At 36.6% G+C, this 57,671-nt stretch carries 60 protein-coding genes and 1 tRNA gene (1 of these 61 cut by a window edge); 43 read left to right on the top strand and 18 right to left on the bottom strand.

The annotated features are described in order from the left end of the window. Positions 1-46, top strand: the 3' portion of a protein-coding gene (locus ACFOSX_RS05135) for an ATP-binding protein (RefSeq protein ID WP_386097679.1). The gene continues 1,982 nt to the left of window position 1, outside the view; the window shows 46 of its 2,028 coding nt (coding positions 1,983-2,028); its start codon lies beyond the left edge, outside the window; it ends in the stop codon at positions 44-46. Between the two features lies 1 nt (position 47). Then, complete coding sequence (locus ACFOSX_RS05140) at positions 48-716, top strand: response regulator (protein ID WP_386097681.1); 669 nt, start codon at positions 48-50, stop codon at positions 714-716. A gap of 230 nt (positions 717-946) precedes the next feature. On the opposite strand, the gene ACFOSX_RS05145 is transcribed toward ACFOSX_RS05140, so the two are convergent. Continuing rightward, positions 947-1,444: a DUF456 domain-containing protein gene (locus ACFOSX_RS05145; protein WP_386097683.1), complete on the bottom strand. Its 498-nt coding sequence runs from the start codon at positions 1,442-1,444 to the stop codon at positions 947-949. Positions 1,445-1,574: 130 nt separating this feature from the next. On the opposite strand from ACFOSX_RS05145, the gene ACFOSX_RS05150 reads away from it, so the two are divergent. Genes ACFOSX_RS05150 through ACFOSX_RS05165 form a run of 4 tightly spaced genes read left to right on the top strand, consistent with a single transcriptional unit; the run spans position 1,575 to position 5,887 of the window. Next, positions 1,575-1,937 (top strand): BlaI/MecI/CopY family transcriptional regulator, encoded by a 363-nt coding sequence (locus tag ACFOSX_RS05150; protein ID WP_386100229.1) that lies wholly within the window; start codon positions 1,575-1,577, stop codon positions 1,935-1,937. After that, positions 1,937-4,225, top strand: a complete 2,289-nt coding sequence (locus ACFOSX_RS05155; protein ID WP_386097685.1) for an energy transducer TonB — start codon at positions 1,937-1,939, stop codon at positions 4,223-4,225. Before ACFOSX_RS05150 ends, ACFOSX_RS05155 begins: the two co-directional genes overlap by 1 nt. A gap of 37 nt (positions 4,226-4,262) precedes the next feature. Beyond that, positions 4,263-5,369, top strand: coding sequence for a tetratricopeptide repeat protein (locus ACFOSX_RS05160; RefSeq protein WP_386097687.1), 1,107 nt, complete (start codon positions 4,263-4,265; stop codon positions 5,367-5,369). Between the two features lie 41 nt (positions 5,370-5,410). Then, positions 5,411-5,887, top strand: a complete 477-nt coding sequence (locus tag ACFOSX_RS05165; RefSeq protein ID WP_386097689.1) for a hypothetical protein — start codon at positions 5,411-5,413, stop codon at positions 5,885-5,887. Here ACFOSX_RS05165 and ACFOSX_RS05170 read toward each other — a convergent pair. The 4 genes from ACFOSX_RS05170 to ACFOSX_RS05185 are packed head-to-tail and all read right to left on the bottom strand — an operon-like array spanning position 5,884 to position 9,656. Beyond that, positions 5,884-6,621: a Bax inhibitor-1/YccA family protein gene (locus ACFOSX_RS05170; RefSeq protein WP_386097691.1), complete on the bottom strand. Its 738-nt coding sequence runs from the start codon at positions 6,619-6,621 to the stop codon at positions 5,884-5,886. The genes ACFOSX_RS05165 and ACFOSX_RS05170 overlap by 4 nt on opposite strands. Further along, positions 6,622-7,494 carry a hypothetical protein gene (locus tag ACFOSX_RS05175; RefSeq protein ID WP_386097693.1) on the bottom strand — a complete coding sequence of 291 codons (873 nt, stop codon included), beginning with the start codon at positions 7,492-7,494 and terminating at the stop codon, positions 6,622-6,624. It abuts the gene before it with no gap. A gap of 51 nt (positions 7,495-7,545) precedes the next feature. Then, the gene (locus ACFOSX_RS05180; protein ID WP_386097695.1) at positions 7,546-8,640 is read right to left on the bottom strand and encodes a glycosyltransferase; all 1,095 of its coding nucleotides are present in this window, start codon (positions 8,638-8,640) and stop codon (positions 7,546-7,548) included. A gap of 44 nt (positions 8,641-8,684) precedes the next feature. Then, the gene (locus ACFOSX_RS05185; RefSeq protein ID WP_386097697.1) at positions 8,685-9,656 is read right to left on the bottom strand and encodes a hypothetical protein; all 972 of its coding nucleotides are present in this window, start codon (positions 9,654-9,656) and stop codon (positions 8,685-8,687) included. Between the two features lie 24 nt (positions 9,657-9,680). On the opposite strand from ACFOSX_RS05185, the gene ACFOSX_RS05190 reads away from it, so the two are divergent. From ACFOSX_RS05190 to ACFOSX_RS05235, 10 genes are all read left to right on the top strand, one after another. Further along, complete coding sequence (locus tag ACFOSX_RS05190) at positions 9,681-10,313, top strand: outer membrane beta-barrel protein (protein ID WP_386097699.1); 633 nt, start codon at positions 9,681-9,683, stop codon at positions 10,311-10,313. Continuing rightward, positions 10,313-10,918, top strand: a complete 606-nt coding sequence (gene ruvC, locus ACFOSX_RS05195; RefSeq protein WP_386097701.1) for a crossover junction endodeoxyribonuclease RuvC — start codon at positions 10,313-10,315, stop codon at positions 10,916-10,918. The genes ACFOSX_RS05190 and ruvC overlap by 1 nt, the downstream gene beginning before the upstream one ends. Before the next feature lie 25 nt (positions 10,919-10,943). After that, entirely contained in the window at positions 10,944-12,188 is a 1,245-nt protein-coding gene (locus tag ACFOSX_RS05200; protein WP_386100232.1) for a coproporphyrinogen-III oxidase family protein, read from the top strand. Continuing rightward, complete coding sequence (locus ACFOSX_RS05205; protein ID WP_386097703.1) at positions 12,185-12,937, top strand: cyclase family protein; 753 nt, start codon at positions 12,185-12,187, stop codon at positions 12,935-12,937. Before ACFOSX_RS05200 ends, ACFOSX_RS05205 begins: the two co-directional genes overlap by 4 nt. A 1-nt stretch (position 12,938) precedes the next feature. Continuing rightward, a complete protein-coding gene (locus ACFOSX_RS05210) occupies positions 12,939-13,547 on the top strand; it encodes a DUF4230 domain-containing protein (protein WP_386097705.1) in 609 nt (202 codons plus the stop codon). Positions 13,548-13,644: 97 nt separating this feature from the next. Beyond that, complete coding sequence (locus tag ACFOSX_RS05215; RefSeq protein ID WP_386097707.1) at positions 13,645-14,043, top strand: hypothetical protein; 399 nt, start codon at positions 13,645-13,647, stop codon at positions 14,041-14,043. Between the two features lie 15 nt (positions 14,044-14,058). Continuing rightward, positions 14,059-14,925: a PIN domain-containing protein gene (locus ACFOSX_RS05220; protein WP_386097709.1), complete on the top strand. Its 867-nt coding sequence runs from the start codon at positions 14,059-14,061 to the stop codon at positions 14,923-14,925. 132 nt (positions 14,926-15,057) lie between these two features. After that, entirely contained in the window at positions 15,058-15,423 is a 366-nt protein-coding gene (locus tag ACFOSX_RS05225; protein WP_386097711.1) for an MmcQ/YjbR family DNA-binding protein, read from the top strand. Positions 15,424-15,467: 44 nt separating this feature from the next. After that, positions 15,468-16,043, top strand: a complete 576-nt coding sequence (locus tag ACFOSX_RS05230) for a PhnA domain-containing protein (RefSeq protein ID WP_386097713.1) — start codon at positions 15,468-15,470, stop codon at positions 16,041-16,043. Then, positions 16,043-16,303: a DUF1272 domain-containing protein gene (locus ACFOSX_RS05235; protein ID WP_386097715.1), complete on the top strand. Its 261-nt coding sequence runs from the start codon at positions 16,043-16,045 to the stop codon at positions 16,301-16,303. Before ACFOSX_RS05230 ends, ACFOSX_RS05235 begins: the two co-directional genes overlap by 1 nt. A gap of 30 nt (positions 16,304-16,333) precedes the next feature. On the opposite strand, the gene ACFOSX_RS05240 is transcribed toward ACFOSX_RS05235, so the two are convergent. From ACFOSX_RS05240 to ACFOSX_RS05265, 6 genes are all read right to left on the bottom strand, one after another. Then, positions 16,334-16,801 (bottom strand): YybH family protein, encoded by a 468-nt coding sequence (locus tag ACFOSX_RS05240; protein ID WP_386097717.1) that lies wholly within the window; start codon positions 16,799-16,801, stop codon positions 16,334-16,336. Positions 16,802-16,838: 37 nt separating this feature from the next. Beyond that, the gene (locus ACFOSX_RS05245; RefSeq protein WP_386097719.1) at positions 16,839-17,939 is read right to left on the bottom strand and encodes a DUF4407 domain-containing protein; all 1,101 of its coding nucleotides are present in this window, start codon (positions 17,937-17,939) and stop codon (positions 16,839-16,841) included. Positions 17,940-18,158: 219 nt separating this feature from the next. Beyond that, positions 18,159-20,900, bottom strand: coding sequence for a M56 family metallopeptidase (locus ACFOSX_RS05250; protein WP_386097721.1), 2,742 nt, complete (start codon positions 20,898-20,900; stop codon positions 18,159-18,161). Between the two features lie 87 nt (positions 20,901-20,987). Beyond that, entirely contained in the window at positions 20,988-21,359 is a 372-nt protein-coding gene (locus tag ACFOSX_RS05255; RefSeq protein ID WP_386097723.1) for a BlaI/MecI/CopY family transcriptional regulator, read from the bottom strand. A 103-nt stretch (positions 21,360-21,462) separates the two neighbouring features. Further along, positions 21,463-22,713 (bottom strand): DoxX family protein, encoded by a 1,251-nt coding sequence (locus tag ACFOSX_RS05260; protein ID WP_386097725.1) that lies wholly within the window; start codon positions 22,711-22,713, stop codon positions 21,463-21,465. Further along, positions 22,714-24,102, bottom strand: coding sequence for a dipeptidase (locus ACFOSX_RS05265; RefSeq protein ID WP_386097727.1), 1,389 nt, complete (start codon positions 24,100-24,102; stop codon positions 22,714-22,716). Between the two features lie 222 nt (positions 24,103-24,324). On the opposite strand from ACFOSX_RS05265, the gene ACFOSX_RS05270 reads away from it, so the two are divergent. The 6 genes from ACFOSX_RS05270 (at position 24,325) to ACFOSX_RS05295 (ending at position 30,023) form a co-directional block, all read left to right on the top strand. Next, a tRNA-Leu gene (locus ACFOSX_RS05270) sits at positions 24,325-24,406 on the top strand. A gap of 373 nt (positions 24,407-24,779) precedes the next feature. Beyond that, a complete protein-coding gene (locus ACFOSX_RS05275) occupies positions 24,780-26,552 on the top strand; it encodes a ParB/RepB/Spo0J family partition protein (RefSeq protein ID WP_386097729.1) in 1,773 nt (590 codons plus the stop codon). A 203-nt stretch (positions 26,553-26,755) separates the two neighbouring features. Beyond that, positions 26,756-27,901, top strand: a complete 1,146-nt coding sequence (locus ACFOSX_RS05280; protein ID WP_386097731.1) for a helix-turn-helix domain-containing protein — start codon at positions 26,756-26,758, stop codon at positions 27,899-27,901. Between the two features lie 46 nt (positions 27,902-27,947). Beyond that, positions 27,948-29,066, top strand: a complete 1,119-nt coding sequence (locus ACFOSX_RS05285; RefSeq protein WP_386097733.1) for a T9SS type A sorting domain-containing protein — start codon at positions 27,948-27,950, stop codon at positions 29,064-29,066. Positions 29,067-29,342: 276 nt separating this feature from the next. Next, positions 29,343-29,480, top strand: coding sequence for a hypothetical protein (locus tag ACFOSX_RS05290; protein ID WP_386097735.1), 138 nt, complete (start codon positions 29,343-29,345; stop codon positions 29,478-29,480). A gap of 24 nt (positions 29,481-29,504) precedes the next feature. After that, complete coding sequence (locus ACFOSX_RS05295; RefSeq protein WP_386097737.1) at positions 29,505-30,023, top strand: leucine-rich repeat domain-containing protein; 519 nt, start codon at positions 29,505-29,507, stop codon at positions 30,021-30,023. A gap of 443 nt (positions 30,024-30,466) precedes the next feature. Here the strand turns inward: ACFOSX_RS05295 and ACFOSX_RS05300 are convergent, their stop codons facing one another. Genes ACFOSX_RS05300 through ACFOSX_RS05315 form a run of 4 tightly spaced genes read right to left on the bottom strand, consistent with a single transcriptional unit; the run spans position 30,467 to position 32,805 of the window. Beyond that, positions 30,467-30,805, bottom strand: coding sequence for a hypothetical protein (locus tag ACFOSX_RS05300; protein ID WP_386097739.1), 339 nt, complete (start codon positions 30,803-30,805; stop codon positions 30,467-30,469). After that, entirely contained in the window at positions 30,802-31,365 is a 564-nt protein-coding gene (locus tag ACFOSX_RS05305; protein WP_386097741.1) for an RNA polymerase sigma factor, read from the bottom strand. Before ACFOSX_RS05305 ends, ACFOSX_RS05300 begins: the two co-directional genes overlap by 4 nt. 4 nt (positions 31,366-31,369) lie before the next feature. Further along, the gene (locus ACFOSX_RS05310; protein ID WP_386097743.1) at positions 31,370-31,696 is read right to left on the bottom strand and encodes a hypothetical protein; all 327 of its coding nucleotides are present in this window, start codon (positions 31,694-31,696) and stop codon (positions 31,370-31,372) included. 11 nt (positions 31,697-31,707) lie between these two features. Further along, positions 31,708-32,805: a serine hydrolase domain-containing protein gene (locus ACFOSX_RS05315; protein WP_386097745.1), complete on the bottom strand. Its 1,098-nt coding sequence runs from the start codon at positions 32,803-32,805 to the stop codon at positions 31,708-31,710. A 332-nt stretch (positions 32,806-33,137) separates the two neighbouring features. On the opposite strand from ACFOSX_RS05315, the gene ACFOSX_RS05320 reads away from it, so the two are divergent. The 4 genes from ACFOSX_RS05320 (at position 33,138) to ACFOSX_RS05335 (ending at position 37,192) form a co-directional block, all read left to right on the top strand. After that, positions 33,138-33,677 (top strand): helix-turn-helix domain-containing protein, encoded by a 540-nt coding sequence (locus ACFOSX_RS05320; protein ID WP_386097747.1) that lies wholly within the window; start codon positions 33,138-33,140, stop codon positions 33,675-33,677. 132 nt (positions 33,678-33,809) lie between these two features. After that, positions 33,810-35,435, top strand: a complete 1,626-nt coding sequence (locus ACFOSX_RS05325; protein WP_386097749.1) for a serine hydrolase — start codon at positions 33,810-33,812, stop codon at positions 35,433-35,435. Positions 35,436-35,534: 99 nt separating this feature from the next. Further along, positions 35,535-36,320: a nuclear transport factor 2 family protein gene (locus ACFOSX_RS05330; protein ID WP_386097750.1), complete on the top strand. Its 786-nt coding sequence runs from the start codon at positions 35,535-35,537 to the stop codon at positions 36,318-36,320. A gap of 188 nt (positions 36,321-36,508) precedes the next feature. Next, a complete protein-coding gene (locus ACFOSX_RS05335) occupies positions 36,509-37,192 on the top strand; it encodes an SDR family NAD(P)-dependent oxidoreductase (RefSeq protein ID WP_386097752.1) in 684 nt (227 codons plus the stop codon). A gap of 632 nt (positions 37,193-37,824) precedes the next feature. On the opposite strand, the gene ACFOSX_RS05340 is transcribed toward ACFOSX_RS05335, so the two are convergent. Next, entirely contained in the window at positions 37,825-38,373 is a 549-nt protein-coding gene (locus ACFOSX_RS05340; RefSeq protein WP_386097754.1) for a carboxymuconolactone decarboxylase family protein, read from the bottom strand. A 389-nt stretch (positions 38,374-38,762) separates the two neighbouring features. On the opposite strand from ACFOSX_RS05340, the gene ACFOSX_RS05345 reads away from it, so the two are divergent. The 4 genes from ACFOSX_RS05345 to ACFOSX_RS05360 all read left to right on the top strand — a co-directional run bounded on the left by ACFOSX_RS05345 (position 38,763) and on the right by ACFOSX_RS05360 (position 45,183). Further along, positions 38,763-40,145 carry a mercuric reductase gene (locus ACFOSX_RS05345; protein ID WP_386097756.1) on the top strand — a complete coding sequence of 461 codons (1,383 nt, stop codon included), beginning with the start codon at positions 38,763-38,765 and terminating at the stop codon, positions 40,143-40,145. Positions 40,146-40,286: 141 nt separating this feature from the next. Beyond that, on the top strand, positions 40,287-41,366 hold the full coding sequence (locus ACFOSX_RS05350; RefSeq protein ID WP_386097758.1) for a helix-turn-helix domain-containing protein: 1,080 nt from the start codon (positions 40,287-40,289) through the stop codon (positions 41,364-41,366). A 101-nt stretch (positions 41,367-41,467) separates the two neighbouring features. Beyond that, complete coding sequence (locus tag ACFOSX_RS05355) at positions 41,468-42,610, top strand: DUF4932 domain-containing protein (RefSeq protein WP_386097760.1); 1,143 nt, start codon at positions 41,468-41,470, stop codon at positions 42,608-42,610. A gap of 188 nt (positions 42,611-42,798) precedes the next feature. Next, positions 42,799-45,183 carry an ABC transporter permease gene (locus tag ACFOSX_RS05360; RefSeq protein WP_386097762.1) on the top strand — a complete coding sequence of 795 codons (2,385 nt, stop codon included), beginning with the start codon at positions 42,799-42,801 and terminating at the stop codon, positions 45,181-45,183. 59 nt (positions 45,184-45,242) lie between these two features. Here ACFOSX_RS05360 and ACFOSX_RS05365 read toward each other — a convergent pair whose 3' ends face one another. Together ACFOSX_RS05365 and ACFOSX_RS05370 are read right to left on the bottom strand one after the other, a co-directional pair. After that, positions 45,243-46,589 carry a sensor histidine kinase gene (locus tag ACFOSX_RS05365; RefSeq protein ID WP_386097764.1) on the bottom strand — a complete coding sequence of 449 codons (1,347 nt, stop codon included), beginning with the start codon at positions 46,587-46,589 and terminating at the stop codon, positions 45,243-45,245. Continuing rightward, positions 46,579-47,931, bottom strand: coding sequence for a sigma-54-dependent transcriptional regulator (locus ACFOSX_RS05370; RefSeq protein WP_386097766.1), 1,353 nt, complete (start codon positions 47,929-47,931; stop codon positions 46,579-46,581). The genes ACFOSX_RS05365 and ACFOSX_RS05370 overlap by 11 nt, the downstream gene beginning before the upstream one ends. Positions 47,932-48,136: 205 nt before the next feature. On the opposite strand from ACFOSX_RS05370, the gene ACFOSX_RS05375 reads away from it, so the two are divergent. The 13 genes from ACFOSX_RS05375 to ACFOSX_RS05435 all read left to right on the top strand — a co-directional run bounded on the left by ACFOSX_RS05375 (position 48,137) and on the right by ACFOSX_RS05435 (position 57,614). Next, positions 48,137-49,387, top strand: coding sequence for an efflux RND transporter periplasmic adaptor subunit (locus ACFOSX_RS05375; RefSeq protein WP_386097768.1), 1,251 nt, complete (start codon positions 48,137-48,139; stop codon positions 49,385-49,387). Positions 49,388-49,436: 49 nt separating this feature from the next. Then, positions 49,437-50,114 (top strand): ABC transporter ATP-binding protein, encoded by a 678-nt coding sequence (locus ACFOSX_RS05380; RefSeq protein WP_386097770.1) that lies wholly within the window; start codon positions 49,437-49,439, stop codon positions 50,112-50,114. A 224-nt stretch (positions 50,115-50,338) separates the two neighbouring features. Then, on the top strand, positions 50,339-51,760 hold the full coding sequence (locus tag ACFOSX_RS05385) for a TolC family protein (RefSeq protein WP_386097772.1): 1,422 nt from the start codon (positions 50,339-50,341) through the stop codon (positions 51,758-51,760). 296 nt (positions 51,761-52,056) lie between these two features. Then, complete coding sequence (locus tag ACFOSX_RS05390) at positions 52,057-52,359, top strand: antibiotic biosynthesis monooxygenase (protein ID WP_386097774.1); 303 nt, start codon at positions 52,057-52,059, stop codon at positions 52,357-52,359. A 29-nt stretch (positions 52,360-52,388) separates the two neighbouring features. Next, the gene (locus ACFOSX_RS05395; RefSeq protein WP_386097776.1) at positions 52,389-52,535 is read left to right on the top strand and encodes a hypothetical protein; all 147 of its coding nucleotides are present in this window, start codon (positions 52,389-52,391) and stop codon (positions 52,533-52,535) included. Positions 52,536-52,684: 149 nt separating this feature from the next. Continuing rightward, entirely contained in the window at positions 52,685-52,918 is a 234-nt protein-coding gene (locus ACFOSX_RS05400; RefSeq protein ID WP_386097778.1) for a thioredoxin family protein, read from the top strand. A 70-nt stretch (positions 52,919-52,988) separates the two neighbouring features. Next, positions 52,989-53,714 (top strand): hypothetical protein, encoded by a 726-nt coding sequence (locus ACFOSX_RS05405; RefSeq protein WP_386097780.1) that lies wholly within the window; start codon positions 52,989-52,991, stop codon positions 53,712-53,714. A gap of 1 nt (position 53,715) precedes the next feature. Next, positions 53,716-53,979: a DUF2024 family protein gene (locus ACFOSX_RS05410; protein WP_386097781.1), complete on the top strand. Its 264-nt coding sequence runs from the start codon at positions 53,716-53,718 to the stop codon at positions 53,977-53,979. 50 nt (positions 53,980-54,029) lie between these two features. Continuing rightward, on the top strand, positions 54,030-54,638 hold the full coding sequence (locus ACFOSX_RS05415; RefSeq protein WP_386097783.1) for a MarR family winged helix-turn-helix transcriptional regulator: 609 nt from the start codon (positions 54,030-54,032) through the stop codon (positions 54,636-54,638). A gap of 275 nt (positions 54,639-54,913) precedes the next feature. Continuing rightward, entirely contained in the window at positions 54,914-55,981 is a 1,068-nt protein-coding gene (locus ACFOSX_RS05420) for a beta-galactosidase (protein WP_386097785.1), read from the top strand. A gap of 609 nt (positions 55,982-56,590) precedes the next feature. Further along, positions 56,591-56,947: a single-stranded DNA-binding protein gene (locus ACFOSX_RS05425; RefSeq protein ID WP_386097787.1), complete on the top strand. Its 357-nt coding sequence runs from the start codon at positions 56,591-56,593 to the stop codon at positions 56,945-56,947. A 76-nt stretch (positions 56,948-57,023) separates the two neighbouring features. Further along, positions 57,024-57,404 (top strand): DUF6876 family protein, encoded by a 381-nt coding sequence (locus ACFOSX_RS05430; protein ID WP_386097789.1) that lies wholly within the window; start codon positions 57,024-57,026, stop codon positions 57,402-57,404. 12 nt (positions 57,405-57,416) lie between these two features. Continuing rightward, positions 57,417-57,614 (top strand): hypothetical protein, encoded by a 198-nt coding sequence (locus ACFOSX_RS05435; protein WP_386097791.1) that lies wholly within the window; start codon positions 57,417-57,419, stop codon positions 57,612-57,614. Positions 57,615-57,671: the final 57 nt, after the last annotated feature.

The raw sequence follows: 57,671 nt of genomic DNA on the forward strand, positions 1-57,671 counted from the left end.
GGGCAATGGCGCTACGGTTGACGTAAAAATCCCCTACAATCTATAACATGAAACACCTAAACATTTTAATGGTCGATGACCACCCCATAATTTTGGAGGGCTATCAAAACGTACTGATGGCCACCAAAGAGGATGACCAAACCCTACTTTTTGATACGGCAAACAATTGCGACATGGCGTCGATTATGATTAATCGTTCTGCCGAAGGAACACATTACGATGTCTGTTTTTTCGATATCAGTTTGCCTGCCTCTCAAGATGGCAAATATGCAAGTGGCGAAGATTTGGCAATGTTGGCTAAAAAGAAGTTGCCTCATGCTAAAATCATTATTCTCACGATGTTTAATGAAACCTTCAGGATTCATAATATCATTAAGGAAATTAATCCAGATGGTTTTCTTATAAAAAGTGATTTAACGTCTATGGAACTGGCTGATGCGTTTCAACATATCTTAAAGTCGCCACCATACTATAGTAGCACGGTCAACAACTATGTAAAGAAGACCATTACTAGCGAGATTTATGTGGATGATATCAACCGTAAGATTCTTCATTTACTATCCCAAGGCATAAAAACACGAAGCCTTCTGGAATATATTCCGCTATCCATGAGTGCCATTGAAAAACGAAAGAAGCAACTAAAGTTATTATTTTCGGTTGAAGACGGTAAGGACGAAACCCTGCTTTATGAAGCTAAGGAAAAAGGATTCTTATAAAACTTCAATTTTTTTACACGTTTTTTTCGGTTGGAAAGCCCTATCAATTATACAAACTACGGTTTTTCCACATCAAGTCTACGGAGAATCCGTAATCCAAATCCAGAAGTCAAGCGTATATTTATCAAGTCAACAAGAATTAATTAATCCCTCTTAAGTAATTGTTGAATTAATAGCAAGAAAAAGCCTAGTAGCGCGTCGACCGATGATGAACTGCTGGGTTTTTTCGTTTACCACCAGGGACCAGTATGTTGCGAGACCTTCACAATATAGAATCCGAAGAAAATAATTGCGACAATAAACTTTAAAAAGGTTGAGGTGACAAAACCTAGGAACGAGCCAAAGGCCGCTTTCGTAGCACGATTCATATCGCTATTATGCATTAACTCTCCAATTAAAGCACCAATAAAAGGCCCGATGACTATTCCGAATGGGATAGGAGAAAACAACCCTACGATTAGTCCAACCGTTGTGCCAATCATACCAGAACGACTCCCACCAAAACGCTTAGTGCCTAAGGCCGGAATGATATAGTCCAATAACCAAATAAATAGGGCGACACCCAAAAGCGAAAACAAAAGTGTATTGCTAATGTCTATGCCGTTTGAAAAATATAGCGCCAAAAACCCAAACCAGCTGGTCAATGGTCCTTGCAGTACAGGAAGAAAACTTCCCAAAATCCCTAGGACCATAAAAAGTAGGGCAAGGCTAACTAAAAATATATCCATAGAATAGGTATTCGATAATTTGACGCCTGAATCATATTTTTGTTACATTTAAACTAAAAAATTAGTTAAAACTAAATAATTAGTTATATTTGTATTCAGATTGAATCAAAAATTAGTAAAAATGGCATCCATAAAACAACTTACCAAGGCAGAAGAGGAAATCATGCAATCCTTATGGCAATTGAAAAAAGCCACAGTAAAGGAAGTGATTGAAACCCTGCCAGAACCAAAACCGGCATACAATACGGTATCCACTATTGTAAGGATTTTAGAATCTAAAGGTTTTGTGGATTACGAAAAGCAAGGCAAAGGCCACCACTATTTTCCCGTTGTTGCCAAAGAATCTTACAGCAACCAATCCCTAAATACTTTGGTGGATAATTACTTTCAGGGTTCGTTTAAAAGTATGGTATCATTCTTTGTAAAGAAAAATGATGTGGATGTCAACGACATCGAAGCACTACTTAAAGAAATCAATAAAAACGACGACTGATGCTCTATTATATTTTACAAACCATTGCCATTCAGCTCGTTTTTCTACTGATTTACGACCTGTTTTTAAGAAAAGAAACCTTCTTTAATCATAACCGTGCATACCTGCTTATCACAAGCGTATTGTCATTGGTATTGCCGTTGATTAAAATTCCCGTTTTAAAGGAATCCATAACCAAGGACGTTGTCATTCGCCTGCCCGAGGTTATCGTAGGAGAGCTTGCACCTTCTACTATAGATACTGCTGTTGCTTTACAAGCTGGCATTGTCTTAGAACAACCGCAAACCCCATGGTGGCAGATAGTATTTTATGCTGGACTGGCCATAGCAACGTTGATATTTACGGTTAAACTGATGCGTCTTTTTTGGTTAAAATCGAAGAATCCCAAACAGTGGAAAGGCAATATCCTTATTGTGAAACTACTCAACAGCACACTGGCTTTTTCCTTTTTCAACAACATCTTTATTGGCGATAAAATTGAAGCCACCGAACGCGATTCTATCATGACGCACGAGATGGTCCACGTCAACCAAAAACATACATTCGACTTGCTCTTTTTTGAAGGTCTAAAAATCATTTTTTGGTTTAATCCTTTGGTGTACATGTACCAAAACCGAATTAAAACCTTGCATGAATTTATCGCAGACGCCATTGCAGTAAAGGAAGAAGGAAAAAAACAATACTATCAAAATTTATTGAATCAAGTATTTGAAACTCAAAACCTGAGTTTTACCAATACCTTTTTCAATTCATCATTACTAAAAAAACGAATAGCTATGTTACAGAAAGCACAATCCAAACAGCACAGACTTGCCAAATATGCCTTATTAATCCCTATGGTTTTTGGGATGTTGATTTACACCTCGGCAGATGTCAGAGCTCAGGAAAAAGAACAGGAAACGATTACGGAGACTATTGTTGTTCCAAGTAATTATCAAAATGAAAAAGAATTAGTACGTCATTATTATGAAAAATTCAAGGCGCTTTCTGATGAAGGTGAAATGGAAGAGGTATTCGAGATTTCTAAATGGGATAAACAGAAATTTACGATGTCACTAGATGAATTTGCCAGACTAAAGGCATTTGTAGAAGTTGTGCACAATGACAGAGTGAGGCAAAAAATAAAGAAAGGAACAGCAACCGAATCTGAAATTGAACGACTAGAGAGGTTTCAAAATGAAAACGCCACGTATGCTGATTATTTGGAAAATGCAAAATCCGAAAAATATATCAAGTATTGGGAATCAAGAGTTGAAAACGGAGTTCAGAAATTATTCGTTAAAGACCTTTCCAACAAAACGGTAGAAGAGCAGAAAAAATTCGATGAGAAAATGGCTCTAATTGAAAGGGATGATTTTTGGCACTCACTTTACATTACTGACGGAAATTCATCACAGCTAATTGAGGTAGATAAAAAAGCTGAAAGTAATAATGTTGTAGATGTTGTAGACGATGTCGTTATAGAAGAAGTAGAAGAGTCTATCGAGGTTCCTTTCGGAGTCATTGAAGAGCCTCCAATATTTGAAACGTGTTCTGAATTATCCACAAATGATGAAAAGCGACAATGTACGTCTCAAGGGATTGCCAAATTCGTTAATAAGAATTTCAATACAGAATTAGCAACAGAACTAGGGCTTTCGGGTCGACAACGCATCTCAGTATTTTTCAAAGTGGATAAGGAAGGAAACATCACATCCATAGGCGCAAGAGCACCGCATCCTGCTTTAGAAACGGAGGCCAAGCGTGTTATTGCTTCATTGCCAAAAATGATTCCAGGAAAGCAACGTGGAAAAGCTGTGACTGTACCGTATTCCTTGCCTATTCTTTTTCAAGTTGCAGGCGATAGTCCATCTGAAGAAAAGTCTGCCAGCGGTCCAGAATTTGAACAATTGAAAAAAGACCTCTACAAAGATATGGGCTTATCGGATGCTATACCGTTTTCAGAGGTTGAGGTTATTCCCACTTATGAAGTATGCAAAGATTTGGCTTCAAAAGATGAAAGGAAAAAATGTACAAGTAATGAGGTCGCAAAATTTGTCAATAAAAATTTCAACTTGGATTTACCTCAAAAATTGGGTGTCACAGGGCGTCAGAATATTCAAGTATTATTTAAAATTTCTAAAAGAGGAGAGGTCTTTTCTGTAAAATCTAGGGCAAGTCATCCTAAATTAGAAGCGGAGGCAGAAAGAGTTGTATCATCATTACCTAGATTTATTCCAGGACGGCAAGATGGAAAACCTGTTGATGTATCTTATGCTTTACCAATTACTTTTCAAGTACATAACTAAAAATTCATAAATGGTAAAATACTTAAGCCTATTTTTAATGGTCACACTAAGTTATGCCGGAGCCCAGTCTTCGGCATTGACTGTTGCAGATAATTTGTTTGCAGAAGGCAAGTACAGTCAGGCGATAGATGCCTACAAAACCTTTGACGGTGACAAAACTGTCGATTATAACATCGCAAAAGCCTATGTGGCTTTGGGAAATTATGACAAGGCCTTGGAGCACTATAAAAAAGCGGTGGAGAACGAACCTGAAAATGCACTCTATAAGTACGATTACGCCAAGCGTTTAATGAATTCCAAAAAGTACGAGGAAGCTTCAGAATTATTCAGTGAACTCATCAATACCGATTACCGAAACCCAAATTATCATTACCAAAAAGGCTTAGTACTAGAAAAACTGAATGATTCCACCGCGCAAAACAGATTCTATTCGGCTTATGAATTAGACCCAACCCACCAAAAAGCTATTTACAAGTTAGCACGGTTTCATTTGGTTAAACGAAATCATGAAGCCTCGCATCGTTATATTGATAAAGGCTTGGAAAGCTACCCGAACAATCTAGAATTAATTAGTCTCAAAGCCCAGAATTTTTACCACCAGCAATACTATACCAATGCCATTCCTTGGTTTGAACGCTTGATAGAAAATGGCGAACGCTCCGAGATGATTCATGAGTTATTGAGTGTCTGCTATTCTGAAAATTCAGATTACGAGCCTGCTATTGAACAGCGAAAATTGGCCTTGGCCTACAATCCCCGAAACTCAGCTTCACTATATGTCATTGGCTCTTGGTACCAGCGTTTGGGTGATTTTGCCAATGCGGAAAAATACATGTCGCAAGCCATTGCGCTTCAAGATGTGCCACTTAACGAAGAGTATAGAAATCTAGGTACGGTTTACAATCGCCAGAAGAAATATAAAGAAGCGATAAAAGCCTTTCAGACCGCATTAAAAGAAGACCCAAGTGATGTCTTTACAGAACTATTTTTGCTCAGGACAAAAGACGAATATTATGAAGACATCGATACTAAAATCAGTTTGTACGAGGCCTTCATTAAGAAACATAACGAACATCGTTTATCCGATTTTGCCAAATACCGTTTAACCGAATTAAAAGAAGAAAAGTTCAACAAGAAAGACTAACATTTAAAAAAATTGTACTTTTCAGTTTCATAACCCAACCTATGAAACGGCTGATTGGTCTCCTTCTTCTTGTGCTCCTTGCGTCTTGTCAATATTTCGACAATAAAAAGGTCTATTCAGAAGATTTACTCCAAGAAGAATTGCAAACTATTGATTGGAATGCTGTTGACGAATACCCAAGTTTTTCGAGTTGTGATGGGGTTTCGGGGCAGGATGCACGCCGAAATTGTTTTCAGAATACCTTATTGAATCATGTCAATACTTATTTAGCCGAGCAGGATTTATTAGCTTACGATGATGTGTCGGATACTATTTCTATGAAACTTTCCATTGACAAAATGGGCGCATTGTCTATACTAAATTTGAAAGTGAAAGAAAGCACTTCGGCATCCATACCAAAACTTGACAGTCTGTTGCGCCAAAGTATCGTAGAATTGCCAAAAGTTTATCCAGCAATCAAGCGTGGTCAGCAAGTGCGCACGGAGTTTGTATTGCCGATTATTATTCAGATTGATTAAAACCGAATCGCCAGTTTCTGCATCAATCTTAAGACCTCCACATACAGCCAAATCAAGGTCGCTAAAAGCCCCCAAGTGGCGAGCCATTCTTTTTGTTTTGGCGCACGACCTTTGTAACGTTCTATATAATCAAAATCCAAAAGAAGCGAAAAAGAAGCGACGATAGACGCAAGCACATTAAACCCAATGGCAAACCAAGACGTTGCCCAGATGTAACTCTTAATTCCGAAAAAACTTAGAATCCAAGAAATTAGATAGACCACCATAATGCTCACAACCGAAGTAATGATAACACTTCTCAAACGTTTGGTCACAACGATAATTCTAGTTTGATACAAAATCAGCATTACAAAAAAGGTAACAATCGTCACGCCAATAGCTTGATAAGGCAACTCCTGAAAATGATTATGGGCATAAGCCGAAAAGCCACCTAAAAAACAACCCTTAGCGATGACGTAAAGCGGAACAAGCAAAGGTGCCCAATGATGACGTACCGAAATAAAAATACTGATAACAATAGCGCCGAGCATACCGCCAAGGGTAAACCAACGCACGGATTGTCCGGTTTCGCTGAGTTTCCAGATGTAAGCGACGATGCCCGAAATGACCAAAATACTGATGAAGGATTTGATAAAAATGCCAAAGACAGACATTTTCCGTGAACCCGAATTGTTATCCTCCCAAAAATAATCGCTAAAAACCGGATTTGAAGATTTTAATGAGCGTAAAGACATTTACAGATTGAATTTATAACCCAGTGCAATATCCGTTGGAAAATTACCCTGATTCTCTTGAAAGATGGCAAACAATTCGCCAAAAATCAAGGTCAAATAACTATGGTCAGACACTTTAATGTCGGTTCCCAGTCCAAAAATTAAGGGTAGGTTGAATTCCGTTTCGTTGACTTCTTCAACTGTAACCATTTGACCATTTAAGACTGGCAATTCTTCAGATATAAAATTAAGCGTGGCGAACTTTGTTTGCACGTAAATATTGAAACGTTCTTGATTTATTATCCGAAAGCGATAGCCAAGGGAAAATTCGGTAGCGCTATAGTTGAAGTCATCAGATGAAAAACTATGTCTCCCTTGTAAAAACCCTGAATGTCTTGGCGTATCCGTGTCTCCATACAGTTCCAATTCCACACCAAACATTGGGGAAAGTATATTGTCTGGATTGGTGACAAAAGGATTATTGGTAACGCCACCTGAAAATCCGAATCTAAAGTTTACAGGATAATCCCGATTTCCATCCTCGGTTTCAATCGCTTTTTTATAATTGTAAAATCCGACAAAATTATTCAGGCTTGCACGTGTAAATTTCACCTTTTCTAAGGTCACATCAGAGTCATTGGTCAACTCTGCAAGGGTAGAAATATATTGGGCCTGTCCATTAGCGCCGATAGCTTGTTTTAGCTCTATGAAATCGCCTTCATCTTTCTTAACGAAAAAGCGTTTTGAGCCATCGGTGGTGGTCATGAACAAATCGAGTCGGCCTTTAGACAGGGATTTTAATTCTAATCGTTCTCCATTAATATCGTAGGTGTCCTGTGCCTCGGTCACTTGAAAAAGCGTCAGGCAAATCAAGAGAATTATAAACTTTTTCATAGTGTTGAGGTTTGGGTTTAAGGTAAATCTAGCAAAAATATCACAAATCGTTTAAGATGAAAAGGTTCTGTCCTTCCAACGGAACGTCCCAAACAGTGAGGCAATGACCACGTAAAGGTTGAAAAACGGATAGAGCAGACTAGCAAACACAAATGATAACAAGGCACCTTCCTGCTCAAAAAAGCGAGCGGATTTAAAGACCAAAAGCAAGTCAACACTACATTTAATCAGAACAATCATACCCGCCGAAGACGCTGGAATTATATTAAAAAGAACCAATGGAATCAAGGCAATCAGCAATACATTCATGAGTGTAACGATAACACCACTGAGTTTGGAAAGCCCATTTTTTGAAGCGCCCATTTTGGACACCCAGCGTTTCCGTTGGTCCATTAAGTCCCCAATTGAATTTTCAACCAAAGTCGTCACAATGGCTTTGTCAGACTTTAGAAAATGCGATTGTTTTGGAAAGGATGTTTTAAATTTTTCCAACAAGAACATATCATCGCCACTCGCGCTATTGGTATTCCCTTCAAATCCATTTACCTCTTTAAAGGCCGATAACTTATAGGCAAAATTAGCGCCGTTGCACAACATGGGTTTTTGAAGTCCAAAACTTGAAAGTGTCACGGCCTGAAGGCTCAAAGCATCCAGAATCTGAAAGCGCGTCAAAAAACTAGACAAGCCCGTAAATTTTACGGGACCAGATACTGAAACACAATCATTAGTTTGAATGTATTGGTCAAAAGTATCTAACCAATATGGAGGGACAGCGCAATCGGCATCGGTGGTCAATATCCAATCGTATTTGGCCAAATGGATTGCCGTTGTTATGGCATCCTTTTTTGGAGACTTCGTCGAAATAATTCGGTCATTAATTTGAATAATATTTTTCAGGTTTTTACCCGATTTCGAATTGAGGAATTCATTAATAACGCCAATTGAATCATCTTCAGACATGTCATTAACGAGGATAATTTCGAATAGCGCTTTCGGATATTTCAAATTTGAAAATGACCGCAACAACGTAGGAAGGTTCTTCGCTTCGTTTCTAAACGGGACAACGATGGTGAAGGCGGTTTGAGGTTCAATTTCACTGAGTAAGAAATCCTTTTGCCTGTTGAACCCTCTTAAAAAATAAAGCATCAAAAACAGATATGCCAGGCAAATAAGTAAAGCGGTTAACAACATTAAGTGTCTTGTTTTGGAAGTTTAAAATTGAGGACAAAATAGCTCCCAAACAAACCTGGAAGCACAAAATTGAGCAAATACATCAGTGTCATTGCCGATAAAACCAGCCACGAGGATATATCAAAAAAAGATAAAATATAAATCGCTGAGCCCGATTTAATCACGACATCAAAAATCGCTAGTGTTGGAACAATAGAAGCTAAAAAATACAAACTGGTAATGGCGATAAACCCTTCGAAAGGCGTCAATGAAGCACCAAAAAGCATTAAGATAAAATACAATTGAAACGAAAAACAGAAATAACGTAATGCCGAAAGCCCTAATGTTTTTAGGTGAAGCGTAAATGGCATCTCATGCTTTATGTAATTCAAGATTCGGGATAAGGAAAAGCCTTTAATTCGAAATTTGTTTTGGCGTAGTCCAAATACAGAAAGCGCACCAACTGTGGCCAAAATAACTACGCCCCGAAGCAGTTTGTAACTAGAGATATCGATATTAAATTTTAGAATCATATAGATGAATCCAATCAAACCTAATACAGTCGTTGCCGTCATTTGCGCCATGTGACCGAGAAGATTCAGGAGCGCAATTCGCTTTCGTATTGAAGCATTAAAATAAGCCAGCTTAGCACCATAATCGCCCAATCTATTTGGTGTGATGAACGAGGCTGTTAATCCGGCTAAGGATTGCTGTGCCGATTTTTGCCATGATATTGGCGTTTCAAACGAAACCAAGGCTTTCCATTTATAGATTTCCAAGGACCAATTTAAAAGGGATAATCCCAATAGAATCAGTAGATTTTCAAAATTTAAGATGCCATTTTGGATAATAGTTTTCAGGAAATCGGAAAAATATAAATCGGACTGCGCCGTTAATTTGGTAACGATGAAGTAGCCGGCGCCAACAACGATACTCAATTTAATAAGTAGCGTAAAGAATTGTTTAGTTTTGTAGGGCAGGCCATAGTGCATAGCGCAAATTAAACCAAAAAATAGATGAATAACCTCAAAACCAACCTCCTTTGTGTCTTCCTTGGCTGTTTCGCCATAGGTCTATCGCAACGGGTAACCACAAATACTTGGAAAGCCCAAATCGCTTTAGGTATCAATTCACCATCTCAAAATGGGTTTGTAGAAGGCGCCACCGCCAACTCCATCAATCTTCCGACCGTTAATCTCGGTGTTCAACATATGTTCAATACCAAGATGGGCGCAAAATTGGATTACGGATTTAATCGAATGTCTAATGAGGAGAATTCGCCTGAATTCAAAATAAATTATTCCCGTATAAACGTCCAATTTGTGTACGACCCTTCTTCTGTGTTTTACTTTTTGCCAAGTGAAATCCGAACCGTTTTTCATACAGGACCGGGGTATAGCTTTGCCACGCCCCTAAACAATTTAGACCGAAACAAGCAATCCTACCTTAATTGGCTGGCCGGATTGGAAATTCATTACGCACTCAGTGAAAAAGTTTCTGTTTATTTGGACTATTCGTACATCCACGGTTTTACAGATTTAGAAAATTACGACCCGGCACTATCTGGTTTGGGCGCTTTTAATGGCAGTGTAAATAACCTTACCTTTGGGGTGTCCATTTCGTTGAGTGGATGCCAATTTTGTGATTAATGTCGAAAGAAAAAATCATTTTAGGGATTGACCCAGGAACCACTATCATGGGTTTTGGGCTAATTAAAGTCGTCGGAAAACAAATGCAGTTTATGCAATTGAACGAACTTCAACTTAAAAAGTACGATGACCATTACCTAAAGCTCAAGCTTATTTTTGAACGTACCGTAGAACTCATCGACACCCATCATCCGGACGAAATTGCGATTGAGGCCCCTTTCTTCGGAAAAAATGTTCAAAGTATGTTGAAGTTAGGGAGGGCACAAGGCGTGGCGATGGCGGCGGGCTTGTCTAGAGAGGTGCCGATTACTGAATATTCCCCCAAGAAAATAAAAATGGCCATCACCGGAAACGGAAATGCTACCAAAGAACAGGTTGCTAAAATGCTTCAAAGTTTATTGAGTTTAAAGGAACTTCCCAAGAACTTAGATTCCACGGACGGACTGGCGGCGGCGGTTTGTCACTTCTATAATCAAGGACGCATAGACATTGGTAAAAGTTATACAGGATGGTCAGCTTTTGTGAAGCAAAATAGTAGTCCTCAAACGTCCAAAGCAGGTAAAAGCAACTCGCCAATCATCGATTTACGGAATAAAAAGAGATAAATAGTTGTCCAACAGTGATAGGCATATCCGTCCGAGTAAAAGTTCCTCCCTCTCGGGGAGGCTAGGAGGGGCTTTAGGTATCTACATTCACATCCCTTTTTGCAAGCAGGCTTGTCACTATTGTGACTTTCACTTTTCTACCTCATTAAAAAAGCGAGACCAAATGGTCTTGGCACTTGCAAAAGAAATAGAATTACGCAAAAACGAATTCAAAAATGCCACGGTAGAAACCATCTATTTTGGAGGAGGCACACCATCGGTATTGACGATTGACGAATTACAATTTTTGATTGATACGGTTTTTAAAAATTTCAGGGTTTCAAACGACCCAGAGATAACACTAGAAGCAAACCCTGATGACTTGGTGCAAAATCTGAATACATCTTCTCTGTCCCCTCGAACGGTTCCGAATCTTCGGGAGAGAGGTCTGACGGATAGTATTTTTTCAAATTATAAAAGCATAGGCATCAACCGTCTTTCTATCGGCGTCCAATCCTTTTTTGAAGACGATTTAAAATTGATGAATCGCGCCCATAACGCCGACGAAGCAAAAGCTTGCTTAACAGAAGCTATCCGTTATTTTGATAATATTTCACTTGATTTAATCTATGGCATTCCAAATTCAGGAAATGACAAATGGCTTCAAAATATAGAAACGGCCTTGAGTTTTGGCGTGCCTCATATTTCGAGCTACGCACTAACTGTAGAGCCGAAAACGGCATTAAAATCGTTTATAAAAAAAGGTCTGATTGCTGATGTGGACGAAGCACAAGCTGAGGAACAATTTTTCATACTAAAGGAGAAATTGGAAGATGAAGGTTTCATGCATTACGAGCTGTCGAACTTCGGAAAGGAAGGCTTTTTTAGTAAAAATAATTCGAGCTATTGGCAAGGCAAATCCTATATCGGCATCGGGCCATCTGCGCATTCTTTCAATGGAAAGGAACGCAGTTGGAATGTGCGAAACAATTCAAAATACATTGCTTCCATAGAACGAGGCAGTCTTCCAGCGGAACAAGAAACGTTGAGTACTACAGACCGTTATAACGAATATGTGATGACGGGGTTAAGAACCATTTGGGGCGTTTCACTTGAGCGTATCGAAAAGCGCTTCGGGAAAATTTACAGAGCCTATATCTTGCAACAAGCCGAGCCTTTCATTCAACAGCAATTATTGTATCTTGATGGCGATAAGCTATTCGTCTCTAAAAAAGGACAGTTTTTGAGTGATGGAATAGCTTCAGAACTTTTTAAACTGAATTTATCTTGATTGCAACCATAGAATACGGCTCCAGAAAACTAAAGATTGATTTGTCACAACCCTTGGATATTTCTATCCCAATACGAGATGGCGCAAAGAACGTTAATGCGTGGTACATTGGGCCACCGAAAATTCAACCCGAAGTTTTTGATGGGGAAACGGTCAGTGTTTCTGAAGGCGCTTCCGTAAATTTCAATACCATTACCTTCAACCCGCATTCGCACGGTACGCATACCGAAACTTTGGGGCATATTACGGAGAAGGTATATTCCATAAACAAGCAATTGAAACAGTTTTTCTTTCTGGCGGAAGTCATTACAGTAGCGCCAGAAAATTATATGAAGGATGAGGTTATTTCAGCGAAGCAGTTACGATTTGCTATCGGCAATAAACAACGCGATGCTATTGTCATCCGTACCATTCCTAACATGAAGGACAAAAAGACTAAGCAATACTCCAACACCAACTGGCCATATTTAAAGCAAGATGCTATTGAGTATTTGGTCAAAAAAGGGGTGAAGCATTTATTGATTGACCAGCCTTCGGTAGACCGTGAGCGCGATGGAGGAGAACTACGAGGACATAATGCCTTTTGGAATACAGAAGGTAAAGCGCGCAAGGACGCTACGATTACAGAATTTATTTACGTACCCAACAACGTGCAGGATGGCTGTTATTTTTTAAACCTTCAAATTGCACCTTTTGAAAACGACGCCACGCCGAGTAAACCGATTTTATATAAAGTTTTAGAGCAATAATTTGGAAGCATTTTTTATCATAATCATAAGTATACTGGTCACTTTGGGTATCGTTACCCTTGTGAGACAGTGGCGTCAAAAACAAAAAGTGAATGAGCAGTCGGTCATTCTGCTAGACAAGATTAAACGCGTCTGTAAGTTCATTACGGTGGAAGGCGACTTTGCCGAAATTTACCATTATGAAGACGTCAAGGAAAAATTTCTAAAACTCATTGCCAGCCGAAAAAAAGCCTTAGTCGTTATTAATGCGAAAGCGCATGTGGGATTCGACTTAAGCAAATTAAGTTTAGAAACCGATACCCGAACGAAACGTGTGGTTTTAACCAAATTCCCTCAGCCAGAAGTCCTTTCGATTGAATCCAACATCAATTATTACGATAAAAAGGACGGCATGTTCAATCGGTTTGAAGCGTCGGACTTAACCGAATTGCATAATCGTGCTAAACAGCATATTGCGAGTAAAATCCCAGAAAGTGGTTTGTACAGCGTAGCACGGACTGAAGCTTTGGAAGCCATAAAAATCATTGAAACTTTGGTGGAAACCATTGGTTGGCGTTTGGATTATTCAGCCTTGAAATTAGATAGTGAGGAACAAAAACTTTTGGAGTAAGTCTCTCTGCCATTCCTAATTTTTCATTCCTGTCCCGACGCTTCGGGAGCAGGAATCCCATGAAAGGGAAGATTAATACCATTTGTAAAAGACTTAAATGACACTAAAAATTAACTATAAGAAAAAGCAATTAAAACAATTTCTTTATTTGGGGTTGGTGTGGCTTCTACTTGGGGTTATTCAAGTATGGTTAATGTTTGACCAGTGGTGGTTAAGTTTGGGTTGGTTAATCTTGGGTTTGATTTACGTGTATATATACGCTCAAAGAAAATCTAATGGTTATATGACTATTTCCAATTCCGAAATAAAACAAAATTGGTGGTTCGGAAAGCGAATTCCTACTTCAGACATCGCAGAAATTAAATATTTTGCTGGGGATTATGTCGTTCTATCGGAAAACAAAACCATCAGGATTAATAAAGAGTATTTGAATGAAGAGTCGCTTGAAAGATTGAAAGAGCGATTGGAAGATTTGAAAGAGAAATTGAATATATAATTTGCTGTAGACAACATGAACGGGAATCTGTCTTACATAGAAAAATTAAAAACTGAAATTGATAGTTTAGGCATTATCATCGATGAAATGTTGGACAATTCTTCTATTTACTATCATGACTTAAATGCAAATAGTAATAGTTTAATTTTAGGAGCAAGTAAATATCATTGGGATAAAAAAGATGAAAAAAATCAAATTAGACTTAGACAAGAATACAATTCTTTTTATTCAAATTTTGAACTTTTACTACACAAAGCAACCCCGAAAATTTTAAAAACAATTAAAGACGCAAACGGTAGGATTATAAACTTAATTGAACAAAAAAGAGCGCCTTCATCTATTGAATCAGGTAAAAACTCATTTAGAACACAGACCAATGTCTTTAAAGAATTTTTAGAGTTATTAAATAAAGAAGATAACCGGATAATAATATTACCAGACACAAATTCTTTGATTCAATATCCTAACCCAATTGAATATAACAAAGTTACCAATACTGATAAATTTGATTTGGTCATTCTACCTACAGTTTTATCTGAACTTGATAAGCTAAAAATATCACATAGAAATGAAGACTTTCGGAAAAAAGTAAAATCAGTTATAAAAAGACTTAAAGGTTACAGGAAACAAGGGAATGTTTTGCAAGGTGTTAAAGTGAATAAAACTATAACTGTAAGAATGATTGCAACTGAACCAAACTTTGACAGAACCCTGAATTGGCTTGACCCTAACAATAATGACGACAGAATTATAGCAAATGCTCTTGAATTACAAGTTAATAAACCGTCAGATAATGTAATATTTGTGTCAGCAGATATAAATTTTCAAAACAAAGCTGAATTGGCAAATTTAACAATATATGACACTGATGAATTGGAATAGATATAGTCAGTACTTATTAAAATTTAGCATATTAACCCGTAAATGACATTTATACGAGGTTGTTAAGCAGCGCATGCGATTCGCTGAAGCTTTAGTATAAGAACTAGTCGAAATGTTTATTTTGGAAATAATATGAGCTTAAACATAGAGCAATACAGAAATTACTGCATGTCTAAAAAAGCCGTGACGGAACATTTTCCGTTCGATAATGATACGCTGGTTTTTAAAGTCTGTAACAAGATGTTTGCCTTGGCATCCCTCAAAAAGTGGGAAAGTGGCGAAGGGTTCATGAATCTGAAATGCAATCCGGAGTACGCCATAGAACTTCGGGAAACCCATGAGAGCATTACCCCGGCCTGGCACATGAGTAAGAAGCTGTGGAATTCGGTGCACTTTTCTACAGGCGAATTAGACACCAAATTTATTTTTGATTTGATTGACCATTCTTATGATGAAGTCGTAAAAACCCTTCCTAAAAAACTGAGGAAAACCCTTTAACAGGTTACCGACTAAGGCTTACATTTGTAGCTTAAATTAAAATAATGTCATTAGAAAAAGACCTTCAAAATAGAAGTCATAATCAGTGTGAATTATGCGCTAGCCCAGAAAAGTTAGACGTATATAGTATTCCAGAATTAAAAGAAGATGGTTTAAACACTGCACTTTACGCTTGCCAGACTTGTAGAATTCAAATGGACGACTCAGAACAGATAGAGCACAATCATTGGCGCTGTCTCAACGATAGCATGTGGAGTGAGCATGATGCGGTTAAGATTATGGCTTGGCGTATGCTCAATAGAATTGAGGCGGATTGGTCAGTTGACTTACTAAATATGATGTATCTGGATGATGATGTTTTAGAAAAAGCAAAATCTGCAGGCGATGGAGAAACCGATGAGAATGCCATTATTCATAGAGATGTGAACGGCGTGATTTTAGACCATGGTGATTCGGTAGTTCTCATCAAAGATTTGAAAGTAAAAGGTTCGAGTATGGTTGCCAAGCAAGGAACTGCAGTGAGGAATATAAGATTGGATAGAGACAATGCCGAATATATCGAAGGTAAAGTTGACGGCCAACAAATCGTCATAATTACCCAATACGTAAAGAAATTATAATGCTTCAAATTAGACCAACCTGCGAAAACTGTAATAAAGCGTTGCCTTTTGATGCTGAAGATGCTCATATCTGCACTTTTGAATGTACTTTCTGTTCCGAATGTGTAGAAAAATTAAAACAGGTTTGCCCCAATTGTGGAGGCGGTTTTGAAAAGCGTCCCATACGCCCAGCGCATTTGTTAGAGAAGTATCCTGTGTCTACTGAAATAGTACACAAGCCCGTAGATTTAAAAAAGCAGTTAGATAATCTAAAAAACTAAAACGTCTAAGAATCTAAATATCTAGCAAGTCTAACAAGACATATCCGCCACAATCTTCCATTCGCCATTTATTTTCTTAAAGATGATGATGAAGACACCATCGGCATCGCCGACCTCACGCTTTAAATGATATTCGCCCATCACCCAATAGCTTTGGTTTTCAATAGCAGAAACATCATTGATAACAAAGTTTAGTGTGCCCGATTCGGCTTTGGTTGGGTAACCACGTTTATAATTTGCGAGTGTATTGTCCCAGCCTTTTGTGAGGCCATTACTACCATAAAATTTCAGGGAGTCACTTTTCCAATAGCCTTGCATAAAGACTTCCATATCACCATTATTCCAAGCGATTTCTTGGGCTTCCATGACTTGGAGAATCGCTCTACGGTCTTGGTTATAATCTGAAGTATAGACGGTTGAATTGCTGTTAACGTCGGCTTTGACGCTGATACAGCTGTAACACATCAGGGAGACGAGCAAGAGTAAGAGATATTTCATGGGATATAGTTTTATATCCTAAAAATACTAAGAATTATTAAAGTGCAGACTTCTGATTTTTAAAGAAGGCATCCGCTTGCAATTGCATCAGTTCACGGGCTTTTTTATGCTTGTAAGCAATCACAGCTTCTTCTTCCGCGATGTCTTTGTAGACTTTATTGTTTATCTCGTTATCCGTAGACAGCAACAACTTACGCTCATTGACTTTTTGCATCGTCCACGTTTTCACGGTGGTTTCTTGGTCCTGTAATCTAAAATCGAATTCACCTTTTGGCGACATTAATTTTGCGAGAATCGGCGACGTTTCTATGGCTAAGAATAGTAAGAAAATAAAGAACGATGGTAACCACGGCAATTCACCCAAAGCGTTGACTCTCGCCATAAGCCCATCAAAATTATCAATGATGGGTTGTGAATCGGTAACATTGGCATTGTATGAATTTTGTTGATTCAGAATTTCGGTTTCAATAGCGGAAATCTTTGCTGAATTGTCGGCTTTAAGCTGTTGTAATTCAGCCAAAGCGGTATCATGCTTTTCGCGTTTTTCTTTGTAGACTGGGCCTTTGCCTAGCAATTGCGTACCGGCGGTACCTTCGGCTTCAGAGATATAGATATCATACAAAGCGTTGACCTCAGCTTCTTTGGTAGTAACTTCCGATTGAAGGGTTACGATATCAGCGTTAAGGGCTTCAATTTTTGGTGTGAATTGCTCAGCGATTTGATTTTGATTCGCTAAGGTTAAATCATTCTTTTGTTCTAATAACACCTGATTGATTTCCTTTTCAAAAATCTTTAATTCTAAAGGTTTTGAAATAACGACGGCGATAATAACCGCCAAGAAAATACGCGGTGTGGCTTGAAGTAATTCGTCCAACACATTATCACGCTTTTTAATGGTTGAGACAATGTAGCGGTCTAGATTAAAAATTAAAAGCCCCCAAATCAACCCAAAAAAGATAGAGGCGAATAGATTATCAAACACCGTATAAAGTGCGTAACTCGAAGCAATGGTCGCCATTAAAGCGGTAAAGAAAACGGTGGCACCGAGTCCGGCATATTTGTTTTGCTCGCCGATGGAGCATTCCTTGAGGATATCGGTATCTGCGCCAGAGCAGATGATAAAGAATTGTTTTAGCATTGTGATTGTTTTTTGATTGGTTTGATTGTCTCACACTGTCTCACTGAATTTGTTTCAGTGTCTAAAAACCATAAAGGCGAGATTCTGAAACAAGTTCAGAATGACAGATTTTGAATTATTAGAACGCTAAAACCTTGGATTTGTTACAGTTTTGGAAAAAAAAAGACCTGTCGGGTTTTAGAAACCTGACAGGTCTGGAATATTCAATCAAACATTTATTTAATGTCTAGTTGGATCAAAAGAGTCAATTTCTGTATTTGGCCCACCTTTATTGCTATTGTTTTTAGGTTCCGTCATAGCCTCAATAACTAAACCTCCATTACTTTTTTTATAATTTTTAAAGACTTTTGTATAAACTTTTTGTAAGTCTTCCAAACTCATTTTTGTACCTATATTATCAGAAAAATTTAGAATACTTTTTTCGGAATCAATAAAGCTAACATTAGCGTCTTGATGTTTTTCAATAAATGTTTCAACATCTTCTGCCGAACTCGGACTACCATTAATTTGATAAGTTAAGGGTTTGCTCTGATTTTTACTCGCATGTAATATTACTTGTCTAATTTTTAATTCCTTATCCGAATGAAGGTTTTCGGCATTGGCATTAGGCCCACCTTTCTCGTTTTTGCCACTAGTTTTAGTTTTTGGCTGTTTCGCTTCAATGGCTTTTATAAGGGCTTTAAACTCTTCTTCGGTATAGCTTTTTCCTTTTGGTGCGTAGTATTTGGTAACACCATCTTTAATCACATATCTGTAGTTGACGCCATAGATAGTCGTTGTGCCTTCCTGGTCTTCTGGGATTTCAACGATTTCTTCAATTTGACCATTTATTTTGGCCTTGGTTACGGCTTCTGGATGCGCTTTGGCGTAGCGGTCTATGACTTCTTTTGAGACCTTTTTTGGCTCCTGTTCTATAATAGTTTCTATTTCCGTTTCAGCGACTTGTTTTGGTTTTTTAGATTTTGGAGGCGGAGGCGGAGGTAGGCCCTCTGTCTTTTTCTTTTGCTCATCCGTCATCGCGTTATACATCTTATAATAGTACTCGTACATCTCGTCAGTGGTATATCTCGGGTTCGGATTTTCACCCTTTAGATATTTGGCCCAATAATTAAATGAATTGATGTGTACATCTTTAAGATTACCAATCGCTTCTTCTGGCAATGGAGGCGGTGGTGGCGGTGGCGGCGGCGGAAAATTAGGCCAAGGTTGGGCGGAATTTCGTTGTGTTTCGGTCATTCTATCATAAGTGTCTTTATGACGAATGATATCTTTTTGTTTAACAATTGGGTAGTCATTTGATTTGTTCTTCTCTGCCTTGGCCATTTTGTCGTTAATAGCTTTTGCCCATGAATTGTAATCGGCGAGTTCTTTTTTGGTTGGTGGGTTTTGTTTAATTGATTCTTTTGGAGTTTTATATTGTGCTGGTGCTGGAGGCACGGGCTTTAAATTATGCGTTTCTATTTTTTCCTGAGAAAATGCTTTATACATGTTGATTGCTTTACTGTATAAAAGTTTTAATTCAGAATTGTTTGTCTGCGGGCCTTTCATATATTCACGGATGGCTTTATGATAGGTCTCTGAAACTTCTCTATAAATTTTGACTTGTGAATCTTGAATTTCTTCCACATAATCTACTCCAACCGAGTAACTCCATTGAGGATTATTTTTAATGGACTTTTCAACTTCAGCCATATTCTCGGGGCTAAACATTTCATCTCTTTTGGCTTTGGCTTCTACAATGGTGAGACCTGCATAGAATGAAGAGTGTTTAGCTTTCTTATTTACATTTTTAAGGCCATCATAATATGCCGTGGACGAATTGTAAATAGAAATTCCTCGAAGGTCTTTCTGTATGTCTTTCACAAACTCTACATAAGTTTTATTTGGTATGATAAAAGACACCGAAACGAATTCCATTATTTCCGATTTTGATAAGTGTGCATTAATAGATTGAATTTTTGAAATTAAATCTGTCCTTTTGGTTGAAACTCCGTTTAGCGTAATCTTATTTTCTTCTTTAATATCAACGTTTATAGGATGTATTGTATTTGAGTTTCCTGTATAAACTTCCACAGTTTCATGATTTGAAAAACTATAAACAAGTCCGGCTAAAAGCGGAACAATTAAAAGGCCAACTAGCCATTTTCTTTGAGGTGAAGATTGTGTTTTCATAAGTGTAAATCGTTTTTTGATGACGCCGACGGCGTTTCGGGTTGATGAATAATTGATGGCGTTGGCCAACTGACAATCATGCTTCGGTGATGAAAATTGGAGCAGTGTATTTTGATAGTTTTTCGCAGAAATACCGTGTTTCAACACTTGGGCATCGGCTAAAAATTCGTGATTGAGTTTGATGTCTCTTTTTATGAAATACAGCAATGGATTAAACCAGAAGATGACCTGAAGCAATTCTATAAACAGAACATCAATGCTGTGTTTTTGGCGGGCATGGGTTTCTTCATGAAGTAGGACTTCTTGTGGGATAGCCTTATCTTCAAACTTCGATTTATTCAGAAATATATAATTGAAAAAGGTATGCGGTGGCAATATATCTTGAAGCAATACATGAATAAAACTGGAGGCTTTTCGCTTTTCGTTATGTTGTATTCTTGTGTAAAGGGTTTTCAAATTCAGAATAAATTTAACCCCAAAAATGAGCACGCCTATACCGTAAATGGACCATAAAACAAATGGCCAATAGTTTGTGGGTTCTTCTGGAAGTGTTTCAAAATCCATGTAAGGCAAGGTGGCGTCATTCATTAAAAGATTGAGTGCGTTGGGGTCTTGCACCACGTCTACATAATTGGTAAATGTGAGAAAAGGAATAACACCCGATACGATTAAAGCCCCTAACAAATAGGCTCTTTTAAAGTGATGAAACGGTTGTTTTTCTAAGGCCACTTTATAGAATATCATAAAGACGGCTAGGCATGCGCCCGATTTTAATAAGATATACAACATGGCTATTTAATTCGTTGATATTTATTGTTTTGAATTGGTCTCATTAACCTTGTAGATTATAAACTCGGAATTTTAAAAACATAATTACTACTGCGGTTTCTTTTTAATTTCTTTATCGATAAGGGCTTTTAAATCTTGAAGTTCAGACTTAGAGAGGTCGGTTTCGGTCGTAAAAAACGACGCAAATTGAGAGGCGCTATCGTTAAAAAAGTTTTTAATGAGGCCATTCACATGCTTGGAGAAGTAGTCTTCTTTCTTTACCAAAGGGAAATACTCGCGTGATTTTCCGTACGTCACATAGTTGACAAAACCCTTGTCAATCATCCGCTTTAACAAGGTAGCAATAGTTGTGGTTGCGGGCTTTGGCTCAGGATAAGCATCTAGCAAATCTTTCATAAAAGCTTTTTCGAGCTTCCAAAGGTGTTGCATCAGTTGTTCTTCGGTTTTGGATAATTGCATCTTCAACATTCTTAGAGTTAACTCTACAAATGTAGAAATAAATTTGAATTCTACAAGTGTAGAGTAAATTTTTTTTCAATACATTGAGATTTGAAAACTAAAATTAACGATTATTAGGCCGTTCGCTAATCCAGTGAAATCCAGTATTCACTAGGTTGAAATTTTCTATATTTTTCTTCTGAAAATGAATGGTGTACGCATCTTCGCCTAGCTTACCTTGGATATTTAGTTGTAACGGCGTGGGCTGTTCAAACGAAAAGGTATTGAATGGTCCTTCCATCCGAATAGGTTTTAAAGCTAAAGTTTGAAGTGCAGTGTCCACTTCAATTTCAAAACCGAGATAACCATCCGTCATGGTTTTAGCGACAGCTCTTTTTTTGCTTTCCACAATAAAATAGCGCCAACGGTCTTTGTCCGTAACCAAAGGCACTAAAGTGTCTCCATTTTTAATGAACGTTTTGGCTTCCCAAATGCCATAAAGTAGGGCGTCCTTGTCAGGATTTCTACGTTTTTTTTCAATGGGATAAGCCATAAAGCAAATAATACCAACTAAAAAAAGAATACAGCCCGTCTTGATTCTTGGAAGGATTTTAAAATATGTTGGGTCTGAATTCGGATGGAAAAACGGATGGGCTTCAGTGGATTTATTCGTTATAAAAACGCTAATGAAACGTTTTATATCCGCCAGAAAAATCACCAAGGCCATTAAAATGAGATGCAAAGACAGGAGTTTCACAGGGATATCAAACATCATATTCATCAAAAACACATGGGTCATTACACCAATGATGATGAAAGCGCCGAGCGTTTGAGTACGGCGACTGATAAGCAATAGTCCGCCAATAACTTCCATAAGGCCGGCGAACATCCCAAAGCCTTTGGAGTAGCCCATATAAGTCCAAGCTAGTCCCATCGGGGTCATGTTTCCAATCGGTTCTAACAATTGTGATAAAGACGGAAAGCCAAATTGAATCTGAAATACTTTAACAAAGCCATACACAAACATCGCTACAAACAGCGTGAAGCGTAGCATGAGAATAAACCAATACATCAGATGGTTATAGCTGGGACGCTTTCGGTCAGTGACCGTCCAGATGGCAGTAATAAGAAAAGCTAGGACTAGGTTAACAAAAAGTGTTACATAGGCATAAGTATTGTCACCACTGCCATTGCCACTTACTGAAAAATCATAAGTGAATCCGAGGATATTTTGCCCAATCCATTTAAACGGTGTTGCAAATAATCCACTCGCAAACATCATAAAAATGTACAGCGAAAAATAGCTAAACAGCCATCTGAGCAAAAGCTTTCGACCGTTAGACCATTGTTCTGTATAGACTTGCGACAGTAGCATTTATGACTTCATCTCAGTGAAATATTTGTAAAAATACGGGATGGTTTCTATGCCTTTCAAGTAATTCCAAATACCAAAATGCTCGTTGGGTGAATGGATAGCATCGCTGTCCAGCCCAAAGCCCATCAAAATAGTTTTACTTTTTAATTGGTCTTCAAACAAAGACACAATCGGGATGCTTCCCCCGCTTCGTTGTGGGATTGGGGTTTTTCCGAAGGTAGTTTCATAGGCTTTAGATGCTGATTTATAGGCAATCGTATCAATTGGGGTAACGTAACCTTGTCCACCGTGATGAGGTGTCACTTCAACCTTGACGCCTGCTGGTGCGATACTTTCAAAATGCGTTTTGAATAGTTCTGTAATCTCTTCCCAATCTTGGTTGGGCACCAAACGCATGGAAATTTTTGCATAGGCCTTGCTGGCGATGACCGTTTTGGCACCTTCGCCCGTGTAGCCTCCCCAAATGCCATTAACATCTAAGGTTGGTCTTATGGAATTACGCTCGTTGGTAGTATAGCCTTTTTCGCCATATACGGCATCGATATCCAGAGCATCTTTGTAATCCTCCAAGGAGAAAGGCGCTTTGGCCATTTCGGCGCGTTCTTCGTTGGAAAGCTCTTCAACCTTATCGTAAAATCCTGGAATAGTAATATGGTTGTTTTCATCATGAAGCGAAGCTATCATCTTGGTCAGAACATTAATAGGATTCGCCACAGCACCGCCGTATAATCCTGAATGTAAATCCCGATTCGGGCCCGTGACTTCCACTTCAACATAACTCAAACCGCGGAGTCCTGTGGTAATGGATGGGATGTCGTTGGCAATCATTCCCGTATCCGAAATCAAGATGACATCGTTGGCCAGTTTTTCTCGATTGTTTTTGACATAATGAGCGAGATTGACACTTCCGACTTCCTCTTCACCTTCAATCATAAACTTTACATTGCAGGGGAGTTGGTTGTTTTTGGTCATAAATTCCAAAGCCTTAACGTGCATATACATCTGGCCTTTATCATCGCACGCCCCACGTGCAAAGATGGCGCCTTCAGGGTGTATGTCTGTTTTTTTAATGACGGGTTCAAACGGGGGCGAGTCCCATAAATCCAATGGGTCTGGCGGTTGCACATCATAATGGCCATACACCAAAACTGTCGGTAAGTCAGGTTCGATGATTTTTTCGCCATAAACGATAGGATAACCATCTGTTGGGCAAACTTCGACGGTGTCGCAACCCGCTTCGAGCAATCGTGATTTGATGATATCCGCTGTTTTGATGGTATGCTCCTTGTAAGCAGAATCGGCACTAATGGACGGGACTTTTAACAGGTCAATCAATTCCTCTAAAAAGCGGTCTTTATGTTTTGAAATATAGTCTGAAATGGCTGTCATAATTGGTAGTTCGTTTCAAACAAAAATAAGAAAACACGGGCAGTATTAATTATTTGAAAGCTATTTGAATTTTGAAACTATTGTTTATATTTGCACTCCTTTGCTAAAGCTACGGAGCACAACCCCTGAAATTTGGCAAAAAACTATTGCGGGCGTGGTGGAATTGGTAGACACGCTAGACTTAGGATTTAACCTAATAAAAGTTCTTAAAATATTGAAAAAGCGGGCGTGGTGGAATTGGTAGACACGCCAGACTTAGGATCTGGTGCCTTACGGTGTGGGAGTTCGAGTCTCCCCGCCCGCACTTTTTCGACTGAAAAATTTTCAGTCATAAAACCTCCCATTTTGGGAGGTTTTTTTGTTTGGGTACAACATAGGTACAACATTTTTGATTTTTTTGACCTAAGATTAATTTCAAGGCTATTTAATCTCATTCGATATTAAACACTACTATCCTATCTTCCATTCCATAAATTTTACAAAGTGGATAACTCTATTAGGGTTTTTTATCATACAATATATCCGCAATTTAAACTCGTAAAATACTTCCATCAAAAGACTACAGCATAAAGCCAATGCTTCTGCCCTCGCTTATTTATTCCGTTTCCTTTTGAGCCAAGATTTTGTCTTCCGTTTGGTTCCTGCTCAAATATTGTTTAATCTAAAATTTGAGTATTATGACATCAAAAGCAAGTACCACAAAGAGAAGAAGTAGAGCGAAGACTGCTGTCACTTCTAAAGTGAACGGAAATCCTGCCAAGCTGGAAATTCAGAACCTTCCCATCGGCAAAATTAAGGCTGACCCAGAACAGCCTCGAAAGACCTTTGACGAAAAACATTTGGAACAACTTTCCGAAAGTATCAAACAGCACGGTGTACTGCAACCGATAACGGTACGGAAATCTGGAAAGGATTTCATCATAGTGATGGGCGAAAGAAGATTTCGCGCAAGCAAAATGGCAAATAAAGCAACTATCCTGTGCATTGTAAGGGATTATGAGAACAATGAAATTTTGGAAGTTCAGATTATCGAAAACCTGCAACGACAGGATGTTGAGCCTACTGAGGAAGCTGAATCAATAGCTTACCTGAGCGAGAGGTATACACCGACTGAAATTGCAAAACGACTGGGCAGAACGGACAACTTCATTCGACAAAGATTAAAATTGGCAGGTCTAATAGATGGATTTAAGCACTTTGTTCGCAATGGTGAAATGACGATTTCGCTGGGTGTTGGTGTTGCACTCTTTGCACCGGAAGAACAGTTAATGATGTTGGAAACGATGGGCGATGATTTCAATGCCCATCAAATCAACAGGATGATTAAAGACCAGACCTACGACTTGGAAAAAGCATCTTTTGATGTAATGGATAAGAAGTTAGTGCCGAAAGCTGGGTCTTGCGTAGAGTGTCCTTTCAATGCGGCCAATCAAGGCAATCTGTTCGGCGAAGGTAAAATGGTCTGCACAAAATCAGCTTGTTTTGAGACAAAGAAAAGTAAATCGTTCTTAAATCTGATTGAAAAATTCAAAAAAGAGAATGTACTACTGATTCCTGAAATACGACAATATTGGGCAGATGACGAAAACAATCAGCTTATTATTTCACAGTTGGAAAATAATGGCTTGAAGGTATATCTACTGGATGATGTCGAAATCATCGAAAATCCAGTAAAGCCAACAATTGAGGCCATTAAGAAAGAGTACCAACATTACGATTATTCCGAGGACGAACTGAATGGAGAACTTAAGGAAACGATAGAGGACTATAATAAAGAATTGGAAGCATACAATTCAGCCAAGGAAAATGGATTTGCAAATGGTATCGTTTTTCATCCTGAGACTTACCAAAACAAGGAAGTGTTTGTCAAGGTGATTGAGAAATCAACTGAGTATTCAGCACCATTGGAAAATAGAAAAATGGCGGATTGTACGCCCGAAGAACAAATCGTGAAAATCAACGAAAGGGAAATCCGTAAGAAGCACATCGAAAACAACAAGCAGTTTGAAGAAGTCGTCCAAATGATTAGGGAAACGAATTATGTTGAGACGAAGAAAACACTTTCAACAGATGAAATGGTGGCGTTCTCGATATCACTTTTTGAGAACAATGTGGATTATATGAGCCAACAGAAATACTTTTCAAAATTGTTAGGAAATACTGCCAAGATGACCAGAATTGAAATTGTTGAGAATTTCAAGAAGAACTTCAAAAAGGAAATCTTCCACAGGCTGATTCGATATATGCTTACCAAGCAAGTACATTTTGGTGAGAGCAATCACGTTAATAACTTGACGAACATTTCATTCTACAATGCGATGCAGGGATATTACAAATCTAAGATTGCAGGCATTGAGAAGGAATACAGCGAAAAGAGAAATAAGCGTGAAACACGTTTGAAAGAGCGAATTGCAGTTCATGAAAAGAAAGTCAAAAAGCTTAACGCGTAGCTTTTGTTGTTGAAAAGAAGGGTCGGCATTCGTGCCGGCTCCTCTTTTTATTTACTATCCAGGTTTGATTGTTTTACGGCTGATAAAAAGTACAGATGGGTACATTCATACTTCTAATAATGCATCGGAAGGGTTCATCAATTTATAAAGTTTAATTTTGCAATTGTCCCAAATCGTTGTAATCTACTTTTGCAAATAAATTGATGTCATTTACATTTTTAGATATTCTATTAATTATAATTCTCAGTCAAGGTATATTTTTAACCTTGGCCATTCAGCTTGTTCCAAATAAAAATAAGGCTGCCAACTCAATTCTAACCTGTCTTTTAATAATTGCATCCATTATGCTATTTGGAAGAATAGCACTCTATCGAATGCCTTTTGATGAGCTTCTAAGAATTGCAACCTTAATAGACACTACCCTCTTTCTATTTGGGCCTCTTCTGTTTTGCTATATAAGAAGGTTAGCCTTTCAAGAGAAAAAAACATATCAACTTCCTTTGGTTCATTTTGTGCCTGCATTTATCTATGCGGGTTATTTCTTATGGACTTTTACAATGGATACCAACGAGTTCAATACCAGTTATAACAACGGAAGTCTTAATCTGGCATTTATACTGATTGAACAATTTGGGCTGTTATCAATTTCTTTTTACACCTATAAGTCATATGCCCTTTATGTACAGTTTAAGAGGAATCAAAAGTATCAAATCGCATTTAACCAAAGCATTACATCCTATGTGAAATTTCTAATTATGGCTCTTACTACTTTTGTTTTGTTATGGGCTTTCAGCTTTGTGTCGTTTTATGGTTTCGGAAAATTTAATCCCTATCTAAATTACAACACAATGTGGCTGTCCACATCTATTTTTATGTATTTCATAGGATTTTATAGTCTTACGCAACCCCAAATCTTTAGGGTTTCACTGAAAAACGATATAGAAAAGCAACAAACAAAAAGTAGAATCAAACCAGAAGATATAAAGGAACTGGAAGTGAAGTTGAAACAACTCATTGAAACTGAGAAAATCTTTCTTATACCCGATTTAAACCTTCGTCAGTTGGCAAAGAGCGCAAATACATCAAGCAACAACCTATCGTGGTATCTCAACCAAGTATTGAACAAAAACTTTTATGAGTATATAAACGGCCATAGGATTGATGAGTTTTTGAGATTGGTCAAGGTAGGTGAATCAGAATCCAAAACATTGCTTGCAATTGCATTGGAATCTGGCTTCAATACAAAGTCAACATTCAATAGTTCTTTTAAAACAATAATGAACGATACACCCAATAATTATATAAAAACCCATTTAGATGTGTCCAAACGTACACATCCTGTCGATTGAGAGCAATACGGAATATAGTTTAGCCCAAAATTTAAATCAAGAAACTATGTTCAAAAAAATTACACTTGTAGCCAGCCTCTCAATGGCAACGTTTTCTTTTTCACAGACCGTCTCAACGGTGAATGAGGGAAATTTCTATGATAGTATTGCCCAAGACTCTCAAGGTATTATTTATTGCTCAGATTTTCCAAATGGTTCGGTTTATAAATATGATACATCAGGGAACGTGACTGTATTCGCTAGTGGATTTACAAATCCAAATGGTGTTGCAGTTAACGGTCAAGATGAAATATTTATATGTGATGCTACTGCAAATACCGTTTCCAAATATGCTGCTTCTGGAAATCTACTAACGACCTATTCCACGGACATCAATAATCCCACAGGTATTAAGAACATTCCCGGAACCACGGATATGCTTATCGTTGAATATAACAACAATACACTTAAGCAACTGGCATCAGATGGAACGGTGACCACACTGTTTTCTGGTGCACCCTTAAATGGTCCTTCCGGAATTGCCTTTGTAAATGGCGAAACCTTTATCTCAAACTATAACAATAGAATGATAATGAAATTTGAAGGTGGCGCAATGACGATGTTGACCCAACTACCAGCTACAGCACCGAATGCAAATTTTCTTGGTTTTATAACGGCATCAAACTCGCAACTGTATGCAACTCAGCTTGGAGAACATAAGGTTTATCAAATAGATCCTATTTCTGGGAATGGAACAGTGTACGGAGGCTCTTCTTTAGGTAATGATGATGGTGACATTTCTACAGCTACCTTCAATTTTCCCAATGGTATTTTAGCAGATGCCACCAATGATAGAATTTATGTTTCAGATGCAGGTACCAGTAATCTGCGGATTATTGATAACGCATTTTTATCAACTACAGATTTTGACCAATCAGAAAATAATTTTGAAGTCTTTATAAATAAAGAAAAAGACACACTCAATATAAATGCAAATCTATTTTCAGATGAAAAAGTTAGTATCAAGATATTTGAGGTTTCTGGCAAAGAGATATTAAGTAAGGATTTTAATGTAGAGAACTTAGTTTTCTCGAAAGCTATTGATACTAATAAAATTAGCCCTGGAATATATTTTATATTGTTGTCTCAAAATGGTTCAATAATGAGTAAAAAAGTGATTTTATAAATTAGTTATATGTAAACAAGTCATAAATTTTAATATGAAAAATTCCTTAATATTATTTCTATTGCTTAATCTAATGTTGACATCTATGGTTTAAAGTCAAAACAAAAAATTCACCACCTTTTCTAGAGCATTAAAACGCCTGAAAAGGTTAAATGGTTGGACTTAGACTGTAGCGAGATAAATAAATTTTCAAATCAAATAGAACCACTCATCAATGTAAATGCCTTATAAATCACGGATTGCGGTTTAGAAAAACTGCCGATTGGAATAGAAAGTATGCAAAATCTCGATGTGTTGAATGTAAAAGGCAATCATCTGTCCTCATTACCCCAAGAACTATCTGAATTAGAAATACTTTCAGTGGTTAACATTGCAAATAATGATTTTAAAGAACTTCCAGAAGTGCTTACATAACTTCCGAAGCTCAGAGAAATAGATTTGTCAAGTAATGTAGGATTAAGCCTTATAAGCAGTATTGAAATTTTAAAAAAGATAGAAAAACTGGACTTTCTAGTATTGAGCTCATATGAGTTGACCAAACTTCCTTTAGACCTTAGCCATCTAAAAACTCTTAAAGAACTATATTTAAAAGACAATCCTAAACTTCATTATAAAAAAGCATTCAAAATTTTACAGAACCTTGAAGCTCTTAAAATTCTGGTACTGTCCAATAATGATATAAAAAAACTACCTAGAAACCTTGAGAAACTATCACAGATTAAAGGATTGGTACTGGACGAAAACTCAAACATTAATATAAAAAAATTATGTGAGCGTATTCAAGAAATGCAACGATTGGAAGTTTTACTGTTAAGAAATAATAACCTTTCCAAGTTACCAGTCGATTTAAGGGGGTTTTCTAATCTGAAACTTTTGGAATTAAGTAACAATGTTTTTTCTGAAACCGAAAAGTCCCGTATAAAAAACGAACTGCCTGATACACAAGTGACATTCTAATTATCAATGAAACAATTAGTATTTATTCAGGCAACCATCGACGTTAAAAATACGTCTATATAAACGATAATCAACTTCAAATAAAACAATTATGGAAGGGAATAAAAAGAACGAAGATGGGGAGTGGCTTCCAATTCAATATGATTTGGATTCAAAAATGCAGTGTATGAAATCATCGGTTGGAAAGATAAGTTATAGCTCATCACAAAATCTGCAAAAAATACTTTAGCATATTTCGCGAATTTGCCGAGTCCAATAGTGGAGCTTAGTTTGCTTTTAATTTGAAAGAAGTTGCTGATAGTCAAACACTAAATCGGTGATAATACGGTATATAGGCATAGCCAACAGCTGTTAAATCAAAATGTATTTGCTTATTTACAAAACAACCAAGTCTAAATAATTGTAGTACTAGATTTATATCGTTTTCAGAATGCCTTAACCAACTATTTCAGAAATTCCTTTTGGAGCTCTTTTAAGCGAATGACATAATGGATACCTAATAAAAAAGCAATAGAAATTACTAACATAGAAGGTTTACTGGATATTATGTTCTTTATATGCAATACCTGAAGAAAATAGTCTAAATAACTATTGAATAGAATTATGCAAAGGCTAGTAATCATTATAAAAACTCCGATAACTAAAGGAAAATTCCAAATGGTAGGATTATATTCTGATTTGGCTTTATGAGCCTCTATTTTTAACATTAGTCTTTCTGTGAAACCCGAAGAGGTTTCAATAGTGCTTTTTGAGAGCAGTTTTTTCGCTTTTTCTTCTTTCATAATAAATCATTTAACTCATTGCCCAATAATTGTCGTAATTGAAAATCTAGATTATTTCTGCCACGATGTAGACACACCTTGATTTTTGATGTCTTGAATCCTGTTATTTTGCTTATCTCTTTAATACTCATCTCTGAGAGGTAAAATAAGCGTAACGTGAGAGCTTCGTCGGCATTCATTCGTAGCAAGGCTAAATTGATGAACCGCTTTTGATTTTCTTCTTTTAGCATCTCTTCGTGTGTAATTAATTTTTCAGGAACTATTGTAATTTCTTCAATGTCAACACCTTTTTTAATTTTTTTCAGTTGGTTATAGCTTGTATTTACAACAATACGATATAGCCAGGTTGCAAATTTAGATTTGAAATTAAAAGTTTCAATTTTTTGAAATACCGTTATAAATACATCTTGCAAAACATCTTCTGCCAAATCTTGGTCTTTAAGAATTGAAATAGCCAAGGAAAGCGAAGCGTCCTTATGTCTTTCGACCATAAGCTTAAAAGCATCGCTATCACCTTCCTTGATTTGGTTTATAATATGTCGTTCGGATTGTGTGTCCAACGTATTAAGAGGTACGTTTTCTCAAATAATGAGCAATAACTAAACTTAATCCTGCAAATACGGAAATCGTTCCCAAAACTAGTAAATCTGTTGTGTCTTCTGTAAGATCCATTTCCGTAAAAATTGAAGAGACGATAAAGCCAATTCCAAGACCAAATACAATACAACCGATATCTATGTAGCTAACTCTTTTTGAGTATTGGGTAACGTCAATACCCTTCTCAATCATTGCTTTTTTTATCATATAATGATACTTTGCCAGTATAAACACGACGGTGACAAATCCCGCTGATAGAGCCAATAGGCTTAATACTTCATCTAATTTTTCCATTTTGATAATTATTAAAATTGTTCTTCGATTAGCTTTTCTATTTCTGTTAAAAAAGGAAATAGGTTATTTGAGTTTCCAAACATAACGAACCCATATTTTTGGTCGGGAACAAACATTGCATAAGCTTGAAAATCATGATTGTTTCCAGTATGCAAGTGCATCATCCCATTTGGTGTAGGTTTCTGAGCAAAGCCTAGACCCCAACCTGTTTGACCAGTTTCTAAATGTATTTTATTATCTGGTTTAAAATGGTTGTGCTCTTTAAGCATCAAATCTCTTAGGGTTGGTGATAAATTGTTTGATTTCATCATTTCAATAAGAAATAGGGCGTAATCATAAGCATCAGATTGTAAGCTATAGCCTGGGCCCACTTTTTTATCACGGTGCATTTCCATATTCACTTTTCCATTCATATGGCCCTTTACTGTATGCTTTTCAAGAACATCGTTCCACGTGTAAAAACTGCGTTGCATACCCAAAGGATGAGCTACTTCTTTAAGAAAGAGACTGTCTAATTGACTTCCCCAGCCTATTCCTAATTTTGTGCCAAGGGCGGCGCCCATATGCTGATATGCTTCGCCTGAGTATGAAAAATCAGTTCCAGGTTCAAACGCAATTTCTATAGGTTTGCCCTTCACCCAATTGGGAATTCCGGTTCCGTGGGATAAAACTATTCTCGGTGTAATTCTTTTATAAGCTTCAAAAGAATCGTCGGCAATAGTGTTCTCAGGGAAAATATCTTTTAGAAAATCATAGATAGGTTCATCCAAGTTGAATTTTCCTTGTTCTACCATTTTCATTATAAAATAGGCGAACAGGGGTTTTGACAATGATGCCCCTTCAAAAATACTTTCTGTAGTTACGGGCTCTTGGGTTTTTAGGTTACTCACACCAAATTTATTATGATAAGCAATTTTAGCATCGTTTATAATGGCTATGGATAGTCCTGGTAATTGAATAGAATCCATAATATGTTCTATACGAGATTCAAGGGTTGAAATGGACACTTTTTTTCCGCTCACAGTTTTAATGTATTTACTTTGAGCATAGCCGTTTTGACAGAAGTTTATGCTAATTAATAGCAATAGTATATATGATAATTTTTTCATCTTGTATTATTTTGAAATTGAAATGTGTTTTGTGAATTCACATTTATTGGACAAGATGACTTTGAAAAAGGTTACAAAATAATTGTACGTTATTTTGAACAGTTCTTTTTATTTAATAAATTCTAAGTCACTCAGCGCATTCCCAAACATTTTACGAAAAGCTACATTCTGGAAGAAAAGCTTCAATACAATCGTCTTGGACATTGCTCCCGATTACCACTTTAAATTTCAAATGAAATAGTAGTAATCCATATTGTAAATCCAATATAATTTTATATTTGTTACAGATATAACGACTTGGATAAAAGTTAGAAATAGGATTATGTAACAAAATGTCGGAATTATTAAAACAAAGAAAAAAACTCAACTTAACCCAAGACGAACTTGCTGAAAGGGCTAAAATATCGGTTAGGACGATTCAGCGAATAGAATCTGGCCAAGAATTAAAAGGCCACACCTTAAATGCATTGTCAAAAGCATTGGGTGTGAGTAAAGATGTATTAATTCCAGGTCAGACCGAGCAAGATGAAATGAATTGGTCACTTTTAAAAATCATCAATACATCCTCGCTCTTTTTAATTTTTATTCCACTCGCCAGTATTCTTCTTCCCTTGGTAATCACAAGGTGGAAAAAGGCATTCAATCCTATAACGAAACAAATTATTACCCTGCAAATCCTATGGACGTGTGCGTTACCTTTAGCGATACTAATAGCCTCTCAATTGGGAAAGTACACCGACATCAACCACGAGATAGTACCACTCACGATTATGCTGATGTTGGTAGTGAACGCCTTTATTATTATCAGAAACACCGTAGCATTAGATAAAAATAAAAATCTCTTCATCAAGCTGAATTTCAGTATACTATAGAATTTGTCATATAGATGTCAGGTAATTGTCAGGCCTAATAGGAATCCTTTCCTACAAAAAAGAAGTTCATTGAGCCCGGAAAATATTTTCCGAGTTTATGAATAACTTTTAACCAAAACATCAATCAAGATTATGACACGATTTTATCAAGCACTTACATTTGTGCTATTGGCTTTATTTTCTCATCAAAAATTAAGTTCACAGGATTACCAGAAACTCATTTCAGAGAAATTACATCAACAAAGTCCCGGAGGAACAGTACTGATTTCAATAGGAGATTCTATTGTATATCACCAATCCTATGGAAAAGCAGATATCGAACTGAACATTCCGATGCATAATGAGAATATTTACAGAATCGCTTCCCTATCCAAACAATTTACAGCAATTGCCATTTTAAAGCTTTACGAAGAAAAAAAGCTATCACTTAAAGATGAGATTACAAAATATATATCAGATTATCCTACAAATGGACAAAGCATAACAATAGAACATTTGCTAAGTCACACTTCGGGAATCAAAGATTATGTATCTACGGTTCTGTTTGATACAAATGTTATGAAACAAGGCAAAACAACGCTGGAACTGATTGAGTTATTCAAAAACGAACCAATGGATTTTGAACCGGGAACAAATTACAATTATTCAAGTTCCGGATATGTGCTTTTAGGATATATTATCGAAAAGGTATCGGGTATGAGTTACGAGAAATATCTTGAAAGTGCCATTTTCGAGCCTTATCAACTGAAGGATACAGGTTATGATAATTCTCAGGAAATCGTTCAAAATCGAGTTTCAGGTTATAAAGGCAATAATGGAGACTATAAGAATGCTGATTTTATAGATATGAGCCTTCCTTATTCAGCTGGCTCTTTAATGTCTTCTGCCGAAGATTTGTTCCGATGGAATAAATCATTAAAAAACCACGAAGTAGTTTCAGAGGAAATTCTAAAAAAAGCGTCTTCCCCGTTCATTTTAACATCTGGTAAAAGAGGTCTTCACGGATATGGTTGGGAAATCGGATATGTACAAGACACAAAAGCTGTAAAGCATAGTGGACGCATCAATGGTTTTATATCCTATGCTCTAAATGTGCCGGAAAAGGATATCTATGTAGTTATTCTTACCAATTCTGAAGACGTACAAAATGCAGGCCTAACGGCAACAAAGCTTGCCGCAATGGCGATGGGGAAGCCTTATGATTGGTCAGAAATAAATTTATCAGTAGCAGAATTGGAATCATTAAATGGGATTTACAGAAACGAATACGGCGTTGAAAAAATCATTCGCCTCGAAGATGAATCCTTATTATTTTTTGATAGAGGACGTACAAAAAACAAACTAGTTCCTTATGCGCCGAATGGATTCTATATTCAAAACACACTTGCCACTTTCTCTGTTGAAAGAAACAATAACCAAATGCAATTGATAGAAAATGACACCTATCAAATCAAAAAGTGGACCCGTATCGATAGCAATATTAAAAGTTTCAAAACCGTAAAAGTGAAGTTTAAGGACTTAAAAAAGTATGTTGGAACGTATGAACTACAACCTAATTATTACTTCACTGTTTTTATTGAAGATGGCAAACTTATCGGACAAATCGAAAACGATAAAAAGGAGTTACTGCCAATAGATGGGAATAAATTCATAGCTAAGGATGTCGATGCCCTATTGACCTTTAACTTAGAAAATGATACTGTAGTAAGTCTCACGTTGGACCAAGGTAGAAAAATGGTTGCTAAAAAGGTTGAGTAAAAAATTCCTTTTGCAATTCTTTTAATTAAGAGATTACAATCAATAAGAGTTCGTAAAACTTAAATAACAAATAAAAATTCATCAATAAAAATCAAAAAAATGACTTTAAAACTTAAAAACTTTAGTACAGTATTTCTTTTAGCAGGCTTATTATGTGGCACTATGGGCACAGCTCAAAATTCACAGAACGACCTAACTAAAACCATCTTAGAATTAGATGCTACCTTCTGGAAAGCCTATAACAGTTGTGATTTAACAACGTTCAGGACATTATTTACAGATGACATAGAATTTTATCACGATAAAGGAGGACTTACCGAGACCTTACCGTTATTTATGGAACAAATTTCCGAAAATGTGTGTGGCAATAAAAATGTTCGATTGAGAAGGGAAGTTCTTGAGGGCTCTGTGAATATTTATCCTTTAAATAATTACGGCGCAATTATCTCTGGTGACCATATATTCTATTTAAAGGAAGGTGAAACAAAAGAGCGATTAGTTGAAAAAGCCAAATTCACTAATGTTTGGAAGTTTGAGAATGAGCAATGGAAAATGTCCAGGGTGTTAAGTTATGATCACCAACCTGTTTCTGAAAATATCTTTAAAAAAGAAACTATATTATCTAAAGATGAGCTTGCTATTTTTGTGGGAAATTACAAAGCACCTAAAAACGGACCCGTTAAAATTTTCTTATCGGAACAAGGAAAACTAACAATGGATGCTGGCCGAATGGTAGCAGAACTACACTCAGAAGAAGAAAATATTTTCTTCATCAAAGAAGCACCATTAGTTTTCGAATTTATTAAGGATGCGGATGGTAAAATCATAAAATTTACTGTTAAAGAGAATGGAAAGCAAGTAGAAGAGGCAATTAAAATAAATTAGAACTGGTTGTAATTCTAGACAATGAATTCTATACCATTACCAACAGGAACGCTTGGATAAAAAGCTTTTTGATGAGGTCTATGAAATGGCTTAAACAATGAAGAGGTTAGGCAGCTTAGTCTAACCTCTTTAATTTTCTTTTATGGTTTACGACCTAAACATATATTAATAACAAAAAATCAAATAGTATGAAATTCAATAACAAAAAAGTCATCATCACGGGTGGTGATAGAGGCATAGGAAAAGAATTGGTCAAAGTTCTCATAAATAAAGGTGTCGCGGATTTTGCCATAATGTCCAGGTCACTTTCTGGACTTGATGCATTAAATAGTGAATTTCCTGCTGTCAACTTTATAGGTTTAAAAGGAAACGTAGCGGATTCTGCGGACATCAAGAAAGCAGTAGCCAAAATAATGCAAGACTGGGGAAGCTTAGATATGCTCGTTCATAATGCTGGCGTGGTCTCGGCAGGTTCTCTTCTGGATATGAGCGATGAGGATATCAGCACACAGATTCAGGTAAACCTCATTGGGCCGGCGCTACTCACCAAGCATTGTATACCATTGCTCAAGAAAAGTGACGAACCACAAATTATCAATCTTTCTTCTGGGTTGGGTCTTATCGCGATGCCCTTCTACTCGGTCTATGCCATTACAAAAGCCGGGATACGGCAATTTTCTGATGCTATAAGACGTGAATTTGCACCTGATAATATTCACATACTTTGTGTATACCCAACCGCCACGGATACCGATATGATGGAAAACTCAAAACGGGAAAATATGGACTCACCGGAAATGGTGGCCAAAGAATCCATAGCAGCCTTAGAACGAGGTGATATCAACATTGTCTTTGGCGGAAGACAGCGTTAGAAGGATGTGCTCTACAATTTTACCTATCCCAAAGAAATGGATAAAGATATCGCTACAAAGTACGATCAACTTAAAAAAGCGACCCAAGGCCACCGCGCAATGTAAACTGCTTGTGCCTTCAGTATTTTTTGAGATAAGAAAGACCCATTTTGCAATGGATCTTTCTACGCACAGATGTTATATCCATCATCATTGGGCTGCGTTTGCGTTAAACAACATCTGCCGTTTTAAAAGAATGTTTTTTTATTTCTTTCCACCTAAAACCGATTAAGCATCAACTGCCAGAACGCTCAAAGTGGTAAAGGGGGGTAACGAGAATTGTTATTATCAACCAGTTTCTGGAAGGAATGTGTACTAGCACCAGTGCCACTAGCATCGAAAAGTCTATTGAAAACTTTATTAATCAACCCGAATATATAGAAGTGCAAATCTGATTTTGCTAATAGGATATCCTAATATCAATATATTGTATTAATGACCATTGTATGAACTAGATATAATCGGGCTCTCAGTCTCAAAAATTTTCTTTAATTCCTAAGTACACACACAATTTTTACTTTTGATTTTTTATACAGAATAAAAGAGCAGTCCATTAGAGTGGACTGCTCTACACTAACTGCGCTTTGGGGGAATTACACAAGCGCAGCTTCTAGGGGTGCGACTTCAGGGAAGTCTACAGGCACCTTTGTCGTACGGTGTATATAATTGGATATCGTCTTATCGCCTACCAAAGAAATCGTGTCGATAAGGTTCTCTTTCGTCCATCCGGCATTAAAAAAGTTTTCCAAAACTTCGTCATCAGTATTTCCTCTATTTTGGGTGATGTTTCTGGACAACTTTGCCAAAGCATCTAATTTGGTGTCAAAGGTTGCCTCACCGGCACGTAGCTCTAGAATTTGGTCTTCGGTAAAGCCATTGAGTTTACCGATGGCTGTGTGTGCCGCTAAACAGTATTCACAATTGTTCACTTGGCTTACCGCGAGGTTCACGACTTCTTTTTCTTTCGCTTTAAGCGAAGTCTTTGCATTCGAAAAATCTAGGTAGTTCTTTAAAGCATTATCCGAGTGTGCATAAGTGGCAAAAAGGTTGGGAACAAATCCCACTGCTTTTTCCAAATGGTCAAAAATTGCTTTGTTGGCTTCACTTACTTCGTCTCTTGTTGGTACATTAAATGTGTTCATAACTTCTGTTTTTAAATTGTTATTGAATTGCTATAAATGGTTTCTCGGATTCACAATAAAAATCGTGGTGGTGATGGGTATCACAGTTCCGAAGTATTTTATTTTGAATAGTTCTTTTTGGGTTACCAAAGATTTCAATCAAGTTGAAAAGACAGGTGTTGTTTAGTTTCATTTCGTTTTACTTTTAATCACTGCAAAGAAGCGGTGAAAGACAGGGCTATAACATAACCCAACTTCCTAACGAATTGTATGTTTTTCCCGAAACCCAGAATTTCAGGTCGTGTTTATTCAATCATAGATGAATTGCTTGAAAAAACATTCGTATTTTAAGGTGTTACCGCTCAGAACGACCACCTTATTAGAGGACTGTTCAAAAAACCAAACACATTATGAAAACATATGATCATATAATTTTAGGCACCGGGCAAGCCACAGGCACATTGCTCGGAAAATTAATAGCAACAGGTGATAGAATCGCCGTAATCGAAAAAGAAAAAGTTGGCGGCAGTTGTGTCAACTATGGATGCACACCAACAAAAACCTTGGTGGCAAGTGCAAGGGCGTTGTATTTGGCTCGAAGGGGGAATGAATATGGTTTTAAAATCGGTGAGATTACCGTGGATTATGATGTCATCCGTAAGCGAATGAACAGCATCCGAAATGGGAACAGCAACGGAATGAAAAAGTGGTTGGAAAGCACTGACAATATTGATTTTTATCACACAAAAGGTGTATTTCTTGAGGACAAAATATTATCCGTTGGTGATAAAAAAATAACAGGCAAGAACATCTACATCAATACAGGAACGCGACCAAGAATTCCAAATCTAGAAGGTATTGAAACCGTAGAATGGATGGATAGTGCAAAACTGTTAGATAAACCCGACCTGCCTAAGCACCTTATCATATTGGGTGGTGGTTACATCGGTGCCGAATATGCCCAAATCTATAAGCGTTTTGGTTCCAAAGTTACCATAGTACAAAGATCAGAACAATTGATGCCGAGGGAAGACGAAGATGTTGCAGACGCCATCAAGAACATATTACAGGATGAAGGTATTGATATTGTTTTTAGCGCTTCCGCGAAAGCGGTAACTAAAACCGAAAAAGGAATAGCACTTACCATTGAGATAGACGGAAACGAGCAGACCATTGAAGGTTCTGATTTATTGATTGCCATAGGTCGATTGCCAAACAGCAAAACTATTGGCTTAGAAAATACAGCCATTAAAACCAATAAACGAGGCTACATTCAAGTTGATGATTATTGCCGAACCGGTGTTGATGGCGTTTTTGCCTTAGGCGACGTGAATGGCGAAGGTGCCTTTACCCATACCTCGGTTAACGATGCCGAGATTGTTTTGGACTATCTATTCGATGGGGAACGCACTATTTCAAAACGTATCCCAATTTACGGTTTGTTCACAGACCCACCATTAGGTCGGGTCGGTATGAGCGAAAAAGAAGCTTTGGCCACAGGCAAGAAAGTTTTAAAAGCAACCTATCCACTCAGCAAAATAGGTCGTGCCAAAGAAATGGCAGAAACCAAAGGCTTTGCCAAATTGCTGGTAGATGCAGAAACCGATTTAATAATGGGCGGTTCCATTTTAGGCATCAATGGTGATGAAATCATCAATATGTTCGCTGCCATAATGCATAGTGGTATTCAATGTAAGAACTATCGAAGGGTTGTGTTGGTGCATCCTACCGTTTCGGAACTGATGCCTTGGATGCTGGATGGTATCAAAGAGGCGATGGAAAATGAAATGTAACCAAAGAGAGCTGTATGCTATAGCGCTGTAAAATGAAAACCATAAAAGCTATTAAAAGAATAGGATACTTTTATATTTGCATATCGAATTGAAAGAAGTCATCTTGAAAAAACAAAGCCTTCGATTTGATGACTTTTAAAAATGAAAAATGCTGAAGAAATAATTCTATTACTCGTTTCTGGTCAGGGAATTCTACTGAGCTTGGCCCTGCTTTCTTCCGTATTCAAGAAACGAATGACCGTCTTTTATATAGGATTGATAACTTCCGTTATTACTATAGAAGTATTGAATATCTGGGCTATGAGGGCATTTTACCACAGTACAGCAGGTGCAGTGCCATTTTGGATATTGGGCTCTTATTTGATAATACCACCCGCTTTATTTTTGTTTGTGAAGGCGAATACGCGTCCTGATTTTCAATATAATAATAAGTCTAAACTTCTGTTTATACCGGCTATAATCGAAATAATAGCAGAACTGTTTTCATTCTATTCAAACCAATTTTTTGGAACAAGCTATGACTTAATATCCATCAGGGTATGGTATGTATTTACTGAAATTGTTCCAGTTTGTGCGATGATTTTGGTTCTGGTTTTATTTGGCAATGAACTTATCAATCTGTATCGTCTATTAAAAAAGATACCAGTAAAGAATGGCGGCCGTTTTCAAGTCCATAGGCTTACCGCTTTTTTTGCAGTCTTTTCGTCTCTCACGTTATTATGGCTATTGATTGCCTTGTTCGATGTTCAAGTCTTTACGGTTATTGAGATAGCCTTATTAATTTTTATTTTCGTACTCGGATACATCAGTTACTTCAAACCGTCTTTTTTCGATATTCCTAAAATTCTGAAGCCGCAGCTTGTAAAGGATAAGTACCCTCAGTATGATGATGAAAAGGAGCTCAAAAGGTTGACCACACTTTTTGGGGAAGATAAAATTTACACAACACAAAAGCTATCTATCAAAGAGGTCGCGTCAAGAATGAATCTACCTGAGCGATATGTTTCCCAGTTAATCAATTCATACCATAACGTCAGTTTTAATTCCTATGTGAATTCATTTAGGGTCAAAGACGCTATGCAACGTATCAATGACCCCACGGAATCCCATAAAACCTTACTGGCCATAGCAATGGAATCTGGGTTCAATTCTAAATCATCCTTCAATCAAATATTCAAGGATACGACAGGAAGAAACCCTTCAGACTTTCTTGAAAAGTGATATACTTTTGTCCAAAAACACGTTTTTGGACGTCCAATTTTTAGTTTTAAAGCGCATTAAAAGTCATCTTCAGTTTCTTTTGTACTCAAAAACAATACAAAATGAAGAAACTTTTTATGGTAATAACGGCACTTGCAATTGTTCAATGTACCATTTCCCAAACCCAAAATAATATTACAAGCGAGGATAAACTTGATATCAAAATCAATAAAAACATAGAACTTCTTGGCTTGGCCTATTTCATAGGTTTTGAAGGCGTCGATATAGAAAATAAAACGGTGAAAATTCAAGGAGAGACCATACCTAAAAAGGAGTGGCACAACTATGGCTACCAACTCTATTTGAAGTACAAACCCTTTGCAACAAGTAACAATCTGGAAAAAAGCTTCTCGGTTGCCAACCACCTTTGGCTTGATTACTTAACCGCCTTTCTTCTTCAAGTTGGGGACGTACCAAATGCTGAACTTAGTCCAGAAATTGATAAGGGATACTATCTAAATTTCTCAAAAAGTAAGGATAGTATTGCAGCAAGGAAGAATGCAGAAATATTTTTAGAGGGTTTAAATGCTTTCGCAAAGGAAATTGACCTCGAAGACTACCTCACGGACTCAAAAGTATATTACGAAAGTGCAATCCAGGAAATAGCGGATGGATTGCTAGATAATAATTTTATAGTGAGTATGGAGAAGTTTTATGGAGAAAGCTTTGATCAATACGTACTGGTGCCCAGTCTAACAATCCCAAAGGGAATGGGTTTTGGGATTAAAATTCTAAGAGATACCAATACTTCGGTTTTTAGTGTATTTGGAGCCTTGGGAATTCAGGATTTTGATGATGAGGATAATTTAGAAATGGGCTTTGCCTATGAAAAAGAACTGATGGAATTGAGCATTCACGAATTCGGACACTCATTTGTAAATCCGGTTGTCGCCCAGCTACCGGATAGTTTGTTCACTTCCACCGAGCATTTATTTGAACCACTACGCAAAAAAATGGAAGCCCAAGGTTACAACACTTGGAAAAGCTGTGTTTATGAGCATTTCGTTAGGGCTGGTGAAATTCTAATAGCCGAGAAATTAGGGAATTTGGACGCCGCGGAAAGGCTTCGATTGGACTATTTGGAACGTAGAAAATTTAATCACATTCCTCTGATTATAAAAGAACTGAAAGTATATGATTCTGGAGTTTATAGTTCTTATTGTGAGACTGTGGAAAGGGCGATGATAGCTTTATCTAAAATATGAATTTGTACAGAAGAGCTGAACCCTGACCTTTTGAATAAATACTAATAAAAGTGTCCAAAAAATGAACACCAAGTGTATCAAAATTGGACACTTTTAATTTTTCATTTTATTTTAAATTACTGGAAATCAAATGCTTATTTGATTGGCACGTTTTTTACATATTAAAAGAATATTCAAAAACACTAAAGATGCTCAGACACACCATTCTTATAGCTATAAGAAGCATAAAAAAGAACAAGACCAGTTTCCTCATCAATATCATAGGGCTTTCCTCTGGCTTGGCTTCCGTAATCCTGATTTGCCTTTGGATAAACGATGAATTGAGCGTAGATGCTTTTCACGAGAACAAAGAAAATATTCATCAAGTCATTACCAACTTAGATTGGGAGAATAAAATCATTACTATGGAAAACAGTCCGCTGTTATTGGCAGATGCCTTGACAGAAGAATTTCCAGAGGTAAAATCCGCAACTTCCACCAGTGCAGATTTTATGGAACCATCTGGAGTTATACAATACGAGGATAGGACTAAAGTTGGAACGGGCATATTTGCGAGCGAAAACTTTTTTGATACGTTCTCTTTCAATCTTCTATATGGCAATAAAAATGAAGTTTTATCCAGGAAGGATAATATTGTAATTTCAGAAAGTCTTGCAAAAAGTCTCTTTGCAAATCCACAGAGCGCCATTGGCAAAACATTGGTCTGGGACTATAAGTGGAGCGATGGTGGTAGAAAACGAACCTTGAGTGTTTCGGGTGTATTTGAAGATGTAAAAAATAATTCAACCCTCACCTTTGATGCATTATTACCGGCCAAATCGATGGTAGACGATTCCAGATGGGCAGGGGATTGGAGTGGCGGTTATGCACATACGTATTTGGTTTTGGACGAGAATGCGGACGTCGACGAACTAAATGATAAAATTGCAAAGTTTTTGACCACAAAGCTCAAAGATAGGGACAATTTCGAGCTATTTACACAACAGTTCTCATCCACATATCTCAACGATACTTATGAGAATGGTGTGCTGGTAGGTGGCAGAATTTTTTATGTAAGATTATTTGCCTTCATTGCCTTGTTTATTCTCATTATAGCTTGTATCAATTTTATGAATTTGGCAACGGCGCAAGCGAGTAAAAGAATTAAGGAAATAGGGATAAAAAAAGTAGTTGGAGGAAGAAAAAGAGGTTTAATATTTCAATTCTTAGGAGAGTCTATTTTCCTTACCATATTAGCTACGTTATTTGCTTGCATACTTTCATTTTTGGTATTGCCTTACTTTAATAATATTACTGGTAAAAGCATCCTATTCAAACCTTCTTTTGCCTTAATATTAGGCATCATTGGTTTAGCGATTGTTACCGGCGTATTGGCTGGAAGTTATCCAGCATTTTATTTATCAAGATTTAAACCTGTATCAATCCTAAAAGGTAGACTCAATACAGTTGCTGGTGAAGTATGGGTTAGGAAAGGGCTTGTAGTATTTCAGTTTTCTCTAGCGGTCATTTTTATTATTTCAGTTTTCATAATTAATCGCCAAATAGATTTTATGATGGACAAAAACCTTGGTTATGACAAGGAGAATGTTATTACTTTCAAACTAAAGACGGATTATAAGAATCGGGATGTCCTTATGAATGAGTTGGAAGCTATGAGCGCTGTTACTGATGTTGCTTTTATGAGCGGGAGTCTACTTGAGTCAGGCGATGGCCAAGGCGGATACTCTTGGAGAGGTGTAGATTCCGATAAAAAAGTAATGTTCAAAGCACCTAGGATAGGATACAATTATATTGAGACCTTAGGCATTGGTGTATTAGACGGACGTACTTTTTCAAAAGAGTTCAATGACGATGAGAGTAAAATTATCATTAATGAGTCTGCACTGAGGTTTATGAATTTAGAACCCAGTTCAGCAATAGGTACCATTATTGACCACGGAAGCGGTCAAAAAGAAATCATTGGCGTGGTCAAGGACTTCCAATATGGCTCGCTTCACAATGCGGTGGAACCACTAATTTTGAGATTTAGAAGAGGTGGTACCGATATGGCACTACGTATAAAAACAGCTGAAGTAAGTGCTGTGTTGAATGAGATAGAGACTATTTATGAAAGACTGCAACCAGGATATCCCTTTGAGTTTTCTTTCTTGGATTCCGAATATCAGAACCTTTATGAATCAGAGAATCGCGTAGCATCATTATCAAAAATAGCGACATTACTAGTAGTTCTAATATCTTGTTTAGGACTCTTTGGTCTTGTAATGTTTACCGCTCAGCAAAGACGTAAAGAAATTGGAATACGAAAAGTTTTAGGCGCAAGTGTTACAAGAATAGTGATGTCGTTATCCAAGGATTTTTTAAAACTTGTATTTATCTCTATTTTAATTTCAATGCCAATAGCTTGGTTTGTGATGAATAATTGGCTTCAGGATTTTGCATATCGTGTCGCATTAGATTGGAAGATATTTTTAATTTCTAGTTTAATAATTGTTTTTATAGCATTTATAACTATAAGTTTTCAAGCAATAAAAGCTGCCAATACCAATCCTGTAAAAAGCCTAAAAACCGAATGAAGTTTACCATTGTTAATCATTTCATTTAATTTAATGGCTATGAATGATGCTATACATTTTTAAAAAATCAGGCTAAACACAGTACCTTTACCTTCAACACTTTTAACTAATATTTTGCCTTTGTGTAGTAGCATTATTTGTTTGCACAGACTTAGGCCAATACCGCTTCCAGTAGCTTTGTTGGTGAAAAAAGGGATGAAAATTTTTTCTAAAATATCTTGACGTATACCTGAGCCATTATCAAACACTTTTAAAACAATTTGGTTATTTGCATTCTGCGACGCCAAAACTTTTATCTGCGCCCCTTCTTTTTTTATTTTGCAAGCATCTACCGCATTTAAGATAAGGTTTATTAATGCCTGATCAATTAGATGTCTATCAATATCCAATTCTAAATGTGGTAGCAAAACTTCAAAGTGAATATCAATTTTTTTTGCCCTTATCGAAGGTGCCATCAATAACTCTATGTTAAGGAAAAGCTCTGAAACTGCAACCCGCTCAACATTGATATTTGTTATTTTGGTTAAACTACGATAGGTTTTTGCGAATTTCATCAAACCGTCACTTCTATTTTTAATAGATTTGATTCCTAAGTTAATGTCTTCGAGCTCAAGTGTTTTTTCTTCAGGACTTTCAATGGCTATCTGTACGTTTTTTTGAAGTGTATCCGCTAAGGATGATATTGGTGCTATGGAATTCATAATTTCGTGGGTCATCACACTCAATAATTTCTTCCAAGACTCAGATTCATTTTGATTGAGAGTATTATCTATATCCTGCAAAACAATTAGCTTAAAAGATTCTTCTTTGACTTTAAAAATGGTATCAGAAATCAATACATTTTTTCTTTCATTTTGAATAGTTATCGATATGGCTTCGGCATCTTTACGGTAGGTTTCAAAAATCGAAGTGAAAAGTTTTGGCATTCTTTTTTCTAAGAACATTATATTTTTAAAGGAAGGCATATTTAAAATTTCTCTAAAGGAATCATTAGACCACAAAACGTCGCCACTTTCTAAATTATAGGAGATAATGCCAATATCTACCATCTCTAAAATCTTCTGCAAATAAACGTACCGTGCTTGACTCTGAGAATTTATATCTTTAAAAGTCTTATTAATTTTATTAAAGCCAGCGTATAGAAATCTAATATCTTTCGCCCCTTTATCTTCTGGAAACCATCTTGAAAAATCACTATATTTTACGGTTTCAAAGAAATCTTCTATTACTTCGAAACGGCGTTTTATAAAAAAAAGGGTATTGATAAAAACAGATAGAACAAAGAGGCCTGAAATTATGGCGTAAAATGTATAATTAAAATATATAAAGTAAAACAAACAGAGAATAGTAAGAACTATGAGAAGCACTCTAAAAAAAAGCCAAAAGATGTAGCTTTTATAGTTCATACTTTTCTATTCGTCTATATAGAGCAGCTCTGGTAATTCCCAATTCTTTCGCAGATTTAGAAATGTTTCCTTTATTTTTTTCCAATACTGTAAGAATAGCATTCTTTTCTAATTCGTTAAGGTTATGACTTGAATTGCCAATATGCGACTTAGTAGAAGAACTTTCGATGGATGAGAACACTAAATCATCAGCTTTCAAGACATCACCATCGGTCATAATAACTGCACGTTCAAGAATATATTGAAGTTCTCTAACATTACCTGGGAAGCTATGCTGTTTTAATTTTGAAATAAATCCAGTATCTAAAGAAAAAGAGTTTTTGTTATATTTTTCTGCATATACAGATATAAAGTGTTTCGTAAGCTTTGTGATATCTGTGTCGCGCTCTCTCAATGGCGGTACGACAATATCTACCGTGTTGATTCTGTACACTAAATCTTTCCTGAATTTTTTTTCATCAGATAAGGTTTTTGGGTCAAAATTAGTAGCACAGATTAAGCGAATGTCAATCGGTATTGGAGTGTTTGACCCTAAAGGCGTAACTTGCCTATTCTGTAATACAGTCAACAATTTAGCTTGTTGGTTTAAGTTTATATTCCCTATTTCATCTAAAAACAAAGTACCAGTATCTGCAGCTTCAAAAAGTCCTTTTCTGTCTTCTCTTGCATCAGTAAAAGCACCTTTTTTATAACCGAATAACTCACTTTCAAAAAGCGATGCTGTTAATGCACCAACATCAACTTTAACAAATGGCTGGTTTTTTCTGTTTGAATTATCGTGGAGTGCACGAGCAATTAAATCTTTGCCTGTACCATTTTCGCCCAATACTAAAACGTTTGCTTCCGTTGGTGCAACTTTCTTGATTTTCACAAATACATCAATCATAACATCACTTTCCCCTATTATTCTTGTGCTGTTAGCATTAAGATGCTTTATTTTTCCAGATTTTGTTCTTTTTTTACCTAAAACTGTATTTATGGTTTCAATGAATTTTTCATTTTTCCAAGGTTTCACCAAAAAATCAGATGCGCCTTCTTTTAAGCCCCTTATAGCTAAATCAATATCAGCGTAAGCCGTCATTAGAATCACAGAGGTTTCAGTATTTAGTGACTTTATTTTATTGAGCCAAAAAATGCCTTCGTTACCCGTATTCACCAATCCATTAAAATTCATATCTAAAATAACGATGTCAAAAGCCGTTTTCGTTAATAAGGAATTAATGTTATTTGGGTTTTTGTCAGTCACAACTTCTTTTACCAAGGGTTTTAACAGAAGCCGTAATGCCGTGAGTATGTCAGCATCATCATCAATGACCAAAATAGAAGCTTTACGTAATACCATTATTACAATAATACAATATTATATCTATCCTAAAAAAAATAGAAAACCTAAAAAAGGATACTTAAAAAAGTGTACATTTTCGGACATTATGTGTATTAAAATCGGACAGTATATATATAAATAAAGATATAATATGTTGATTTTTAACGTTTTGTATTTATGGCATCATCTTCACAATAAAGTATCTATAATTCAAAGATTAAAAATGGACGTTAAAACTAAAAAGAAGAAGTTTTTAAATAAAAAAATTAGCCTCATAGGAGGTAGTATTGCTTTTGTTGCAATGTTAGGTTTTATAATTTTGCAGTCCTCAGATAGTTCAAAATTAAATATTGAAAGAGAAAGAATCTCAATTCATACGATAGAAAAAGGTGTATTTCAAGAAAATATTCCGGTTAATGGCATTGTACTGCCAGTTACAACAATTTATCTGGATGCGTTAGAAGGTGGTCGTGTAGAAGAAAAATTTGTAGAAGATGGAGCTGTATTGAAAAAAGGAGAGCCCATATTACGATTATCAAACACAGATTTAGAGTTAAGCCTTGTAAACCAAGAAACTTCAGTTTACAATCTGTTAACACAGATGCAAATTTCGCAGAATGCGGCACGCCAAAACACCATTAATAGACAAAATCAATTTACAGATGTTGAAAACAACTTGATTGAAGCAGAAAGAATCTATAAGCTCAACAAGCGTTTATATGATAAAGGAGCCATAGGAAGAATGGATTATGAATCTTCTGAAAACGATTTTAATTATCAAAAAGAGCGTATGAAATTGGCAAAACAGGTACTATCTGAAGATTCCATTTCTTCAAAACTTGAAATTAATCAAGCCAAGAGTTCATACGCAAGAACTCAAAGTGCTCTGGAACTTATGCGAAAAAAAGTTGGGGATTTGGTGGTTAGGGCACCTATCGATGGGCAGTTAACTTCTTTGGACGCAGAAATTGGCCAATCCATTACTAAAGGTACTCGTTTAGGACAAGTAGATGTAACAAGTGGCTATAAAGTAAGAGCTGATATTGATGAACATTACATTTCGCGAATTTATAATGGTCAAACAGGAACATTCGAATTAAATGGCAAAACATATACCCTTAGCATTAAAAAGGTCTTTACGCAAGTTACAAACGGTCGTTTTCAAGTGGATATGAAATTTGATGGAGAGATACCAGATGGCATTAGAAGAGGTCAGAATTTACAGATAAGAGTAGCCTTAAGTGCTGAGAAAGAAGCATTGCTTTTAGCAAAAGGGGGTTTCTTTCAAAAAACGGGTGGTAACTGGATTTTTAAAGTAAGTGAAGATAGTAATGAAGCCTATAAAGTAGATATAAGATTAGGAAATCAAAACACGAAATATTACGAAATTATTGAGGGCTTAAATCCGGGAGATAAGGTGGTGACATCAAGCTATGATTCTTTTGGCGAAGTCGAAAAATTAATTTTGAAATAGAGATTCGCAAAAACAACTCACAACGAAACCTTCTAACAAAAGAAATAAAATGATACAAATTAAAGATTTAGAGAAATTCTATAAAACGGAAGAAGTGCAAACTATTGCACTAAATAAACTATCCTTTGAAGTTAAGGAAGGCGAGTTTGTGACCATAATGGGTCCATCTGGCTGTGGCAAATCCACTTTATTAAATATACTTGGACTGTTGGACGACCCAGATGGTGGGAGCTTTATCTTTAATGGTACGGAAGTTAATAACTATAATGAGCGCAAACGTTCAGAGTTACGTAAACATAACATTGGCTTTGTATTTCAAAGTTTTAATTTAATAGATGAACTTACAGTTTTCGAAAATGTGGAATTACCACTTCTCTATACTGGTGTAAAAAGAACCCAAAGGAAAAAAAAGGTTGAGGAGGTTTTAGAAAAAATGCAGATTATGCATCGCAAGAATCACTTTCCTCAACAATTATCTGGTGGTCAACAGCAACGTGTTGCTGTAGCAAGAGCCGTAGTCAATAATCCTAAACTAATTTTGGCAGATGAGCCAACCGGAAACTTAGATAGCATTAACGGAAATCAAGTTATGGATTTACTCATAGACCTTAATGAAGCTGGCACAACAATAGTTATGGTAACCCATAGTGAGCACGATGCTAAGTATAGTCACAGAATTGTTAGAATGTTGGATGGACAAAAGGTCACCGAAAATGTCCTGATATAAGTTTGTAAAATACCATCGTATTAGTGAAAATCGAATACTGATTTTCATAAAAAGGACTTATAAAAAATAATTTAATTCAGGGCGATATTTCAATCTAATAGCTCACGCTCGTTCTTAGGTGCTCTCTCTGCCACAAAACTTTTTATTTAAAAAGTAATTATAATATCTGAGATATAAATTGCTCTTAATGGCATATATCTCTAATAATATTTAACGTAATAAATATGAATAAAAAAATTTCAGCAATTGCCGTTATAATTCTATTGGGCTTAATAGGCTATGCCCAAAATGAAGCATCTAAAATTTATACTTTAGAAGAATGTGTTGCAATTGCTTTAAAAAATAATTTAGAAATCCAGTCAAGCATTTTAAGTGCGCATTCAGCCAAAATAAATTTGCAACAAGCCAAAGCAGATTTGTTACCTACCTTAAATGGCAATTTTAATTTAGGAGTTAACAACGGAAGGAGTATAGACCCATTTACAAACGATTTTATAAATCAAGAATTGACATTTTCAAATTTGGGTCTACGTTTGAATATGACCGTTTTCAATGGATTTAGATTAATCAATATTGCAAAACAAAATAGTTTGAACAAAAAAGCTGCCAATATGGAAGTAGAAGCTTCTAAACAGGATTTAGTGCTAAACGTAACCCTGGCATATCTTCAAGTTCTAAACAGCAAAGCTATTTTACAATTAACCGAGCAGCGCTATGAAACTACAAAGGAGCAACTTAAGATTCAAAAAGAATTTTATAAGAATGAATCAGGAAATCCAGCTGACTATTTAGATATTTTAGGACAACTCGCTAACGATGAAACCAGTATTTTGGATGCACATAGTGATTTAAATAATGCAAGATTAAGCTTATCACGGTTATTAAATTTAAAAGAGAATATCACTATAGAAAATAAGGATTTTTTCTTAGATTTTAAACCTTACGGTCTATCAGTAAATGAAGTCTATTTAGAAACAGTAGCAAATTTAGCAATATTTCAAGCTAATAAATCAAGGCTTGAGGCAGCAGAAAAAGGGGTTAGTATAGCAAAGTCACAATTTACACCGGAAGTATCTATTTTCGGAGGTTTAAATTCTAATTATTCAAGTGTGGCACAGATATTTAACTCTACAGGTCAAAGTATTGTTGAAACTGGTGATTTTGTCACAATAGATGGGCAAGATTTCCAGGTTATGACCCAGCAAACATCCTTTAACCCTGAGCGCATCGGTTATAGAGAGCAACTCGACAATAATTTAAACACAGTAATAGGTATTGGTGTGAGAGTCCCAATTTTCAATGGATTTAGAGCTAAGAACAATGTAGCTTTAGAAAAAATTAAAGTCAAAGAGTCCATTGTTGAGTTACAGCGTACACATTTAGAGGTTGAAAACGCTATTGACCAAATCTATTTTGATATGGAAGTAGCATATAAACGTCTTCAAAGTTTATTAAAACAGCTTGAGGCATATGAGGAATCATTCCGGGTAAACGATATAAGATTTAGAAACGGTATTTCAAATTTCTTGAATTATATTAATAGCAAAAACAATTTGGATAACGCAAAAGTCAACTTTGTAAATACAAAATATGAATATTTGCTATTTGTAAGAGTACTTGATTACTATAGAGGTAATGTTTTATAAGAGTTTGTGAACTGGATTCTCGATAGAATTTACTAACATTTTTCCCATACTATCGCACTAATGAAAAGTTTATTTTCATAATACACTCAGCCCATTCCCCTGTATTTCGCGAAAAGCTACATTCCGGGAAAAGAGCTTCCCTACAAAAGTCTTAAACACAATCCCCAATTTCAGATTTTCATTCCTTTGCGCAGGAACAAATAATTCCGTATTGAAGGAGCGAATTTTGAAAAGAATAGAGAAACTGTGTAAGTGTGAATATATAGAGGCAGCGTACATTAAAAGAATAAAATAATATGATAGCAAGAATCTGGGAAGGAAAAACAAAAATCGAGTTTTCCGATACCTATACCCAACTTATCGAAGAACGGGATATCCTTGATTACAGAAAAACAGAGGGTTTTGTAAAACTTACATTCTTGAAACGTTCCGACGAGGAGTTTACCTATTTCAAATTACTAACCTTTTGGGAAGATTTGGACGTTGTAAAAAACTTTACAGGCCCCAATTTTGAAGAGGCTACAGCTTACAAAGACGATAAAAAATATTTGGTAGACTGGCCTGGCAGCATAATACATTGTGAGGTTTTTGCGGAATAACTCAACTTTCTAAAGGTACGATAAACGTAATGCAGTTTGAAGACAAAACTGTTCTTGAAAAAATCGAACAGGAATTTCACCCTATTGCTGTTCCAAGTAAAGACCCAAATGACAAAATAAAAGGAATACTCTTCGAAATTTCCACAGATGAATTAAAGAAAGTAGATTTGTGCTAAGTTTATGATTACAAGAGAGTAAAGATAACATTCCAGTCGGGAAAGCAAGGTTGGGTCTATATAAAATCATAAATTTAATTTGTATAGTTAGGAATCCTTACTATATTTGCAGAGCAATAATGCAATAACAGTTTAAATTCATTCAGAAAATGAGCAAATCAATTTTTTACCACGCGGGTTGTCCAGTCTGTGTAAGTGCAGAACAGGACATCGTAAACTTAATCGGAGCAGACAATGTGGAAGTGGTTCACATTGGCGAAAACAGGTCGAGAATTACAGAAGCTGAAAACGCCGGTGTAAAATCTGTACCAGCTTTAGTAACACCTAATGGAAATACGTTACACATCAACTTTGGTGCATCAATGGACCATGTAAAAGGCTAATATTTTTTAAACATAATAGTTAGGATTCCTAAATAATTATTGGAATCCTAATTTTCTAAATCTTTAAATTATGAAATCAATAATATTATTACTTTTAGCAACAATGGTTTTCAGCACAACAAAATCGTGTGCTCAAGAAAGCCCTTATAAAAACAATGACTTCGCCATAAAAGAAGTTCGTGTTACTAACAAATCTGATTTGGGAATAACTGTTTGGGAAATTGATGTTAACGGAACGGCAGGAAAAACTACACCGACAAAGGCAGGGCAATTAGACGGAGCGCCAGTTTTGGGTTACGTCTTCCCGACCAGTTTAAAACCGACCGATGTAGGATTTGGTCAAACGGACGGCATTGTTGCTCTTGCCCTAACTTCGCATCCCGATTTTGATGATACACCACTTTGGGATGAAAACAATGATAAGATTTTTGACAATGACGGCCTTGTTTGGCATCCACATTGGGTAATCTTAACAAAAGATGAAAGGGTCGCAGGTGGGCTTTCTGTAAAACAATTTAAAAAAGCAGATAAAACTGTAGTATTGCCACCAACCAATCCTGGAATGCCAATGTATATGGACTCGCCAGGATTTCCTGTAACCACAATGGGAAATACGATAAAGGTCATCGTTCCAAATTACAGAATGAACAATCAATCAGATTTTAATTATGATGGTGTTACAGCATTTATGAAAGTGAACACGAGTAATGAGAATATGCCAATGTTGGGCGTTTACGAAGTGTATGGCGTTGCAAGTGGCGATTTATCATTGCCCTACACCGTAAAAAAACAATAGAATGAAAGTTTCAGTATGGGATACCTATGTACAGCGAGAAGACGGAAAAGTGATGCATTTTGACATCCTCGTGCCAAATGAAGTCACTGACGAAGAAACCATTTTTGGCTTCGGCAGACAATATCTTAAAACAAAACCTTTTACCACAAAGCATCTAACAGCGAAAGAATGCAGGTTTTGCCATATTGAACACGCCACCGTACAAATCCTTACATCAATAGAAAATGCAGGCTTTCACATCATTGAAATGGAGAATTGCGATTAATTTAATTAGGATTGCTAACTTTGTCCCGTTCAACAAACGGGACTTTTTTTATGGATAACAGCTTATTTAATCCAAAACAACAGGAAATAGATACTTCGAGCAAAATCGTTGCAGGATTGGAACGGATTTCAGAAGTGTTTAAAGTGTTGTTGTGGGAAAAAGTCAAATTGGTAGGCTTAAGCCCAATCCAAATTCAGATACTGATTTTCATAGCATTCCACAAACAGGACTTGAGCAATGTGAGCCATTTAGCCAAAGAGTTTAATGTGACCAAGCCAACTATTAGCGATGCGGTCAGGGTTTTGGACAAAAAGGGAATCGTTTTAAAAAAATTTTCAACTTCGGACAGTCGTAGCTACTCACTACAGTTGAGCGAATTGGGAAAAAAATTGGTAACAGAAACAAATGATTTTGCAAAACCTCTTAAAACCCTGATAGACAAATTCAACGAGAATGAATTAGAAAACCTGTTCAGTACAATTAGCGAGCTAATTTATAAATTAAACCGAAGTGGAATTTTGACCGTACAACGGACTTGCTATGGGTGTACGTTTTACCAAAAAAATAACGGAACAGACTACTGCAACCTACTTCAAAAAGTATTAAAGACTACTGAAATCCGATTGGATTGCCCAGAATATCAGAAAAAGACTGTTTAGCAGGTGCTTTTAAAACCCGCTCAGCACATTCCCCTACATTCCGTTGCACTACTTTCCGGGAAAAGAGCTTTCCTACAAAAATCTTGGACACAATCCTCAATTTCAGATTTTCATTCCGCAAACGCTTTCCGTTTCTCTGAAAAAGAACACTTCATTTCCTATCAAAAATTGTGAATTAAGTCTGCTCAATATCATTCTAAAAGTGTTAGTGTTATCGCTATAAAGAAATGGTATAGCATTATATTTGTTACAGATTTAAAAAGGTTCTTGCAATTATGGAAAAAATTTTAACAGTATTACTATTGACAATTTTTATGTTAATTGCTTGTTCAGGTAATAATGACGAACAAATTGGTTCTGCCCAAAATCCAATTGATTTTTCAATGGGCATATCGTTTCCGCCAGTAGCAGATAATGAACAAAGAGATTTTACGAAACCCCTTTTGGCCGAACTTGATGTAGATAGGATAAGAATTGGTGAAAACTGGAGCTTTAGAGAACCTTCAGAAGGAAATTTTAATTGGGAGCCTCTTGATGAAAGAATTCAATGGGCACAAGATAATAATATAGAAATATTCTTGACAATTCAATCTAATGGTCCCGATTGGGCTTGTAGTTCTCAACAAAATTCCAATTCCTGTGTATATAATGACAACGATGAATTCAAAAATTATATCGAACAACTACTTCAGCGATATCCAAATGAAATCTCAAAAATACAGTTTGGTAACGAGTGGCAAACCGACTTTTGGTACATTGGTAATGAACAACAATTTGTCTCTGCCAACAACATCGTATTCAATGCCATTCAAGAATATTCGCCCAATACCAAATTCGTACTTGGTGGTTTCACAACAATTTCTTTAAGATTTTTGGCAGGTTGTAACGGACTGATTGATGAGTTTTATGACGATGAAGGCATACTTTATGACCAAGCCTATTTGGAAGCAAATTGCAACAGTAATGAAATACAATCTGTCATAGATAGAATTGAATATGTTTTAGAAAACGCTCTCTACGATATTGTTGATATTCATTTATATGATGATGTTGAGAATTGGAACATTTATTTTCAGAATATCAAAACGATGGTTCAAAAACCAATTCTAATTTCAGAATTTGGTGGGCCAAACGTAAATATTGAGCCAGAAACGGAACAATACCAATCTGACCAACTCGAAAAATATATAAAAACGATTGATTTGATGGATGTAGATGAGACTTACTTTTTCAAACTTATCGAGGGAGGTAGTAATCCAGCACATTCAAAATCTGGGTTAATAGATGATACCACATTGTCCAAAAAAATTAGTTTTTCAACATTTGAAAAATATAACCGATAAAAACATAACCCACTCAGCACATTCCCCTACATTTCGCGAAAAGCTTCATTGCGTGAAAAGAGCTTCACTACAAAGGTGTTGAACCCATCCGCTTTTTACTTCCTGCATTCCGTTAACCCTACCCGCTAAGCTGGGAAGGGACACTTCATTCCGTCAATCAAAAGCGGATACGTTCGCTGGTACTAAACTATAAATTTTAAGTTCATTTCCACTTCCGATAATTGGGCAATTCACGTAGCGTATTCCGATACACTTCCGAGACCACGCTGTCCCTACCTTTTTTTGCCAGCAAAACTACAATAACCTGGGGCGGACGGCGGCATAAACCGTTGCGCTGCGCTACACTTTTTATACGCCTTACCGCCCCAGCCGATTGTCAAATCGTTCAGCAACAAAAAAAGGTAACAGCGAAGGCTCTAAGGGAAGTAAATCAAAAACGAAAACTATGAATTCTTGCACAATCATCAACACGGAAGCGGAAATAAAGTTAAAAAAACAAAAAAGGGAAAACGCTCTGGATAAAATAAGTAAATCATTCAAAAAAAATATACACGCAAACTGTCCGAAGGGTTCGGATAGCCTATTAATTAATATTTAAAATCTTTTATTATGAGTTCTATTAAAAATCACGTACAGTTAATTGGAAACGTTGGTCAAGAGCCAACCATTACTAACCTTGAAAGTGGTAAAAAAGTAGCCCGTCTTTCTTTAGCAACCAATGAGTATTACAAGAATGCCAAAGGCGAGAAAGTGCAGAGCACGGACTGGCACACGGTCGTGGCTTGGGGTAAGACCGCCGAAATCATCGAAAAATATGCAGGAAAGGGCAAGGAAATCGGTGTAGTGGGGAAACTCAAAACACGCTCTTATACTACGGACGATGGCAACACTCGCTATGTAACCGAAGTGGAAGCCAATGAGATTCTTTTATTAGGGTCTAAAAACGGCAATACATCTGCCGAGTAACATTCAAAAGAAAGAGGGCGCACCTGTGGAAAGTTTCGCCCTCTTTTTCATTATTCACTATGTAAATAGATAAACAATGAAGGCACAAGTTAATGAAATAAAAGAGCGGTTGCAATATTTTACGGGAACGGAAATGTTCTATTCCCTACCGCTTATAAGAACACGATTTACGGATGGACTGAAATATCTAACGGAAGTTGCCGAATGTTTTTGGCTCATTACGGATGCTTCAGTTATTGCCAAAAGTCTGATGAACCGAAGCGAATTTATTACGGTAGATTTTAAGAGATTGACCGAAGACAGACAAGACTTTATTGGTTATGAAGCCGAAATTATTTACAGCGATGGAAACGATAACATTTTGGAAACGCACCGTTATAATGCTACCGATTTTCCGCTTGATGAACTGCGATTGTTTTTTGTAAACGATACGCTGATGTTGCCGAGCGAATACTAAAATTTAGAAGGTATGATATATCTAAATTTTACCGATTTGAGCGAAGAGACCCAGGAACGTTTATTGGCAAATTCTAAAGCGGATGTAAAACAAAAATACGGCAAGGATTTAATGGACTATGCCACAAAGTACAACACCAACTTGGACAAGATGCTCGACGAAGAAGCAATGCGAAATCTTTACAGTTACAATTTCGTATTCAATATCTAAAAACAGAAAACCGATGTAAGTAGACCTTTGATTTTTTCAAGGGTCTTTTTTATTTCT

Origin of the sequence: Winogradskyella maritima (assembly GCF_042650215.1) — a bacterium.
Taxonomy (GTDB): Bacteria; Bacteroidota; Bacteroidia; order Flavobacteriales; family Flavobacteriaceae; genus Winogradskyella; species Winogradskyella maritima.

Bases quoted from the DNA above. Each gene is read 5' to 3' on its own strand.
- ACFOSX_RS05140 (WP_386097681.1), top strand. From the start codon at position 48: ATGAAACACCTAAACATTTTAATGGTCGATGACCACCCCATAATTTTG.
- ACFOSX_RS05145 (WP_386097683.1), bottom strand. From the start codon at position 1,444: ATGGATATATTTTTAGTTAGCCTTGCCCTACTTTTTATGGTCCTAGGG.
- ACFOSX_RS05155 (WP_386097685.1), top strand. From the start codon at position 1,937: ATGCTCTATTATATTTTACAAACCATTGCCATTCAGCTCGTTTTTCTA.
- ACFOSX_RS05160 (WP_386097687.1), top strand. From the start codon at position 4,263: ATGGTCACACTAAGTTATGCCGGAGCCCAGTCTTCGGCATTGACTGTT.
- ACFOSX_RS05165 (WP_386097689.1), top strand. From the start codon at position 5,411: ATGAAACGGCTGATTGGTCTCCTTCTTCTTGTGCTCCTTGCGTCTTGT.
- ACFOSX_RS05170 (WP_386097691.1), bottom strand. From the start codon at position 6,621: ATGTCTTTACGCTCATTAAAATCTTCAAATCCGGTTTTTAGCGATTAT.
- ACFOSX_RS05175 (WP_386097693.1), bottom strand. From the start codon at position 7,494: ATGAAAAAGTTTATAATTCTCTTGATTTGCCTGACGCTTTTTCAAGTG.
- ACFOSX_RS05180 (WP_386097695.1), bottom strand. From the start codon at position 8,640: ATGCTTTATTTTTTAAGAGGGTTCAACAGGCAAAAGGATTTCTTACTC.
- ACFOSX_RS05185 (WP_386097697.1), bottom strand. From the start codon at position 9,656: ATGCACTATGGCCTGCCCTACAAAACTAAACAATTCTTTACGCTACTT.
- ACFOSX_RS05190 (WP_386097699.1), top strand. From the start codon at position 9,681: ATGAATAACCTCAAAACCAACCTCCTTTGTGTCTTCCTTGGCTGTTTC.
- ruvC (WP_386097701.1), top strand. From the start codon at position 10,313: ATGTCGAAAGAAAAAATCATTTTAGGGATTGACCCAGGAACCACTATC.
- ACFOSX_RS05215 (WP_386097707.1), top strand. From the start codon at position 13,645: ATGACACTAAAAATTAACTATAAGAAAAAGCAATTAAAACAATTTCTT.
- ACFOSX_RS05220 (WP_386097709.1), top strand. From the start codon at position 14,059: ATGAACGGGAATCTGTCTTACATAGAAAAATTAAAAACTGAAATTGAT.
- ACFOSX_RS05225 (WP_386097711.1), top strand. From the start codon at position 15,058: ATGAGCTTAAACATAGAGCAATACAGAAATTACTGCATGTCTAAAAAA.
- ACFOSX_RS05230 (WP_386097713.1), top strand. From the start codon at position 15,468: ATGTCATTAGAAAAAGACCTTCAAAATAGAAGTCATAATCAGTGTGAA.
- ACFOSX_RS05235 (WP_386097715.1), top strand. From the start codon at position 16,043: ATGCTTCAAATTAGACCAACCTGCGAAAACTGTAATAAAGCGTTGCCT.
- ACFOSX_RS05240 (WP_386097717.1), bottom strand. From the start codon at position 16,801: ATGAAATATCTCTTACTCTTGCTCGTCTCCCTGATGTGTTACAGCTGT.
- ACFOSX_RS05245 (WP_386097719.1), bottom strand. From the start codon at position 17,939: ATGCTAAAACAATTCTTTATCATCTGCTCTGGCGCAGATACCGATATC.
- ACFOSX_RS05250 (WP_386097721.1), bottom strand. From the start codon at position 20,900: ATGTTGTATATCTTATTAAAATCGGGCGCATGCCTAGCCGTCTTTATG.
- ACFOSX_RS05255 (WP_386097723.1), bottom strand. From the start codon at position 21,359: ATGCAATTATCCAAAACCGAAGAACAACTGATGCAACACCTTTGGAAG.
- ACFOSX_RS05260 (WP_386097725.1), bottom strand. From the start codon at position 22,713: ATGCTACTGTCGCAAGTCTATACAGAACAATGGTCTAACGGTCGAAAG.
- ACFOSX_RS05265 (WP_386097727.1), bottom strand. From the start codon at position 24,102: ATGACAGCCATTTCAGACTATATTTCAAAACATAAAGACCGCTTTTTA.
- ACFOSX_RS05275 (WP_386097729.1), top strand. From the start codon at position 24,780: ATGACATCAAAAGCAAGTACCACAAAGAGAAGAAGTAGAGCGAAGACT.
- ACFOSX_RS05280 (WP_386097731.1), top strand. From the start codon at position 26,756: ATGTCATTTACATTTTTAGATATTCTATTAATTATAATTCTCAGTCAA.
- ACFOSX_RS05285 (WP_386097733.1), top strand. From the start codon at position 27,948: ATGTTCAAAAAAATTACACTTGTAGCCAGCCTCTCAATGGCAACGTTT.
- ACFOSX_RS05290 (WP_386097735.1), top strand. From the start codon at position 29,343: ATGCAAAATCTCGATGTGTTGAATGTAAAAGGCAATCATCTGTCCTCA.
- ACFOSX_RS05300 (WP_386097739.1), bottom strand. From the start codon at position 30,805: ATGAAAGAAGAAAAAGCGAAAAAACTGCTCTCAAAAAGCACTATTGAA.
- ACFOSX_RS05310 (WP_386097743.1), bottom strand. From the start codon at position 31,696: ATGGAAAAATTAGATGAAGTATTAAGCCTATTGGCTCTATCAGCGGGA.
- ACFOSX_RS05315 (WP_386097745.1), bottom strand. From the start codon at position 32,805: ATGAAAAAATTATCATATATACTATTGCTATTAATTAGCATAAACTTC.
- ACFOSX_RS05320 (WP_386097747.1), top strand. From the start codon at position 33,138: ATGTCGGAATTATTAAAACAAAGAAAAAAACTCAACTTAACCCAAGAC.
- ACFOSX_RS05325 (WP_386097749.1), top strand. From the start codon at position 33,810: ATGACACGATTTTATCAAGCACTTACATTTGTGCTATTGGCTTTATTT.
- ACFOSX_RS05330 (WP_386097750.1), top strand. From the start codon at position 35,535: ATGACTTTAAAACTTAAAAACTTTAGTACAGTATTTCTTTTAGCAGGC.
- ACFOSX_RS05335 (WP_386097752.1), top strand. From the start codon at position 36,509: ATGAAATTCAATAACAAAAAAGTCATCATCACGGGTGGTGATAGAGGC.
- ACFOSX_RS05340 (WP_386097754.1), bottom strand. From the start codon at position 38,373: ATGAACACATTTAATGTACCAACAAGAGACGAAGTAAGTGAAGCCAAC.
- ACFOSX_RS05345 (WP_386097756.1), top strand. From the start codon at position 38,763: ATGAAAACATATGATCATATAATTTTAGGCACCGGGCAAGCCACAGGC.
- ACFOSX_RS05350 (WP_386097758.1), top strand. From the start codon at position 40,287: ATGAAAAATGCTGAAGAAATAATTCTATTACTCGTTTCTGGTCAGGGA.
- ACFOSX_RS05355 (WP_386097760.1), top strand. From the start codon at position 41,468: ATGAAGAAACTTTTTATGGTAATAACGGCACTTGCAATTGTTCAATGT.
- ACFOSX_RS05360 (WP_386097762.1), top strand. From the start codon at position 42,799: ATGCTCAGACACACCATTCTTATAGCTATAAGAAGCATAAAAAAGAAC.
- ACFOSX_RS05365 (WP_386097764.1), bottom strand. From the start codon at position 46,589: ATGAACTATAAAAGCTACATCTTTTGGCTTTTTTTTAGAGTGCTTCTC.
- ACFOSX_RS05370 (WP_386097766.1), bottom strand. From the start codon at position 47,931: ATGGTATTACGTAAAGCTTCTATTTTGGTCATTGATGATGATGCTGAC.
- ACFOSX_RS05375 (WP_386097768.1), top strand. From the start codon at position 48,137: ATGGACGTTAAAACTAAAAAGAAGAAGTTTTTAAATAAAAAAATTAGC.
- ACFOSX_RS05380 (WP_386097770.1), top strand. From the start codon at position 49,437: ATGATACAAATTAAAGATTTAGAGAAATTCTATAAAACGGAAGAAGTG.
- ACFOSX_RS05385 (WP_386097772.1), top strand. From the start codon at position 50,339: ATGAATAAAAAAATTTCAGCAATTGCCGTTATAATTCTATTGGGCTTA.
- ACFOSX_RS05390 (WP_386097774.1), top strand. From the start codon at position 52,057: ATGATAGCAAGAATCTGGGAAGGAAAAACAAAAATCGAGTTTTCCGAT.
- ACFOSX_RS05395 (WP_386097776.1), top strand. From the start codon at position 52,389: ATGCAGTTTGAAGACAAAACTGTTCTTGAAAAAATCGAACAGGAATTT.
- ACFOSX_RS05400 (WP_386097778.1), top strand. From the start codon at position 52,685: ATGAGCAAATCAATTTTTTACCACGCGGGTTGTCCAGTCTGTGTAAGT.
- ACFOSX_RS05405 (WP_386097780.1), top strand. From the start codon at position 52,989: ATGAAATCAATAATATTATTACTTTTAGCAACAATGGTTTTCAGCACA.
- ACFOSX_RS05410 (WP_386097781.1), top strand. From the start codon at position 53,716: ATGAAAGTTTCAGTATGGGATACCTATGTACAGCGAGAAGACGGAAAA.
- ACFOSX_RS05415 (WP_386097783.1), top strand. From the start codon at position 54,030: ATGGATAACAGCTTATTTAATCCAAAACAACAGGAAATAGATACTTCG.
- ACFOSX_RS05420 (WP_386097785.1), top strand. From the start codon at position 54,914: ATGGAAAAAATTTTAACAGTATTACTATTGACAATTTTTATGTTAATT.
- ACFOSX_RS05425 (WP_386097787.1), top strand. From the start codon at position 56,591: ATGAGTTCTATTAAAAATCACGTACAGTTAATTGGAAACGTTGGTCAA.
- ACFOSX_RS05430 (WP_386097789.1), top strand. From the start codon at position 57,024: ATGAAGGCACAAGTTAATGAAATAAAAGAGCGGTTGCAATATTTTACG.
- ACFOSX_RS05435 (WP_386097791.1), top strand. From the start codon at position 57,417: ATGATATATCTAAATTTTACCGATTTGAGCGAAGAGACCCAGGAACGT.